51 protein-coding genes and 1 tRNA gene are annotated in these 57,198 nt (G+C 64.2%); 25 read left to right on the forward strand and 27 right to left on the reverse strand.

Going from position 1 to position 57,198, the window contains the following annotated elements:
- The coding region (locus tag RIB52_RS10090; RefSeq protein ID WP_502879512.1) for a GIY-YIG nuclease family protein at positions 1-182 on the forward strand (182 nt) is incomplete at its 5' end.
- Between the two features lie 124 nt (positions 183-306).
- Here the strand turns inward: RIB52_RS10090 and mfd are convergent.
- Both mfd and RIB52_RS10100 read right to left on the reverse strand, forming a co-directional pair.
- On the reverse strand, positions 307-3,807 hold the full coding sequence (gene mfd, locus RIB52_RS10095; RefSeq protein WP_350175312.1) for a transcription-repair coupling factor: 3,501 nt from the start codon (positions 3,805-3,807) through the stop codon (positions 307-309).
- Positions 3,808-3,887: 80 nt separating this feature from the next.
- Positions 3,888-4,166, reverse strand: coding sequence for an FAD assembly factor SdhE (locus RIB52_RS10100; RefSeq protein WP_350175313.1), 279 nt, complete (start codon positions 4,164-4,166; stop codon positions 3,888-3,890).
- Between the two features lie 55 nt (positions 4,167-4,221).
- Here RIB52_RS10100 and recG point away from each other — a divergent pair, with 55 nt between their 5' ends.
- Positions 4,222-6,282: an ATP-dependent DNA helicase RecG gene (gene recG, locus RIB52_RS10105; RefSeq protein WP_350175314.1), complete on the forward strand. Its 2,061-nt coding sequence runs from the start codon at positions 4,222-4,224 to the stop codon at positions 6,280-6,282.
- Between the two features lies 1 nt (position 6,283).
- Here recG and RIB52_RS10110 read toward each other — a convergent pair whose 3' ends face one another.
- A complete protein-coding gene (locus tag RIB52_RS10110; protein ID WP_350175315.1) occupies positions 6,284-6,787 on the reverse strand; it encodes a hypothetical protein in 504 nt (167 codons plus the stop codon).
- Positions 6,784-7,299, reverse strand: a complete 516-nt coding sequence (locus tag RIB52_RS10115) for a low molecular weight protein-tyrosine-phosphatase (protein WP_350175316.1) — start codon at positions 7,297-7,299, stop codon at positions 6,784-6,786. Before RIB52_RS10115 ends, RIB52_RS10110 begins: the two co-directional genes overlap by 4 nt.
- 68 nt (positions 7,300-7,367) lie before the next feature.
- On the opposite strand from RIB52_RS10115, the gene RIB52_RS10120 reads away from it, so the two are divergent.
- Positions 7,368-9,137, forward strand: coding sequence for a DUF885 domain-containing protein (locus RIB52_RS10120; protein ID WP_350175317.1), 1,770 nt, complete (start codon positions 7,368-7,370; stop codon positions 9,135-9,137).
- On the opposite strand, the gene RIB52_RS10125 is transcribed toward RIB52_RS10120, so the two are convergent.
- Positions 9,138-10,511: an ABC1 kinase family protein gene (locus RIB52_RS10125; RefSeq protein WP_350175691.1), complete on the reverse strand. Its 1,374-nt coding sequence runs from the start codon at positions 10,509-10,511 to the stop codon at positions 9,138-9,140.
- Positions 10,512-10,623: 112 nt separating this feature from the next.
- Positions 10,624-11,397 carry an SDR family NAD(P)-dependent oxidoreductase gene (locus tag RIB52_RS10130; protein WP_350175318.1) on the reverse strand — a complete coding sequence of 258 codons (774 nt, stop codon included), beginning with the start codon at positions 11,395-11,397 and terminating at the stop codon, positions 10,624-10,626.
- A gap of 76 nt (positions 11,398-11,473) precedes the next feature.
- Here RIB52_RS10130 and RIB52_RS10135 point away from each other — a divergent pair, with 76 nt between their 5' ends.
- Positions 11,474-11,956, forward strand: coding sequence for a DUF3429 domain-containing protein (locus tag RIB52_RS10135; protein ID WP_350175319.1), 483 nt, complete (start codon positions 11,474-11,476; stop codon positions 11,954-11,956).
- A 49-nt stretch (positions 11,957-12,005) separates the two neighbouring features.
- Complete coding sequence (locus RIB52_RS10140; RefSeq protein ID WP_350175320.1) at positions 12,006-14,348, forward strand: thiamine pyrophosphate-binding protein; 2,343 nt, start codon at positions 12,006-12,008, stop codon at positions 14,346-14,348.
- Here the strand turns inward: RIB52_RS10140 and RIB52_RS10145 are convergent.
- The 3 genes from RIB52_RS10145 to RIB52_RS10155 form a co-directional block, all read right to left on the reverse strand.
- Complete coding sequence (locus tag RIB52_RS10145; protein WP_350175321.1) at positions 14,345-15,562, reverse strand: MFS transporter; 1,218 nt, start codon at positions 15,560-15,562, stop codon at positions 14,345-14,347. The genes RIB52_RS10140 and RIB52_RS10145 overlap by 4 nt on opposite strands.
- Complete coding sequence (locus RIB52_RS10150; RefSeq protein WP_350175322.1) at positions 15,559-16,473, reverse strand: haloalkane dehalogenase; 915 nt, start codon at positions 16,471-16,473, stop codon at positions 15,559-15,561. Before RIB52_RS10150 ends, RIB52_RS10145 begins: the two co-directional genes overlap by 4 nt.
- A gap of 76 nt (positions 16,474-16,549) precedes the next feature.
- A complete protein-coding gene (locus RIB52_RS10155) occupies positions 16,550-17,419 on the reverse strand; it encodes a mechanosensitive ion channel family protein (protein ID WP_350175323.1) in 870 nt (289 codons plus the stop codon).
- Between the two features lie 182 nt (positions 17,420-17,601).
- Between RIB52_RS10155 and RIB52_RS10160 the strand changes: the two genes are divergently transcribed.
- The 8 genes from RIB52_RS10160 (at position 17,602) to RIB52_RS10195 (ending at position 24,909) form a co-directional block, all read left to right on the forward strand.
- Positions 17,602-17,898 (forward strand): FtsB family cell division protein, encoded by a 297-nt coding sequence (locus RIB52_RS10160; protein ID WP_350175324.1) that lies wholly within the window; start codon positions 17,602-17,604, stop codon positions 17,896-17,898.
- Positions 17,899-18,161: 263 nt separating this feature from the next.
- Positions 18,162-19,172, forward strand: a complete 1,011-nt coding sequence (gene pdhA, locus RIB52_RS10165; protein ID WP_350175693.1) for a pyruvate dehydrogenase (acetyl-transferring) E1 component subunit alpha — start codon at positions 18,162-18,164, stop codon at positions 19,170-19,172.
- A 3-nt stretch (positions 19,173-19,175) separates the two neighbouring features.
- Entirely contained in the window at positions 19,176-20,561 is a 1,386-nt protein-coding gene (locus tag RIB52_RS10170; protein ID WP_350175325.1) for a pyruvate dehydrogenase complex E1 component subunit beta, read from the forward strand.
- Positions 20,562-20,657: 96 nt separating this feature from the next.
- Complete coding sequence (locus RIB52_RS10175; RefSeq protein ID WP_350175326.1) at positions 20,658-22,424, forward strand: pilus assembly protein TadG-related protein; 1,767 nt, start codon at positions 20,658-20,660, stop codon at positions 22,422-22,424.
- Complete coding sequence (locus RIB52_RS10180; protein ID WP_350175327.1) at positions 22,421-23,011, forward strand: TadE/TadG family type IV pilus assembly protein; 591 nt, start codon at positions 22,421-22,423, stop codon at positions 23,009-23,011. The genes RIB52_RS10175 and RIB52_RS10180 overlap by 4 nt, the downstream gene beginning before the upstream one ends.
- Entirely contained in the window at positions 23,005-23,694 is a 690-nt protein-coding gene (locus RIB52_RS10185) for a TadE/TadG family type IV pilus assembly protein (protein WP_350175328.1), read from the forward strand. The genes RIB52_RS10180 and RIB52_RS10185 overlap by 7 nt, the downstream gene beginning before the upstream one ends.
- A 90-nt stretch (positions 23,695-23,784) precedes the next feature.
- Positions 23,785-24,432: a squalene/phytoene synthase family protein gene (locus tag RIB52_RS10190; protein WP_350175695.1), complete on the forward strand. Its 648-nt coding sequence runs from the start codon at positions 23,785-23,787 to the stop codon at positions 24,430-24,432.
- A 39-nt stretch (positions 24,433-24,471) separates the two neighbouring features.
- Positions 24,472-24,909, forward strand: a complete 438-nt coding sequence (locus RIB52_RS10195; protein ID WP_350175329.1) for an EF-hand domain-containing protein — start codon at positions 24,472-24,474, stop codon at positions 24,907-24,909.
- Between the two features lie 30 nt (positions 24,910-24,939).
- On the opposite strand, the gene trmFO is transcribed toward RIB52_RS10195, so the two are convergent.
- Positions 24,940-26,316, reverse strand: coding sequence for a methylenetetrahydrofolate--tRNA-(uracil(54)-C(5))-methyltransferase (FADH(2)-oxidizing) TrmFO (trmFO, locus tag RIB52_RS10200; protein ID WP_350175330.1), 1,377 nt, complete (start codon positions 26,314-26,316; stop codon positions 24,940-24,942).
- Positions 26,317-26,387: 71 nt separating this feature from the next.
- On the opposite strand from trmFO, the gene RIB52_RS10205 reads away from it, so the two are divergent.
- Positions 26,388-27,038 carry a lysoplasmalogenase family protein gene (locus RIB52_RS10205; RefSeq protein WP_350175331.1) on the forward strand — a complete coding sequence of 217 codons (651 nt, stop codon included), beginning with the start codon at positions 26,388-26,390 and terminating at the stop codon, positions 27,036-27,038.
- Positions 27,039-27,041: 3 nt separating this feature from the next.
- Here the strand turns inward: RIB52_RS10205 and gyrA are convergent, their stop codons facing one another.
- Positions 27,042-29,894 carry a DNA gyrase subunit A gene (gene gyrA, locus RIB52_RS10210; protein ID WP_350175332.1) on the reverse strand — a complete coding sequence of 951 codons (2,853 nt, stop codon included), beginning with the start codon at positions 29,892-29,894 and terminating at the stop codon, positions 27,042-27,044.
- A gap of 349 nt (positions 29,895-30,243) precedes the next feature.
- Between gyrA and RIB52_RS10215 the strand changes: the two genes are divergently transcribed.
- Positions 30,244-31,587: a tetratricopeptide repeat protein gene (locus RIB52_RS10215; protein WP_350175333.1), complete on the forward strand. Its 1,344-nt coding sequence runs from the start codon at positions 30,244-30,246 to the stop codon at positions 31,585-31,587.
- A gap of 91 nt (positions 31,588-31,678) precedes the next feature.
- Here the strand turns inward: RIB52_RS10215 and RIB52_RS10220 are convergent, their stop codons facing one another.
- The gene (locus RIB52_RS10220; RefSeq protein WP_502879514.1) at positions 31,679-32,461 is read right to left on the reverse strand and encodes an NYN domain-containing protein; all 783 of its coding nucleotides are present in this window, start codon (positions 32,459-32,461) and stop codon (positions 31,679-31,681) included.
- Between the two features lie 48 nt (positions 32,462-32,509).
- The gene (locus tag RIB52_RS10225) at positions 32,510-33,151 is read right to left on the reverse strand and encodes a carbonic anhydrase (RefSeq protein ID WP_350175335.1); all 642 of its coding nucleotides are present in this window, start codon (positions 33,149-33,151) and stop codon (positions 32,510-32,512) included.
- Positions 33,152-33,312: 161 nt separating this feature from the next.
- On the opposite strand from RIB52_RS10225, the gene lipA reads away from it, so the two are divergent.
- Both lipA and RIB52_RS10235 read left to right on the forward strand, forming a co-directional pair.
- Complete coding sequence (lipA, locus tag RIB52_RS10230) at positions 33,313-34,263, forward strand: lipoyl synthase (protein WP_350175336.1); 951 nt, start codon at positions 33,313-33,315, stop codon at positions 34,261-34,263.
- A gap of 6 nt (positions 34,264-34,269) precedes the next feature.
- Positions 34,270-34,731: a type II toxin-antitoxin system RatA family toxin gene (locus RIB52_RS10235; protein ID WP_350175337.1), complete on the forward strand. Its 462-nt coding sequence runs from the start codon at positions 34,270-34,272 to the stop codon at positions 34,729-34,731.
- On the opposite strand, the gene RIB52_RS10240 is transcribed toward RIB52_RS10235, so the two are convergent.
- From RIB52_RS10240 to RIB52_RS10250, 3 genes are read right to left on the reverse strand one after another with little or no spacing between them, the layout of a single operon-like run.
- Positions 34,692-35,204 carry a CinA family protein gene (locus tag RIB52_RS10240; protein ID WP_350175338.1) on the reverse strand — a complete coding sequence of 171 codons (513 nt, stop codon included), beginning with the start codon at positions 35,202-35,204 and terminating at the stop codon, positions 34,692-34,694. The genes RIB52_RS10235 and RIB52_RS10240 overlap by 40 nt on opposite strands.
- Positions 35,201-35,818 carry a hypothetical protein gene (locus tag RIB52_RS10245; RefSeq protein WP_350175339.1) on the reverse strand — a complete coding sequence of 206 codons (618 nt, stop codon included), beginning with the start codon at positions 35,816-35,818 and terminating at the stop codon, positions 35,201-35,203. Before RIB52_RS10245 ends, RIB52_RS10240 begins: the two co-directional genes overlap by 4 nt.
- A 30-nt stretch (positions 35,819-35,848) precedes the next feature.
- On the reverse strand, positions 35,849-37,009 hold the full coding sequence (locus RIB52_RS10250) for a bifunctional 2-C-methyl-D-erythritol 4-phosphate cytidylyltransferase/2-C-methyl-D-erythritol 2,4-cyclodiphosphate synthase (protein WP_350175340.1): 1,161 nt from the start codon (positions 37,007-37,009) through the stop codon (positions 35,849-35,851).
- A gap of 76 nt (positions 37,010-37,085) precedes the next feature.
- Here RIB52_RS10250 and dusB point away from each other — a divergent pair, with 76 nt between their 5' ends.
- The 7 genes from dusB to hflX all read left to right on the forward strand — a co-directional run bounded on the left by dusB (position 37,086) and on the right by hflX (position 46,646).
- A complete protein-coding gene (dusB, locus tag RIB52_RS10255; RefSeq protein ID WP_350175341.1) occupies positions 37,086-38,102 on the forward strand; it encodes a tRNA dihydrouridine synthase DusB in 1,017 nt (338 codons plus the stop codon).
- 2 nt (positions 38,103-38,104) lie between these two features.
- Positions 38,105-39,250, forward strand: coding sequence for a two-component system sensor histidine kinase NtrB (locus RIB52_RS10260; protein ID WP_350175342.1), 1,146 nt, complete (start codon positions 38,105-38,107; stop codon positions 39,248-39,250).
- A 4-nt stretch (positions 39,251-39,254) separates the two neighbouring features.
- The gene (locus tag RIB52_RS10265) at positions 39,255-40,712 is read left to right on the forward strand and encodes a sigma 54-interacting transcriptional regulator (RefSeq protein WP_350175343.1); all 1,458 of its coding nucleotides are present in this window, start codon (positions 39,255-39,257) and stop codon (positions 40,710-40,712) included.
- 87 nt (positions 40,713-40,799) lie between these two features.
- A complete protein-coding gene (locus RIB52_RS10270) occupies positions 40,800-43,118 on the forward strand; it encodes a sensor histidine kinase (RefSeq protein ID WP_350175344.1) in 2,319 nt (772 codons plus the stop codon).
- A gap of 42 nt (positions 43,119-43,160) precedes the next feature.
- Positions 43,161-44,549 (forward strand): nitrogen assimilation response regulator NtrX, encoded by a 1,389-nt coding sequence (gene ntrX / locus RIB52_RS10275; protein ID WP_350175345.1) that lies wholly within the window; start codon positions 43,161-43,163, stop codon positions 44,547-44,549.
- Positions 44,550-44,726: 177 nt separating this feature from the next.
- Positions 44,727-45,317 carry an RNA chaperone Hfq gene (gene hfq, locus RIB52_RS10280; protein ID WP_350175346.1) on the forward strand — a complete coding sequence of 197 codons (591 nt, stop codon included), beginning with the start codon at positions 44,727-44,729 and terminating at the stop codon, positions 45,315-45,317.
- 24 nt (positions 45,318-45,341) lie between these two features.
- Positions 45,342-46,646 (forward strand): GTPase HflX, encoded by a 1,305-nt coding sequence (hflX, locus tag RIB52_RS10285; protein WP_350175347.1) that lies wholly within the window; start codon positions 45,342-45,344, stop codon positions 46,644-46,646.
- Between the two features lie 15 nt (positions 46,647-46,661).
- Here the strand turns inward: hflX and mazG are convergent, their stop codons facing one another.
- From mazG to RIB52_RS10330, 9 genes are all read right to left on the reverse strand, one after another.
- Positions 46,662-47,459 (reverse strand): nucleoside triphosphate pyrophosphohydrolase, encoded by a 798-nt coding sequence (gene mazG, locus RIB52_RS10290; RefSeq protein ID WP_350175348.1) that lies wholly within the window; start codon positions 47,457-47,459, stop codon positions 46,662-46,664.
- Between the two features lie 55 nt (positions 47,460-47,514).
- Positions 47,515-47,688 carry a hypothetical protein gene (locus RIB52_RS10295; RefSeq protein ID WP_350175349.1) on the reverse strand — a complete coding sequence of 58 codons (174 nt, stop codon included), beginning with the start codon at positions 47,686-47,688 and terminating at the stop codon, positions 47,515-47,517.
- Entirely contained in the window at positions 47,685-48,467 is a 783-nt protein-coding gene (locus RIB52_RS10300; protein WP_350175350.1) for an MBL fold metallo-hydrolase, read from the reverse strand. The genes RIB52_RS10295 and RIB52_RS10300 overlap by 4 nt, the downstream gene beginning before the upstream one ends.
- Positions 48,464-49,240, reverse strand: coding sequence for a TatD family hydrolase (locus RIB52_RS10305; protein ID WP_350175351.1), 777 nt, complete (start codon positions 49,238-49,240; stop codon positions 48,464-48,466). The genes RIB52_RS10300 and RIB52_RS10305 overlap by 4 nt, the downstream gene beginning before the upstream one ends.
- Entirely contained in the window at positions 49,240-50,823 is a 1,584-nt protein-coding gene (gene metG, locus RIB52_RS10310) for a methionine--tRNA ligase (RefSeq protein WP_350175352.1), read from the reverse strand. Before metG ends, RIB52_RS10305 begins: the two co-directional genes overlap by 1 nt.
- Positions 50,816-51,778, reverse strand: coding sequence for a DNA polymerase III delta subunit-related protein (locus RIB52_RS10315; protein WP_350175353.1), 963 nt, complete (start codon positions 51,776-51,778; stop codon positions 50,816-50,818). The genes metG and RIB52_RS10315 overlap by 8 nt, the downstream gene beginning before the upstream one ends.
- Positions 51,778-52,437, reverse strand: a complete 660-nt coding sequence (tmk, locus tag RIB52_RS10320) for a dTMP kinase (protein WP_350175354.1) — start codon at positions 52,435-52,437, stop codon at positions 51,778-51,780. The genes RIB52_RS10315 and tmk overlap by 1 nt, the downstream gene beginning before the upstream one ends.
- Positions 52,437-53,573 (reverse strand): D-alanyl-D-alanine carboxypeptidase family protein, encoded by a 1,137-nt coding sequence (locus tag RIB52_RS10325; protein ID WP_350175355.1) that lies wholly within the window; start codon positions 53,571-53,573, stop codon positions 52,437-52,439. Before RIB52_RS10325 ends, tmk begins: the two co-directional genes overlap by 1 nt.
- 95 nt (positions 53,574-53,668) lie before the next feature.
- Positions 53,669-54,721: a lytic murein transglycosylase gene (locus RIB52_RS10330; RefSeq protein WP_350175356.1), complete on the reverse strand. Its 1,053-nt coding sequence runs from the start codon at positions 54,719-54,721 to the stop codon at positions 53,669-53,671.
- Positions 54,722-54,812: 91 nt separating this feature from the next.
- Here RIB52_RS10330 and RIB52_RS10335 point away from each other — a divergent pair.
- Positions 54,813-54,902 (forward strand) — tRNA-Ser (locus tag RIB52_RS10335).
- Positions 54,903-54,914: 12 nt separating this feature from the next.
- Here RIB52_RS10335 and RIB52_RS10340 read toward each other — a convergent pair.
- Together RIB52_RS10340 and lpdA are read right to left on the reverse strand one after the other, a co-directional pair.
- Positions 54,915-55,775, reverse strand: coding sequence for a class I SAM-dependent methyltransferase (locus tag RIB52_RS10340; RefSeq protein WP_350175357.1), 861 nt, complete (start codon positions 55,773-55,775; stop codon positions 54,915-54,917).
- Positions 55,775-57,184, reverse strand: coding sequence for a dihydrolipoyl dehydrogenase (lpdA, locus tag RIB52_RS10345; RefSeq protein WP_350175358.1), 1,410 nt, complete (start codon positions 57,182-57,184; stop codon positions 55,775-55,777). The genes RIB52_RS10340 and lpdA overlap by 1 nt, the downstream gene beginning before the upstream one ends.
- Positions 57,185-57,198 lie beyond the last annotated feature (14 nt).

Consider the following 57,198-nt stretch of genomic DNA (forward strand, 5'->3'; position numbering starts at 1 on the left):
ACTTTGGCAAGCGGCGGCTCGTCTATGTCGAGCGCCATGAGAATATCGAACAGGCGATCGCGCGTGAAAAGCTCGTCAAGAAGTGGCGGCGGGAATGGAAATTCGCGCTGATCGAAGCCGAAAATCCCGATTGGGACGACCCGTGGGAAAGCTGGTTCGCCTCGAAGGCGTTGGAAGATTAGCCGAGCCCCGTGTCAAGCACGGGGCGACGCGTGAAATAGATGGCGGCGATGGGGTCGCAAGCGGAAAGTCCGCTTTCAGGCTCGCAAGCGCCTTGGTAGCCGGGCCTGTCCGCGACCGCCAAGATCACGCCGGCTCGTTCGCCTTGCCTTTCGCCTTCGCCGCCTTCCTCACGATGCCGGAGAGCCCCTTGGTCAGCTGGAACAGGCCGTTGAGGCGGCTCTGCGGATCGCCCCAGGCGCGGTTTATGACGAGTTTCATGTCGGGACGCAGCTTGGCCGTGCCCTGCAGGCGGTCGACATAGGCGACGAGGCCGGCGGGGTCGGGAAAATCGTCCTTGTGGAAGGTGACGAGCGTACCGCGCGCGCCGACATCGATCTTGGCGATGTTGGCCGCGATCGCCTGATGCTTGATCTCGATCAGGCGCACGAGATTCTGCGTCGGGGCGGGCAGGTCGCCGAAGCGGTCGATCATTTCCGCGGCAAGGCTCTCGATTTCCGCCTTGCCCTCGGCCTGGTTGAGCCTGCGATACAGCGCCATGCGCACGGCGAGGTCGGGGACGTAATCCTCCGGGATCATGATCGGTGCATCGACCGTGATCTGCGGACTTACCGCATCGCGCGGCTTTTCCAGTCCCATTTCGCCCGCCTTCGCGGCGAGGATCGCGTCCTCGAGCATCGACTGGTAGAGTTCGAAGCCGACCTCGCGGATATGGCCCGACTGTTCATCGCCCAGAAGGTTGCCCGCGCCGCGAATGTCGAGATCGTGGCTCGCCAGCTGGAAACCCGCGCCGAGGCTGTCGAGATCGCCCAGCACTTTCAGGCGCTTTTCCGCGACTTCGGAGAGCTGCACGTCCTTTTCATAGGTGAGATAGGCATAGGCGCGCAGCTTCGCCCGGCCCACGCGTCCGCGAAGCTGGTAGAGCTGGGCAAGGCCGAAACGGTCGGCGCGGTGGATCAGAATCGTGTTCGCGCTCGGCAGGTCGAGGCCGCTCTCGACGATCGTGGTCGAAAGCAGCACTTCGTACTTGCCTTCGTAAAAGGCGCTCATGCGCTCTTCGATTTCGCCCGCGCCCATCTGGCCGTGAGCGGAGACGACCTTCACTTCGGGCACGTTTTCGTGGAGCCATTCCTCGAGCGGCGCCATGTCGGAGATGCGCGGCACGACGATGAAACTCTGGCCGCCGCGGTGGTGTTCGCGCAGCAGGGCCTCGCGCATCACCATGTCGTCCCATTCCATCACGTAGGTGCGCACGGCGAGCCGGTCGACCGGGGGGGTCTGGATGGTCGAAAGCTCGCGCAGGCCCGTCATCGCCATCTGCAGGGTGCGCGGGATCGGCGTCGCGGTAAGCGTGAGCATATGCACATCGGCGCGCAGCTGCTTGAGCTTTTCCTTGTGGGTCACGCCGAAGCGCTGTTCCTCGTCGACGATGACGAGGCCGAGATTGTGGAATTCGGTCGATTTCGAGAGGATCGCATGGGTGCCGACAACGATGTCGATATCGCCCTTGGCCAACCCTTCGCGCGTTTCGGCCATTTCTTTCGAGGAGACGAGGCGCGACAGGCGTCCGACCTTGAGCGGGAAGCCTTCGAAACGGCCCGCGAAGTTCTGGTAATGCTGCCGGGCGAGCAGGGTTGTGGGGGCCACGACGGCGACCTGCTGCCCGCTCATCGCCGCGACGAAAGCGGCACGCAGCGCGACCTCGGTCTTGCCGAAGCCGACATCGCCGCAAACGAGGCGATCCATCGGCTTTCCGCTTTCAAGGTCGCGCAGCACATCCTCGATCGCGCGTTCCTGATCGTCGGTTTCCTCCCAGGGGAAACGGTCGACGAACTGGTTGTAGCTTGCTTCCTCGGGCTCGAAGACGGGCGCTTTCTTGAGCGCGCGCTCGGCAGCGATCTTCATCAGTTCGCCGGCGATTTCGGTGATGCGCTCCTTGAGACGGGAGCGGCGTTTCTGCCACGCCTCGCCGCCGAGCCGGTCGAGCGGGACGGCCTCTTCGGACGATCCGTAACGCGACAGCACATCAATGTTCTCTACGGGGATGAACAGCTTGTCGCCGCCATGATACTCGAGAGCGACGCAATCGTGCTGGCTCTTGCCCACGGTGATGGGGTCGAGGCCGAGATATTTGCCGATGCCGTGTTCGCTGTGGACGACCAGATCGCCTCTCGAAAGCGCCTGAAGTTCGGCAAGGAAAGCATCGGAATCACGCCGCTTCTTCTTGCGTCGCACCAGCCTGTCGCCAAGAATGTCCTGCTCGGTGAGGATCTCGAAATCCTCGCTCGCAAAACCCGATTCGAGCGGCAGCACAAGCAATGTCGCATCGCCCTTCGCCGACAGCCCGAGCGCTTCCTGCCAGCTTTCGGCCATGCGCGTGGGCGTCCCCGCTTCGGAGAGGATCGAGCCGATACGCTTCGCGCTTCCGGTGGAATAGGCGGCGATCAGCGCGCGCCGGCCGCTCTTGGCGATATCCTTCAGATGGCTCGCCGCGGCGTCGTAGACATTTTCGCCGCGTGCCCGTTCGCCCGCGAAATCGCGCGCGGAGGTGAATCCGAAATCGACCACCGTATCGCTTTGGGGTGACGCGAAGATCGTGGTGTGATGGGCCGGTGCCGTCTCGAGCGCGCGGGCGAATTCATCCTGTGAAAGGTAGAGCGCGTCGGTGGGAAGCGGTCGGTAGCTGCCCGACTTGTCGGAGCCGGTGCGCGTGCGCTGTTCGTGGTAATCGGCGATGTCGGCGATCCGCTCTTCGCTCGCGCCGATCGATTGCTGGTCGATAACGAAGATGTCGCTTTCGTCCGTGTGGTCGAACAGCGTGGCAAGCCGTTCCTCGAACAGCGGAAGCCAGTGTTCCATCCCGGCCAGTCGTCGCCCGTCGCTCACCGCTTCGTAAAGCGGATCCTGTGTCGCGCTCGCTCCGAACATTTCGCGGTAGCGGCCGCGGAAACGCTTGATGCTGGCTTCATCCAGCAACGCTTCGGAGGCGGGCAGCAGGAGGTGCGAATCCAGCGTGCCGGTTGAACGCTGGGTGCTCGGATCGAACAGGCGCAGGGATTCGAGCTCGTCGCCGAAGAAATCGAGCCTGAGCCCTTCATCCAGCGAGGAGGGGAAGATATCGACGATCGACCCGCGCACCGCGAATTCGCCGTGATCGACAACGGTGTCGGTGCGCGAATAGCCCGCGCGGGTCAGCAGCGCTGCCAGGCTTTCGTGACCGATGGTCGTTCCCGGCGCGAATTCGCGCACGCTTTCCCGAATGCGGAACGGGGTGAGCACGCGCTGCAACGCGGCATTCACGGTAGTGACGAGCAGCTGCGATCCGCCCTGCGGGTTCTGCAGCCGGTGAAGCGCGGAAAGCCGACCTGCGCTGATCGTAAGCGCCGGGCTCGCGCGGTCGTAGGGTAGGCAGTCCCACGCCGGGAATTCAATGACTTCGACTTCGGGCGCGAAGAAGCGCGCCGCATCCGCGATGGCGCGCATCGCTGCATCGTCGGGCGCGATGAAAACGGCGCGCTGCTTCGCTGCGCGGGCGAGATCGCCCATGACGAGCGGCACGCTTCCGCGCGGCAGAGACGTCAGCGTGAGCGGCGTTTCGCTCGCGAGGATGCGGGAAAGGTCGGGCATGGGCTTACAGGGTCAAACGCGGAGCCGCGCAGGCGTTCCCGTTTCACGGGGCCCGCGCAAAGCGAGGGAGGAGCGCGGCCCTAGCGCGGGATATCGACGTAGTCGAGCTTGCGCATCGCCTCGATCAGCTCGCCCCGGAACCGCTCGGGCACGTCCTGGGTGCCGAGGCCCCAGGCCATGATATCGACATCGTCTTCGGCCAGCAGGTCCTCGAACCAGTCCATCTCGCTCTCGCCCCAATCCGCATGGTAGCGATCGAAGAAGCCGCCGATCATGTAGTCCGCCTCGCGTGTGCCGCGATGCCAGGCGCGAAACTTGGCCCGGGCGAGGCGCTGCTGGAATGTGGGCATATCCTTCATGGGCGGTGAGGTAAGACACTCGCCCGCGGCGTGCAAGCGGCTATAAGCGTAAGCGATGCGTCCCGAAATCCTCAACCCGCTTTTCGCCGAGATCCAGTCGCTCGAGGGGGTCGGCCCGAAGCTCGCAAAACCGCTCGGCAGGCTGGCGCTCGCACGGGTCAAGGATGTCGCCTACCATCTGCCCGAACGCTTCGTCACGCGGCGCGCCATCGCCGATCTCGACGAGGGCGGTGAAGGCGAACAGGTGATCGTCGCGCTCACCCCGACCGAGCATCGCGCTTCGCGATCCCCGCGCGGGCCTTACCGGGTGCTGGCGCAGGATGCAGCGGGGAATATCTGCGCGCTGACCTATTTCGGCCGGGCCTCCTACACCGCGAAAAAGCTGCTGCCCGTCGGCGAGAAACGCTGGGTGGCAGGCCGTCTCGACAGGTATGGCGAAATGCTCCAGATCGTCCATCCCGACCATGTCGAACGCGAAAGCGCAGGCCATCTCGCGCGGTTGAACGAGCCGGTTTACCGCCTCGCCGAAGGGCTCACCCAGCCGCGTCTCGGGGCGCTCGTCGAGCAGGCGCTCAAGCAGCTCCCCGCGCTGCCCGAGTGGATCGAGCCGAGCCAATTGGAGCGCGCGGGCTGGCCGGACTGGCGCGATGCTCTGACCATGGCGCATCGCAACGTGAACGCCCCCGCGCGTGATCGGCTCGCCTATGATGAATTGCTGGCGAACAGCCTCGCTTTGCTGCTGGTCAAGGCCGACAGCCGGCGACGCAAGGGACAGTCGCTGGTTGGCGACGGGCGGCTTCGCGTGCAGCTTTCCCTGCCATTCGAGATGACCGGCGCGCAGAAGCGCTCGATCTCGGAGATCGAGGGCGACATGGCGCAGGAAGCGCCCATGTTGCGCCTGCTGCAGGGCGATGTCGGGGCTGGAAAGACGGTTGTCGCACTCGCCGCCATGTTGATCGCGGTCGAGGCGGGCAAGCAGGCCGCGCTGCTCGCGCCGACCGAGATCCTTGCCCGCCAGCATTACGAAACCTTGCGCCGCATGGCCGCGCCCACGGGGGCCGAGGTCGCACTGCTCACCGGCAGGGCCAAGGGGCGCGAGCGCGAAGGGCTGCTGATGGGCCTGCTCGACGGGTCGATCGACATCATCGTGGGCACCCATTCGCTGTTTCAGGACAGTGTCGCCTACAAGGATCTCGGCCTCGTCGTGATCGACGAACAGCACCGTTTCGGGGTTGCTCAGCGCCTCGCCCTCGCAGCAAAGGGTAAGCGAGCGCCGCACACGCTCGCCATGACGGCGACGCCCATCCCGCGCAGCCTGACGCTGGCGCAATATGGCGAAATGGATGTGAGCCGTCTCGATGAACTGCCGCCCGGCAGGCAGGCGATCGACACGCGGGTCGTCGCGCAGGAGCGGATGCAGGACGTGGTCGCCGGGGTCGCGCGGCATCTTGCAAGCGGCCAACAAGCCTATTGGGTCTGTCCCATGGTGCGCGACAACGAAACCGACGACATCGCAGCAGCGGAGGCTCGGTATGCGGCGCTGGCCGAGCGGTTCGGCGACGAAGTCGTCATGGTGCACGGACAGCTTGCGCCGGAGGTCAAGGATGCGAACATGGAACGCTTTGCCAGCGGTGCGGCCAAGCTGCTGGTCGCGACCACGGTGATCGAAGTCGGGGTCGATGTTCCTGCCGCCACGCTGATGGTGATCGAACAGGCGGAGCGGTTCGGCCTAGCCCAGCTTCACCAGCTGCGCGGACGGGTCGGGCGCGGATCGGAAAAATCGGTCTGCATGCTGCTGCGCGGCAATGACTTGTCCGAAACGGGGCGCAAGCGGCTCGCCCTGATGCGACAGACGCAGGACGGATTCCGGATCGCGGAGGAAGATCTCGAGCTGCGCGGCGGGGGCGAATTGCTCGGCACGCGGCAATCGGGCGAGGCGGCGTTCCACATTGCCGATCTCGACCAGGTGCAGCGATTGCTGCCCGCCGCCCATGCCGATGCGCGCCTGCTGATCGATCGGGACGGCGGCCTAACCAGTGCGCGCGGCGAAGCGGCCCGGATCCTGCTATACCTGTTCGAGCGTGACTGGGGCGTCCAGTTGCTGCGCGGTGGCTAGATCAGTAGAGCACCCGCCGCAGGTCGACCTGCCTGAACAGCGGCAGGTCGAGTGTCGCGCGCGCGGCGAAGCCGACGTGCACCACGTGTTCGCTGTAATGGCGCTGGCAGTCGCCGTCGAAGACGTTGTTGAGCCGGATCGTCACGCGTTTGCCGAATGGCAAGCGCGCCATCGTGCCCCTGCGTCCGGGGCCCGCCACCTTTCCAAATTGCAGCATTTCGCCGAGCGCGATTTCGAGGTGGTCGCCGTCGATACGGGTCGTGACGGGCCTGTCGATCCCGGTGCAGTCGGGGTCGGACAGGTTTGTCCACTGCACCTCGGCAGCGTAACCGGCGCTTGCGCGGTGCTCGACCCGGTGCAGCCAATCCGCCGAAGCGTCACCGGGAGGCGCGAAGGGATAGGCGTCGGGAAGCGCCTTGCGGCGGCGGCCATGTTCGGGACCGCGTTCGTCCTTCGACCAGCGCGTATCGATCAGCTGGATTGCGAGAACCCTTGGTCCGCTCACTGGGGTGGCGGGCCGAAGTGCGCATCGCTGCCTTCGGCAAGGAACCGGTCGACCAGCGCCCCTGCGGCGCGGTTGACCTCTTCCCATACGCGCCGAAAGTCGTCCTCGTCGCCGTGATAGGGATCTTCTATCGAACGCCCGGCGAGCCCGTCGACGGCATCGTTGAGCAGCGCCACGTGCGCCGTTCCGCCGCGCGGTTCATGCGCCCTGATACCCTGAAGGTTCGCCTTGTCGAGCGCGAAGATGTGGCTCGAAACATAGAAATCGTCGCGCTGGATCTGCCGGCCGAAAAGTCCCGCAATATCCACACCGTTCTCGCGCGCGATACGGATCGCTCGCGGGTCGGGGCTCTCGCCGATATGGTAGGAAGCCGTGCCGACCGAATCCACTTTCGCTTCAAGGCCGGCCTTGCGGGCGGCAGAGCGGAAAGCACCCTCCGCCATGGGCGAACGGCAGATATTGCCTAGACAGACGAAAAGGACCGCCGGACGTGAATCTGACTCTTGCGTCATATAGAAGTTCATTAGGTTGCAAATGCAGACTGCGCAATAATTTTATAAGTAAAACCGGACTTTACTCGATGCGAAACCTTTTTTTCGCGATTGCGTTCGCCGTCGCGCCCGTCGCGAGCGCTTCGGCCGGTCCTGTCGAGGATTACGAAGAACTGCGCGAGGAAATCTGGGACGCGGCGCTCGATGCCGCACCGCTGCTTGCGACCAGCGTGGGCGACGCGCGCGGCGCGGGCAGGCTGGCCGATCTAAGCCTTGCCGAATATGAAAGGCGCCTGGCCCAGAGGCGCGCCTTCCTGGCCCGCCTGCGGGCCATCGATGCCGCGGCGCTCCCTGACGAACTCCGGATCGATTACGAAATCCTCGAGACGAGCCTTGCCGACCGCATCGAGGCATCGGCGCATGATCACGACCGCTATGTCCTGTTCACCACGTTCGGCGGATGGGCGTCCGGCTTCGCCTCGCTTCCCGACCGCTCGCCCTTTTTCGATCGCTCCGATTACGCCAGCTATGTCGACCGCCTGCGCGCATTCGCCGCGCAGAACGAGGCCGGCATCGCGCGCAGCCGCGAGGCGGTTGCGCGCGGTCTGACGCAGCCGTGCGGGCCGCTTGGGGGTTTTGGCGAACGCATAGCCATGCAGGTCGCCGAGGATTACCGCGAAACGCCCTTCTGGAAGCCCTTTGCGGGGGAACGTCCGGCTTTTCTCGAGCGCGAGGCATGGACCGCGCTCAAGGCCGAAGCGCGCGCGGCGATCGAGCAGGCCGTCATCCCGGCCTATGCCGACTTCCTGCGCTTCTACACCAAGGAATATGCTCCTGCCTGCCGAACAGGCACGCCGGGCGTGCTCGCCACTCCGGGCGGCAAGGAGTATTACGCCTACCGGGTCAGAAGCTTCACCACCACCACCGACATGACCCCCGACGAAGTCCACCGATTGGGCCTCGCCGAAGTCGCCCGGATCCGGGCCGAGATGGAACGGGTCGCCGAGGGCGCCGGTTTCGCCAGCCGCGCAGCCTTTATCGAGCACCTGCGCACCGATCCGCAATATTTCATGACTGATGCCGAGGACTATGTGGAACATGTCGCTGCGCTCGCCAAGCACATCGACGGTTTCCTGCCGAAGCTGTTCGGGCGCCTTCCGCGCCAGCCCTACACGGTAAAGCCGATCCCGATCGCGCAAGCGCCGGGCAACACGACCGCCTATTACGAGTCGGGCTCCCTCGAGACGGGGCAAGCAGGAATATACCGGATCAATACGACCGAGCTCGACCAGCGCCCCCTTTGGGAACTGCCCGCACTCGGCGTGCACGAGGCCGTTCCGGGGCATCACCTGCAGATCGCGCTCCAGCAGGAACTCGACATTCATCCGCTGCGTGCGAACGGCACCTTCTTCACCGCTTTCGTCGAAGGCTGGGGGCTCTATTCCGAGAGGCTCGGCATCGAGATGGGCCTCTACGACACTCCCGCAAAGCAGATGGGACGGCTAAGCTACGAGATGTGGCGCGCTACCCGGCTCGTTGTCGATACCGGGCTCCATTCGAAGGGCTGGTCAAAGCAGCAGGCGGTCCGCTTCATGCTCGACAACACCGCGCTGACGGCGGCGAACGTCGATGCCGAGGTCAACCGCTATATGACCTGGCCGGGGCAGGCGCTCGCCTACAAGGTGGGCGAACTCAAGATCCGCGAGCTGCGCAGCCGGGCGGAAAAGGCGCTGGGTGCCGGTTTCTCCTTGCGCGCTTTCCACGATACCGTGCTCGAGAACGGGTCAATTCCGCTCTCGGTCCTCGAGGCGCATGTCGACCGCTGGATCGCGGCCGAACTCGCGGGAGGCGCGGACTGATCAGGCGGCGCGCGCGGGGAGGGGCTCGGTCGAGCCGAGCACTTCCTCGGTGATGCGGCGGATATTGACCTGCGCCTTCAGCTTCGCGCCGAGCAGGGCCGTGCCCGACACCTTGCGCTGGACGAACAGCGTTTCGATCGGGGGGAAGGCCCATGTGTCCTTGTCCTGCGCGATGGCATAGCCTTCGTCGCGCAGCAGCGGGACGAAGGCCCGGTCCCCGAAATCGAACGGCTTGTCCTCGCGCATCTCGTTGATGACGATATCGATCATCCGGTTTACCCGCTCCGGGTGCTTCTCCGCGACGACCGGCATCATGAAACCGCTGTCGATGGTGGCCTTGAGGACCTGTTCGCGGTTCCCTTCCAGCCCCGCCTCGAGCATGGCGCGATAGCCGTTCGAGACATCGGGATCGACCTCGCGGCAGGCACCGAAATCCAGCAGGACGATTTCGCCGGTCTCGCGCCGATAGCGGTAATTGGCGAAGTTGGGATCGGTCTGCATCACGCCGAATTCGAACAATTCGCGCGCGACGAGCCGCATGAGGCGTGCCACCACCGCATTGCGCTGTTCGGGTGTTTCTTCTTCGAGCGCCTCTATCCCCGCGCCCTGTTCAAAGCTCATGGCGAGGATGTGTTCGCGCGTCAGCCCTTCGTGGAGGCGCGGGACGACGAAACCCGGCTCGCCTTCGAGGCGCTTGCGATAGAGCTCCATCTGCTCACCTTCGCGGTGATAGTCGGCCTCTTCGTGAAGCTGTTTCTTTGCAGCGGCCAGCAATTTGTCGATTTCCAGTTCCGGCGGTGCGAAACCGGCGACGCGCAGCAGGGTCATGACATTGTCTACATCGCTGTCGATGCTCTGTGCCACGCCGGGATACTGCACCTTGATCGCGAGCTCCTCGCCATCGCGCGTCATCGCCTTGTGCACTTGCCCGATGCTGGCAGCAGCGATGGGGCGGGGGTTGAACCACTTGAACTGGCGGCGCCAGTCATTGCCCCATTGCTCCTTCAGCACCTTGTCGAGTTGGCGCGTCGGCATGAAGCTCGCCTGGTCGCGCAGGGTCGCGAGGATCTGCGAGAGTTCGGCAGGCAGGAAATCGCCCGCGTCCATGCTGATCATCTGCCCCATCTTCATCGCCGCGCCACGCAGGTGGGAGAGGCGGTCGGCCAGCCGCCTTGCATTGCCGGGGGTCAGGATGAGGTCGCGCGCCGAGAGGCTTTCTCCGCTCGATATGCGGCGTGCGCCTTCGGCCATCATCCCGCCGGCGACCCCTCCGACAAGCTGGCTGAAGCTCGCGACGCGGGAAAACCGGCCCGATGGCACGGCACGGTGGCGGCCGCGTTCTTCCTTGCCCCAATTGGCTTCGGATTCGGCGATATTGCGATCGTCTTCGTCGGAGGAATCTGGCACGTGGCGGACCCTGTCGGTTCTGTCTGCTGGTCCTGAACAGATGGGCCCCCAAGCGGTTCCGCGCAAGGCGCGCGCCGGGTCAGCTGATGCACAGCCCTCCATCGACCGGCAGGGACTGCCCGGTAATATAGTCGGAATGGGGCGAGGCGAAGAAAACTGCGAGCCCTTCGAGCCCCGCGTGGTCGCCCGGGCGGCGCAGCGGTATGCGCTTTGCCATCCATTCGGCGAATTTCGGATTGGCGGCCGCCGTTATGTCGGTCTCGTAAAAACCGAAAAGCAGCGCGTTGGCCGTGATCTGGTAGCGCGCCAGTTCGAACGCCGCGCCTCGGGTGAGGCCGTTTAGGGCGGCTTTGGAAGCGGCATAGTCCGAGGACTTGTTGACCCCCATAATCGACTGGCCGGAAGACGTGGCGATCAACTTGCCGCCCGGATCGCCTTCCTTCGCGCGCTCGATCATGTGGCGTGTGACATGTTTGTAGGTGAGGGCGGGGCCGCGCGCATTGACCGCCATGACCCGGTCCCAGCCTTCCGCCTCCATCTCGGGAATTGCGGTGCCCGACCCAGCGATACCGGCATTGGCGAAGCACGCATCGACTCGCCCGAATGTCTCGAGCGTGCGGCCCATCGCTTCCTCGACCTGCGCTTCATCGACGACATCGCAGGCCAGTGCGATGACCTGCGATGTGCCGAGCGTCCGCAATTCGAGCAGCGCCTCGGTGTTCTTTTCCGCGTTGCGCGCCCAGATCGCGACATTAGCGCCGGCCTTGACCAGCCCTCTCGCCATGCCCAGACCGAGACCGCCATTGCCGCCCGTGACGACCGCGACGCGGCCGGTAAGATCGAACAGTTCCATGCCGCTGGACTGCCGCATTCCCGCGCTTGGGGCAAGCGGGTGGAACCACTGCCCACGTTATGCAATTAGCGAGGTCATGGATGCTCACAAGACGCTCACCCCCGCCGCCCGCTGGCTCGGCTATGCGGGGCTCCTTCCGCAAATCGTCTGTCTGGCCTTCGCCCTTGCCGAGCCGTCGATCGGATCGGGGTCGGGATGGGGCTATGTCGCAATCGGGGCGGGCTTTGCCTATGGGGCGGCGATCTTCAGTTTTCTCGGCGGCGTGTGGTGGGGTCAGGCGGTAGCGCAGGGCTTCGATCGGCCCGTGGGCGCCGGGGCCTACCTCGTCGCGGTGACACCGAGCCTCATTGCTGTCGCGCTGTTCCTGCCCTGGCTGTTCGGGTGGGAGTGGCCGGGTCCCGCCTTGCTCTATCTCGGCGCGTTGATCGCCCTGTCACCGCTGGTCGATCGGTGGCTGGGCTTTGCCGCGCGAGATTTCCTCAGGTTGCGCGTGCAGCTTTCGCTGGGGCTCGGCCTGCTCACCTTCGCCCTCGGCATCGAGGCGCTGAGGCTGGTGTAAAGAGAAGAGATTGTCGCCGCCGGCCCACGGCGCTACCGCATGCGCCGACATGGCGACATCGACAGACGATCCCGCAAACCTAACCGACCGCACGGCCCTGCTTGAGGCGCTCGACGAACGGCTGCGCTGGCTTTCGGCCTGGACGATTCACAACGCCAACAACCTGCGCGATAAGCGCGACGGACTGAAAGTCGGCGGTCACCAGGCCTCCTGCGCCTCGATGACGGCGATCATGGCCGCGCTCTATTTCCACGCGCTGCGCCCGCAGGACAAGGTCGCTGTAAAGCCGCACGCCTCGCCCGTGCTGCACGCGATCCATTACCTGCTGGACGAACAGACACGCGAAAAGCTGGAGGCGTTCCGGGGGCTGGGCGGGGCGCAATCCTATCCCTCGCGGACCAAGGACAGCATACCGGTCGATTTCTCGACCGGCTCGGTCGGGCTGGGCGTTGCGATCACCGCCTTTTCCAGCCTCGTGCAGGATTATCTCATCGCCCACGGCCAGATGCGCGAGGAGGACGCGGGCCGCATGATCGCGCTGATGGGCGATGCCGAACTCGACGAGGGCAATATCTACGAATGCCTGATCGAGGGGTACAAGCATGATCTCAGGAACTGCTGGTGGATCGTCGATTACAACCGCCAGAGCCTCGATGCGACCACTGCGGATCGGATGTTCCGCCGCTTCGACGACATTTTCGAGACCTGCGGCTGGCGGGTCATAACTCTCAAGCACGGGCGGCTCCAGTGCGAGGCCTTTGCCAAGCCCGGCGGGAAGGCGCTGGAGGAGTGGATCGAGAACTGCCCCAATGCCGATTTCGCCGCGCTCACCTATCTCGGCGGGGAGGCGTGGCGCGAGCGGCTGATGCGCGACATCGGCAAAAAGCGCGGCGTTCCTGGCCTGCTCGCCGAATATGACGATCGCGCGCTGGCCCGGCTGATGACCAATCTCGGCGGGCATTGCATCGAAACGCTGATCGATGCCTTCGCGCGGATGGACGATGACCGCCCGACCCTGCTGATCGCCTATACGGTAAAGGGCTACGGCCTGCCGCTCGCCGGGCACAAGGACAACCATTCCGGCATGATGAGCACTGCGCAGATCGAGGGCTTGCGCGCCGCTTTGGGCATTGCAGAGGGTGAGGAATGGGAGAAGTGGGCCGGGCTGGGCGAAAACCTCGCGGGCGCGCTCGAGGCTTTCATCGCAGACAGCCCGATCACACGCAAACGGTCCGAGTATCGCGCGCCAGCCGTCCCCGTTCCACACAGCTTCCCGGTTCCGAAGGGGGAGAGCCTGTCAACGCAGGCTGCCTTTGGGAAGATCCTCCACGACCTCGCCAAATCCGACAGCGAGCTTGCCGACCGCATCGTCACTACTGCGCCAGACGTGACGCAGACCACCAATCTCGGAGCCTTCGTCAACCAGCGCGGACTGTTCCGGCGGCAGGAACTGGCCGATGTCTTCCAGCGCTCCGAAATCCCGTCGGCGCAGAAATGGTCCGCCCACGGCGCGGGCCAGCATATCGAGCTGGGTATCGCGGAGAACAATTTCTTCCTCCTGCTCGCCTCGCTCGGCCTTTCGGCGGATCATTTCGGGACGCGACTGCTGCCGGTGGGGACGGTCTACGACCCCTTCATCGCGCGCGGGCTCGATGCGCTCAATTACGGCTGCTACCAGGACGCGCGCTTCCTGCTGGTCGGCACGCCTTCGGGCATCACGCTGGCGGGCGAGGGCGGGGCGCACCAGTCGATCAACACCCCGCTGATCGGGATGGGCCAGCCCAACCTCGACAGCTACGAACCCGCCTTCGCCGACGAGGTCGCGCTCATGATGCGCCATGCCTTCGAGCGGATGCAGGCGGAGGAGGGCAGCTCGGTCTACCTGCGCCTGACGACCCGTGCGATCGCGCAGGAAACGCGCACCGATGCCAGCTGGGAAGAGGGTGCGCTCAAGGGCGGCTACTGGCTGCGCGAGCCCGCGCCGGGCGCTGCGGCCGCAATCGCCTTCAGCGGGGCGGTCGCGCCCGAGGCGCTGGCGGCGTGGGAAGCCTTGCAGGACGACCTTCCGGGCCTCGGCCTGCTCGCGGTGACTTCGCCCGACCTGCTTCACCGCGACTGGAGCGCCGCGCGCGCCGCGCGCTGGAGCGGCGGGACGCGTAAGGAGAGCCACGTCGAGAGGCTGCTCGGCGGGCTCGCCCGCGACGCGGGGCTCGTCACCGTGCTCGACGGGGCGCCCGCCGCGCTGTCGTGGCTCGGCGCGGTGCGCGGCCAGCGGGTGAGCCCCTTGGGCGTGGATCGCTTCGGCCAGACCGGCGATCTGCCCGACCTCCACCGTACCTATCGCCTCGACGCCGAGGCGATCATCGATGCGATGGCGGAACTCTTCCTCTAGCCGCGCCGCCCGGCGAGGAAGGCGCAGGCCGAAAGCGACACGACGCCGAGCGAGAGCGCGACCAGCAGCGCTGAAGTGCCCGCCCAGCCGCCCCAGTCATAGATCGCCGGGCCCAGCAGGCTTCCGAGCGCGCCGCCCAGGAACATGATGACGATATAGACAGTCGTCAGCCGGGTGCGGATAGCGGGCTCGAGCGAAAGGAAGGTCATGCGCCCGGTCACGTCGATGGTCGGGCCGACCATGTTGACCACCACCAGCGGCACGACGATGCCCCAGACGCTCCAGCCGAGCGGGTAGAGCAGGGCAAGGCCCGCGGCCGACACGCAGGCCGCCATGACCCGCGCCTTGCGCGCCCCGATCCGGTCGGCAAGGCGGCCGAGGCGCGGCGTGGTGACGATGCTCACCGCCGCGAGCCCGGCGAGATAGCCGACCGTATCAACCCCGTAGCCGAGCTCTGGACTGGTGAGATGCAGCGCGAGCGCCAGCCAGGTCGCGGTGAAGGTGGCAAAATTGAGCCCCTGGATGATCGCGGAGATCATCATGTCGCGATTGCCCTTTGCCAGCGCGAAGACCGATGCGAGCAGCGTGCCGTAGCTTCCCGCCGAGTTCTTCGCCGCGCGTCCCTCGCTCTTCATCGCGACGGGCAGCGCCAGCGTCACCGCCGCCATCAGCGCGAAGGCGCACCAGTAGACCGCGCGCCAGCCGAACCGCTCGGCGACGACGCCCGCCCCGACCCGCGCGACGAGGATTCCGAAGATCACGCCCACCGTCAGCAGCGCGGTGACCTGCCCGAGCCGGTCGGGCGCGACGCGTTTGGAGGCGAAGGCGGGGATCAGGTAAGGCGCGATGGTGACGAAGCCGAGAAAGGTCGAGGCCGCAGTGAACAGCGCGAAATCCTCCGCCAGCGCCATTCCGAGCATGAACAGGCTCTGCAGGGTGACGAAGATGATGCACAGCGAACGGTTCGAATAGCGATCGCCCAGCGGCAGCAGCAGGAAGATGCCGAGCGCGAGCGCGAGCTGGTTGAGCGCCGGCACGATGCCGATCCGCGCCTCGCTCACTCCGAAGCTCGCCGCCACTTCGCCGATGATCGGGTGGATGTAATAGGCATTGGCCGTGACGATCGCGACGGTCACAGCGAGCGCATATTCCTGCCCCCGGGTGAGCTGGTCGCGCGCGCGGGGCGTGGAATCAACGGCGGCGGCGGGGTTCAACCGAGGACACCCGCCTTTCGCGCGGTGTCGATCACCCCTTGCGCGAGCTGCGCCGGGCGGTCCTCCTGGCAGAAATGGCCACATTTGGTGAGAATGTCGTGCGGCATCCCTGCGGCCCCCTTGATCCGCTTCGCGAGCGTCTCGCCGAGCCCGCCGGTGACCGGATCGTCCGCGCCGAAGAGGGTGAGGAAGGGCCTGTCGAAATTCGCAAGCCCGACCCAGGCGCGCTGGTTCTGCTCGATCCCGTCCATCCCGTCCTCTACCGGGACCAGCGCCGGGAAGGCGCGCGCGCCGGCCTTGCTCGGCTCGTCGGGGAAGGGGGCGTCATAGGCGGCGATCTCGGCCTCACTGCGCTCGGTCGCAGTGGCCCGGTCGATCAGCGCGCCGATGCTAAACTCGGCCGAGGACTTCGCAAATTCGCGCCACGCCATGAATGCGGGCGAGGGCGTGCCGCCGGTCGGAAGGAAGGTGTTGGAGGCGACAACGCAGGTGAAGCGGTCGGGCTCCTCGCCCACCATTCGCAGGCCGAGCAGCCCGCCCCAGTCCTGGCAGAACAGTGCGGCGGGCTCCGGGCACACCGCCTCGCGCCATTGCTTCAGCCACCAGATGTGCCGGTCATAGGTGTAGAAGGCGATGTCGTCCGGCTTGTCGCTCTTGCCGAAACCGATGAGGTCGGGCGCCAGGACGCGCAGGCCCGCTTCGAGCAGCGGCGGGATCATCTTGCGATAGAGGAAGCTCCAGCTCGGCTCGCCGTGGAAGAGCAGGACAGGCGGCGCATCTTTCGGTCCCTCGTCGAGATAATGCATCCGGGCGCGATGCCCTTCGCCGAGGTCGATTTCGAGCCAGTTCTCGGCGAACGGAAAGTCGGGCAGGTCGACGAATCTCTCCGGATTGGCGTGCAGGATGTCCATGATTCTCTTCTCCCGTTTCGGGAGATGGGTAGCACGAAACAACCCTTCGACCAGCGCCCGCTTGTGTTTATCGCTATCAGGCCGACTCGCCCGGCTTCGTGCCGAGCGGGACGCGCTCCTTGAAGGTGTGGGTGATGTAGGGGAAGGGGATTTCGATCCCTGCCGCATCGAGTTCGCGCTTTATCGCCCGGATAACCTGGTCGCGGTTCTCGATCGTTGCTGCTCCGGTCGAGGGTGCCCACCAGCGCACGTGGAAATCGACCGAGGATGAATTGAACTCGCTTGCGAGGATTTGGATTGGCTTGTCCGCGATGACGTGATCGACGCTTTCCACGGCCTTTCGGATTGCGGCATCGGCGGCATCCAGATCGGTGTCGTAGGCAACGCCCACCGTCACGTCGTAGCGGCGCGCATCGGTATCGGTCCAGATCTCGACCGGGTTCATGAACAGCATCGAATTGGGCATGATCGTGAGCTCGCCCGAGAAATGCCGGACATATGTCTCGCGCAGCGCGATATGCTCGACCGTGCCAAGCACGCCCTCGCATTCGATCGTGTCGCCCTCTCGCATCTTCTTGCGCAGCATGATCAGCACGCCGGCAAGGAAATTCTCGAAAATGTCCTTGAAGGCGAACCCGATTGCCACCGACCCGATCCCAAGCCCTGCAAAGAGACTGGCCGGGGACAGGTCGGGGATCATCACGATGGCCGCAGTCAGGATCCCGGCCAGCCATACGCCGAGCCGAACCAGCCGGTCGATCAGGCTTCGAAGGCCCGGTCGCAACTCGGCCTTGCCCACGATCGCCCTGGCGATCCTCCCCGCACCGCGCGCGACGAGCCAGGTGACCGCGAGCACGAGGAGACCGATGGCGATAGCCGGGAGGCTGGCGATGAGCCCCGCGGCCATCTCATTGATCTGGTTGCTGAGAATTTCGATGATCGGCATGGGACCCCCTAATCTACCTGCCTCGACCAACCGCGCCGGGCCAGCATATGTTCCCTGCCGCCGACATGCTTCGTCGCGCCTTGAATTGAGCGGCCAGCGCGACTTTGACCTTGCGGGGCGTGGCCAAGTGTGATTCTGTCGAATTCCGGATGAATTCTGCAAGCTCCGGTTCGAGAGACGGTATGCGAGCGACGATCAGGGAACAGGCAAAACAGGGCGCGGCGCTTGCGCTTCTGCTTGTGCTCGGCGGCTTTGCAGTGGCCGGGCCCACGGGGCTGCTCGCCTGGTCGGAGAATCGTGCCGCGCTCGAGGCACGGGAGGCCCGGATCGCGGAACTGACCGCGCGCCGGGACGCGCTCGCCAACCGGGTCGAACTGCTCGATCCCGAAGCTGCAGATCCGGACCTCGCGGGCGAACTCGTGCGCCGCAATCTGGGCGTGATGCATGCCGACGAGGTGGTGATCACGCTCGAGGAATGACAGCGCGCGCCGCCTGCTCCTGAACGCATTGCGCGCTGCCCCCGGACAAGCCTATAGGGCTGCGCGAGAGAGCAGCGCAGCGCCTTTCCCCCGAAGCCCGCTCGCGCGCATCACGCAAGAGAGGAAGTCTCACCTTGGCCAAGACCCCGTCCAAAGGCACGCCCGCAAAGAGAACCTCCAGCGGCCGCGCGCCATCAAGAACCAAGTCCCAAGCCCGCTCCCGCAAGGCGGCAGCCGCCCCTGCGGAAGATCCCGATTTCGAATTGCGCTCGCTCCAGCGCGAATTCGAAAACGCGAAGCTTTACGACGCGAGCGAGGAGGAGATGCTCGAATTCTACCGCCGGATGCTGCTGATCCGGCGGTTCGAGGAAAAGGCGGGACAGCTTTACGGGCTCGGCCTGATCGGCGGATTCTGCCACCTCTATATAGGTCAGGAAGCGGTCGCGATCGGGCTGCAATCCGCGCTCGACAATGATCGCGACAGCGTGATCACGGGATACCGCGATCACGGTCACATGCTCGCCTACGGGCTCGATCCGAAGGTTATCATGGCCGAGCTGACCGGGCGCCAGGCCGGCATTTCCAAGGGCAAGGGCGGGTCGATGCACATGTTCTCGACCGAACACAAATTTTATGGCGGTCACGGAATCGTCGGCGCGCAGGTGCCATTGGGCGGCGGGCTAGCCTTCGCGCACAAATATAACGAGGACGGCGGGATCTGCCTTGCCTATTTCGGTGACGGGGCGGCGAACCAGGGCCAGGTATACGAGACCTTCAACATGGCCGCGCTGTGGAACCTGCCGATCGTTTTCGTGGTGGAGGACAACCAGTACGCTATGGGCACCTCGACCAAGCGTTCCTCGGCCGAAACCCGCTTCCATCGCCGCGGCACGTCCTTCCGCATCCCAGGCATGGATGTCGACGGCATGAACGTGCTGGAAGTGCGCGCAGCGGCCGAGGTCGCCTTCAAACATGTGCGCGAGGGCAAGGGCCCTGTGCTGATGGAACTCAACACCTATCGCTACCGCGGGCATTCGATGTCCGACCCGGCCAAGTATCGCACCCGCGAGGAAGTGCAGGAGCAGCGCGATCATCACGATCCCATCGAACGGCTGAAAAAGCACATGATCGAACAGGGCAAGGACGAGGCCGAATTGAAGGCCATCGACAAGGAAATCCGCGGTATCGTTGCCGATGCTGCGGACTTTGCCGAAAATTCGCCAGAGCCCGACCCGGGCGAGCTCTACACCGATGTGCTGGTGGAGGAGTATTGAGCGATGGCGATCGAGCTCAAGATGCCCGCGCTCTCCCCGACGATGGAGGAAGGCACGCTCTCCAGGTGGCTCAAGGCCGAAGGCGATACGATCGAACCGGGCGACATCATCGCCGAAATCGAGACCGACAAGGCCACGATGGAATTCGAGGCCATCGATGAAGGCACGCTGGCGAAAATTCTCGTTGACGAGGGAACCGAGAAAGTCGCTGTAGGCACGGTGATCGCGATGCTCGCTGGCGACGACGAGGATGCGAGCGAGGTCGAGACGCCCGCCGGGCCCGAGCCGGATACCAAGGATGGCGAGGATGAGGGCGAGGGCGCGCAGGTGTCCGAGGGCGCGACGGTTCCCGACACCAAGCCGCCGCGCGGACCTGCCTCCGATCCACACGTTCCCGAAGGCACGGGCTTCACCTCCACCGCGGTGCGCGAGGCGTTGCGTGATGCGATGGCCGAGGAAATGCGCCGCGATCCGCGCGTCTTCGTCATGGGCGAGGAAGTCGCCGAATACGAAGGGGCCTACAAGGTGACGCAGGGCCTGCTCGACGAATTCGGCCCCAAGCGCGTTATCGACACGCCGATCACCGAATACGGATTTGCCGGGATCGGCACGGGGGCGGCGATGGGCGGCCTTCGCCCCGTGGTCGAATTCATGACCTTCAATTTCGCCATGCAGGCGATCGATCACATCGTGAACTCGGCGGCCAAGACCAATTACATGAGCGGCGGCCAGATGCGCTGCCCGGTCGTCTTTCGCGGGCCCAACGGTGCGGCGAGCCGCGTCGGCGCGCAGCACAGCCAGAATTACGGCCCGTGGTATGCGAGTGTCCCCGGCCTCGTTGTCATCGCGCCCTATGACAGCGCCGATGCAAAGGGCCTGCTGAAAGCCGCGATCCGGACCGAGGACCCCGTCGTCTTTCTCGAAAACGAACTCGTCTATGGCCGCAGCTTCGACGTGCCCGATCTCGACGATTACGTTTTGCCCATCGGCAAGGCACGCGTGGTGCGGGAGGGCAGCGATGCGACGATCGTTTCCTACTCGATAGGCGTCGGCTTCGCTCTCGAAGCGGCCGAAATGCTCGCCGCAGAGGGGATCGACGCGGAAGTGATCGACCTTCGCACCCTGCGCCCGCTCGATCGCGGCGCGGTGCTCAAGAGCCTTGCCAAGACCAACCGGCTTGTCGTCGCGGAAGAAGGCTTTCCGGCCTGCTCGATCGCGAGCGAGGTTATCGCGCTGTGCATGGAAGAAGGCTTCGACGATCTCGACGCTCCGGTCCTGCGCGTGTGCAACGAGGATGTGCCTCTGCCCTATGCGGCCAATCTGGAAAAGCTCGCGCTGATCGACGCGGCGCGAATTGTCGAAGCGGTGAAGCGGGTGTGCTATCGCTGACGCGATGGCGTGGGAGAAAGCTTTCGTTAAGGTTTGAATTTTACGAATTCTTAGCCGTCGCTCCATAGTGCAGTTCCCTAAATCAGGGGAATTCTCATGCGAGCAGACACCGGCTTGGCATCTTCGAAATCGGGCATTCGTAAAGGGCGCGGGCTTTTTCGGGCGCTTTTGCGCCATACGGGCGCGAGTGTCCTGCCGATGATGGCCGCCTCGCTGATTCCGACCATGGCGATGATCGGCGCGGGGGTGGATTTCGGCCGCGCCTATCTCGCCAATTCCAAGCTCCAGGGTGCTGCCGATGCGAGCGCGCTGGCGACTGTGCGCGCCCAGCAGCTTTCGTCCAACTCGCAGCACAATCCGCAGCAGATCGGCGAGGATTACATCTACGCGAATTTCCCGGAAGGTTATCTCGCGGCCTCGCTGGCAGATCCCGACATCACCGTGGTCGATCGCAACGACATCATCAAATCGACCGTGAACGTTTCAGGCACGATCGACACGACGCTGCTGCGGCTGATCGGGATCGATACGCTGCCGATTTCGGCGCGGGCCGTGGCCGAGGCCTCGGAGAACCTGCCGACCGCGATCGAGGCCTTGCTCGTGCTCGACAACACCGGCTCGATGCGCGGCCAGCGGATGCGCGATCTCAAGTCCGCAGCCAAGAATTTCGTCGACACGATCTACGGCAACAAGCAGACGCGCGAGAAATTCGCGGTCGGGATCCTGCCTTACAACACGATGGTCAATGTCGGGCATCTCGTCGCGGCGTCGGATTCGTCGATGGTCCGCAGTCTTCCCGGCTTCACCAATATCAGCAAGAGCGACCCGCTGGGCTGGAAGGGATGCCTCTTCGCCGACAAGACCGTCCGCAACATCTCGGATGATCGGTTCTATGTCGATCCGGGCGCGTATGACATCACGGACAACATGCCCGGGGAAGCCGGCATGCCCAAGCTCGAGCCGTTCGTCTATCCGCCGATCTATGTCAATTCGTTCCAGGACATCAACAATCGCTACGAGATCCCGAGCAGTCGGCAGGACGATTTCTTTCAAATTCCCACGATCCGCGAGGCGCTTGTGCGCCTGCACGGCAACGATATCTGCAAGCACGCGGGCAACGGCAATCCCCGCAGGTGCGACCAGAACAATTCGGTGATCGATTTCGACCGCTTGCCGGACAAGGACGATTACGAGAAAGCGCGATATTACAGCCATAAATCGGGCGACGGGAAGAACGCCTCGCCCAATAATATGTGGGGGCCTTCACCGAATTATCAGTGCCCGGCCGAAGCGCTGCCGGTGTCCTACGATGCGACCAAGAGCGGGCTGCGCAGCTATATCGACAACGAAAACTATGCCCTCATGCCCGGCACCGGCACGTTCCACAATGCCGCGATGACCTGGGCCTATCGGCTGATCGAGCGGGATGACATCTTCGTGCGCGACCGGCCGGCCGATGTTCCGACCAAGAAGATCGTCATCTTCATGACCGACGGTAACTTCGACAGCCGCGATGACGGACGCAACACGTCTTCGGGCAGGGTGCGCGATACGGCCTATACCGCCTACAAGACCTACGAGGATCGTATCATCATATCCTCGGACAGCCGCAACGACACGATCGAGCACCTCTCGCGGCGCTTCGCCAAGACTTGCGAGGCGATGAAGGCCGACGGCATCGAGATCTACACCATCGCCTTCGCGCTCAACAACAATAGCCGCGGTAACGAAACGCGCGAGATGTTCCGCGTCTGCGCGACCGATCGCAACACCCACTTCTTCTCCGCCGCCAACGGCGTGGAACTGAACAACGCCTTCGTCACGATCGCTTCGGAACTCATCGACCTCAGGCTTTCGCAATGATGCGCCGCCTTCTCGGCCGGATTGCCCGCAATCGCGAGGGCGTGACGATCGTCGAATTCGCATTCGTCGCGCCGGTCATGTTCATGCTGATCCTGGGCCTGCTCGAACTGGGCTATGTCGCTTTTGCGCGTTCGGCGCTCGAGAGCTCGATCCTGGTCGCCTCGCGCCAATCCAAGGTCGCCGAGTGCCCGGCCCAGACCGCCAAGCTGATCGAAGCGGAACTGATCGATCGGCTGTCGGTCATCAACACTTTCAACCAGCAGGCCCCCAAGCTCGAAGTCCAGTCCTACGGCACGAACTTTCGCAATGTCGGCAATCCCGAACCCTTCAACGACATCGATGGGAGCGGGACATGGGACCCGGGCGAATCCTACACCGATTTCAACGGCAACGGGCAGTGGGACGAGGACATGGGCAAAACCGACAATTACGGCGAGTTCGGCGAGGTCGTGAAATTTTCGGCCAGCCTTGAAGTCGTCTCGCTGGTCCCATTCGTCGCGTCCGCGATCAACGGGAATGAGGGGTTCTACAGGCTCTCCGCAGAAACCGTGGTGCGCAACGAGCCATTCGAGGATGCGGAATGTTGAGGCGCGAGACGATCTGCGATGCCGTCCGTCAAACGGGTGCGAAGGGGCTCGCCTTCGCCCGGCGCCTGGCGCGCGATACGGGCGGCCTGGCCTTCATCGAATTCGCCTATACGTTGCCGATCTTCGTCGGCTTCGGGCTTGTCGGGCTCGAATTCACCAATGTCGTGCTTGCGAGGCAAAAGACCGAGCGGATCGCGGCCACCATGGCCGATCTTGTGGCGAGCAACCAGGTCCCCCCCAATGAACGTCAGTTGGGCGACCTTTTCTCCGCCGTTCCGCAAATTGCGGAGCCGTTCCCGTTCGAGAATGGCGGCAACGTGATCGTCACGGCCGTCATCGGCATTTACGATATCGATTCCGACGAGGTCGAGAACAAGATTGCCTGGCAGCGCTGCATGTTCTCCGATAGTCATACGAGCATGATCGGCGAGCAATGGACCGACACCAACGACATCGCCGACGGTCCCTCGGTGGAACTCGCGAACGACATCGACCTGCTCCAGAACCAGATGGTCATCGTTGCCGAGATCTTTTATCCTTACGAGCCGATCATCACCCAGGCCATCGTCAAGAACCTGGTGCCCGATAACAATATTCTGCGGGAAACCGCCACGTTTCGGACGCGGGGCCAGGCGATCATGAACGTGACCCCGGTCCAGGGTGTCGATACGCACGAGTGCTGAGCCACAAGGCCCTGCTGCCGGACCAATTGGAGGCAGCGTCGGCCAGCGCTTGAACCTTCCCGTCCGACACCGTTACAGCCTTTTCCCGTGATGCTGACGGATGAAGACCTGCCCTCCGAGGCCCGGATGGCGCTCGCCCACACGCCCCCTGCGCTGCGCAGGGAACTGGCGACGGCGTTTGCCTTCGATGCGCGACTTGCACGGATCGCAGGGCAGACGAGCGAGGTCATGCTGGGCCAGATGCGGCTGGCCTGGTGGCGCGACATGCTCAAGGCTTTGCCGGAGGACCGGCCAAACGGCGATGCCGTGCTCGATGCGGTCGGCCGGGACTGGAGGGGGCGGGAGGCCGCGCTGGGCGAAGTGGTCGATGGCTGGGAAGTGCTGGTCGCTTCCGAAGCCATGGGGCGGGCCGACATACTCGCCTTCGCACGCGGCAGGGCCGCGCCGTTCACGGCATTGCCGGCTAGCGCGGATGCCATGCCCCATGTCCGGGCAGCCGCGATGCGCTGGGCGCTCGCCGAAGCCGCGCCGCGTCTGTCCGATGCCGCCGAGCGCGCCGTCTTCGTCGAAATCGCCCTCGAAAATGCCGACGACCGGCCTCGCCTGCCGCGCGCGCTGAAAGGCCTGGCGGTGCTTGATGCGCTTGCCCTGCGAGCCCTGAAACGCGGTGGGCGGCCGCTCATGGAGGGGCGCGGCGCGGCAATCGCGGCCATGCGGGCGGCTATCGTCGGGCGTTGAATTCCTGTATTATCACGCGGATAACAGGGGAGCGAAATCATGCGGCAGGCGATCCTCGGTGCCGTCGCGGGCCTCGTGCTCGCAGGGATCGGTGTTTTCTGGTGGCAGGGCAGGGCCACGATCGAACAGAACGCCCCTCCGCCACCCGAACCCGAAGAGCCAGCGCCCGATCCGCTCGACTTGCCCGTCACCGATCCCGGTGACATGGAAGGGCCCGAACCGCCCGAGCAGAGCGAGCTCACCCGCGAGCAGCGGCGCTTCTTCCGCTACGATCGGAACCGTGACTGGCGCATTACCCGCACCGAGATGATGGCCTCGCGCTCCGATAGTTTCCGCAAGCTCGACGTCGACGGCAACAACCTCTTGACCTTCGAGGAATGGGCCGTGACCACGGCCGAACGCTTCGACGAGATGGATGCTGACGGAAACGACGAACTCACCCCAGCCGAATTCGCGACCAGCGCCCCCAAACGCTAGCCGAAGCAGATCGACTCTTGTGGCGGAGCTTTAGGCCGGGACGGGCTCGGCCGACCTGATCCACTCGGCAAGATCCGCCTTTGCGCGGTCGGTGTAAGCCTGCTTGCGCGCTTTTTTCTTCACTTCGTGGAGCGGCGGGAAGAGGCCGAAATTGACATTCATGGGCTGGAAGGTCGCGGCATCGGCATCACCCGTGATATGGGACAGCAGCGCGCCCATGGCTGTTGTCGGCGGGAGCGGTTTCCAGTCGCGCCCGCCCAGCTCCGCCGCCGTCATCATCCCGGCGACCAAACCTATCGCAGCGCTTTCGACATAGCCTTCGCAGCCCGTCACCTGCCCGGCAAAACGAATATGCGGGGCCGCGCGCAGGCGCAGCTGCCGGTCAAGCACTTGCGGCGAATTGAGGAAGGTGTTGCGATGCAGGCCGCCGAGGCGCGCGAATTCGGCGTTCTCCAAACCTGGAATCGTGCGGAACAGCTCGACCTGCGCGCCGTATTTGAGCTTGGTCTGAAAACCGACCATGTTCCACAGCGTGCCGAGCTTGTTGTCCTGCCGCAGCTGGACGACCGCATAGGGCCAGCGCCCCTGCGGGAATTCGGGCGTGGTGTCATGCGGGTTGTCGAGCCCGACACCCTTCATCGGGCCATAGCGCAGCGTATCCACCCCGCGCTCGGCCATGACCTCGATAGGCATGCAGCCGTCGAAATAGGGCGTGTCCTTCTCCCATTCCTTGAACTCGCTCTTTTCGCCTTCGATGAGCCCTTTATGGAAGGCGAGGTACTGTTCCTTCGTCATCGGGCAATTGATGTAATCGCCGTCTTCGTTCGATGCCTCGGTGCGCTTGTTCCAGCGCGACTGAATCCATGCTTTCGACATGTCGATGCTGTCGCGATAGACGATCGGCGCGATCGCATCGAAGAAGGCGAGCCGTTCCTCGCCCGTCGCCGCGACAATGCTCGATGCGAGAGCCTGCGCGGTGAGCGGGCCGGTTGCGACGATGGTTGGGCCGCTTTCGGGCAACCGGTCGATCCGTTCGCGCACGATGGTGACATTGGGATGATCGCCCAGCGCCTTGCTCACCTCGGCGCTGAATACGTCGCGGTCGACCGCCATCGCGCTGCCTGCGGGAACGCGCGCCTTTTCCCCTGCATGCATGACGAGCGAATCGAGCGTACGCATTTCATGGTGCAGCAGGCCCACCGCATTGCTTTCGTCATTGTCGGAACGAAAGCTGTTCGAGCAGACCAGTTCGGCGAGGCCATCGGTCTGGTGCGCCGGGGTCATTTCCCCGCTCCCGCGCATTTCGGACAGGCGCACGCGCATTCCACGCCGTGCGAGTTGCCACGCCGCCTCGCTCCCGGCGAGGCCGCCGCCGATGATGTGTACATCGTAAGTCTTGCTGGTCATGGAGCGCGAGGTAATTGCGTGCTAGCGCGCCTGCAAGCCTTGGCAGGCGTGGCGAAGGAGGGGAGGGCACGATGGCGAAACGCGCGCTGGCCGATCACCGGCCCTGGCTGCTCGCCAGCGTGGTCGCGGCATGCGCCTACTATTTCCTCTGGAACAACCCCATTGCGGAAGGGGTCTGGGGCATTCTCCTGAAAGGGTCGGGAGTGGGCCTGCTCGCGGTTTATGCCATGCGGCGCACGAGGGGCACGGGCGGGGCGATCCTCGTCACCGCGCTCGCCCTCTCGGCGGCGGGTGACATGGCGATCGAGATTTCTTTCGAAGCGGGAGGGGCGCTGTTCATTGCCTCGCACCTTGCGGCGATCCTGCTCTATGCCCGCAATCTGCGTAACAGGCCCGTCACGAGCCAGCGCCTGCTCGCACTGGCGCTGATGATCGCCGGGCCGCTGCTGTCATGGCTGCTGAGCGGTCGACTCGATATTGCCGCCTATGGCGCGGTGCTCGGGGCAATGGCGGGCTGCGCGTGGATCAGCCGGTTTCCGCGCTACCGCGTGGGGCTGGGCGCCGTGCTGTTCATTGTCAGCGACTGGTTGCTATTCAGCCGGTTCGGGCCGATCGATCTGGCCCCATTGCCCGACCTCGCGGTCTGGCCGCTTTACTATGCCGGTCAGGTCATGATCGCCACCGGCGTGGTGCAGACCCTGCGTGCCGATCACGAAAGCTGAGCGTCAGCCTCCAGGCTCGTCTTCGATATTGCGGTCCGAATGCGCGGTCGTATCAGGTGATGTTTCGTCGTCTCCACCGCGGCGCTCTACCATTTCCTCGACCACCGCTTCCTCGGCTTCGTTTTCCGGTTCCTCGGTCTCGTCGATCAGGGCCGCACCGACGATGTGTTCGCCCTTGGCCACGTCGAAGATCCGCACGCCTGCGGAAACGCGCCCGATGACCGACCAGCCCTTGTGCTCTTCGAAACCGTTCTCGAGCAGGTGGCGGAAATGGATCGGCATGCGGATGAGCTTCGCCTGGTCGGTGACCAGCATGAGCTGCGAGCCGTGCCGCACCGGGAAACTCGCCACGACCGGTCCGTTGCGATCCGGATTGCTTTCCGGCGCGCCGATATTGGTAAGTCCCTGCCCGCCGCGCCCGATGGTGCGGTATTCATAAGCCGAAGAAATCTTGCCGTATCCGTTCGCGGTGATGGTGAGGATGAATTCCTCCCTCTCGGCCATCGCCTGCATCGTCTCGAGCGGCAGGGTTGGCTCGGCGTCGTTGTTCTTCCACGCCGCCGCGCGCAGATAGGCCTCGCGCGTTTCCATGTCGGCCTCGAGCGGGTCGAGCACGGCAAGGGAGACGACCTTGGCATCGTCCTTGAGCGCCATGCCGCGCACGCCGATGCCGGTGCGGCTCTTGGTCTCGCGCGCGTCGGTCGCGGCGAAGCGGATCGCCTTGCCCGCATCGCTCGCTAGGAAAACCTCCTGCGCCTCTCCCACCAGCCTTACGCCGATCAACCGGTCCCCGCTGCCTTCGACAAAGCCCATTGCGTATTTGCCGTTGGTCGGCACATTGGTGAAGGCATCCATCGAATTGCGACGCACCATGCCCTGTTCCGTCGCGAAGACGATGCCAAGCGAGGCCCATTCCTCCTCGTCCTCGGGCAGGGGCAGAACATTGGTCACGTGTTCATCCTCCGCCAGTGGCAGGAGGTTCACCATCGGTCGCCCACGGGTCGAGGGGCTGCCTTCGGGTAGTTTCCAGACCTTCAGGCGATAGACCCGGCCCGCATTGGTGAAGAACAGGACCGGATTATGGGTGCTGGTGACGAACAGCTCGACCACTGCATCCTCGTCCTTGGTCGCCATGCCTGCGCGGCCCTTGCCGCCGCGCGCCTGCGCGCGGAAAGTCGAAAGCGCGGTGCGCTTGATGTAGCCCCCCAGGGTCACGGTCACGACCATGTCGTCGCGTTCGATCAGGTCCTCGTCGTCGAGCCCATCCCAGGCGGGAGCGATTTCGGACATACGCGGCGTCGTGTAGGTCGCTCGGACTTCTTCCAGTTCCTCGCGCATGACCGCGTAGAGTTTGACCCGATCGCCAAGGATCGCGAGCAATTCCTCGATCGTGTCGGCCAGTTCCTTGAGCTCGTCGCCGATCTCGTCGCGACCGAGAGCGGTCAGGCGATGCAGGCGCAGTTCGAGAATCGCCTTTACCTGCCGTTCGGACAGGCGATAAGTCCCGCCTTCCTCGTCGGCGGTCGGCTCGATTGCTTCGATGAGGCGGATATATTGCGCTATCTCGCCAATCGGCCATTCCTTGGCGAGCAGTTTGGCGCGCGCCTCGGCCGGATTGGCGGCGCTGCGGATCATCGCCACGACTTCGTCGAGATTCGAGACGGCGACGACGAGGCCCAGCAAGACATGCGCCCTTTCGCGCGCCTTGTTCAGCTCGAACTTGGTGCGCCGGGTGATAACCTCTTCGCGAAAGGCGATGAAGCTCTGCACGATGTCGCGCAGAGTCAGCGTCTCGGGCCGCCCGCCGCGAATCGCGAGCATGTTCGCCGGGAAGGAGGACTGGGCCGGTGTCCGCCGCCAGATCTGGTTGAGAACGACTTCCGGCGTGGCGTCGCGCTTGAGATCGATGACGACCCGCACGCCTTCGCGCGAGCTTTCGTCGCGAATGTCGGAAATGCCCTCGATGCGCCTGTCCTTGTCCGGGTCCTTGGCGGCTTCGGCGATTTTTTCGACGAGATTCGACTTGCCGACCTGATACGGCATCGAAGTGAGTACGATGGCGCGCTTTTCGCCTTGCTTTTCCTCGATCTCGTGGCGGCAGCGCATCAGGATCGATCCGCGTCCCGTCGTGTAGGCCGCCTTGGCCCCACTCGTGCCGAGGATCAGCGGTGCAGTGGGGAAATCGGGTCCGGGGATATATTCGATCAGTTCCTCGGCCGTGATGGCCGGATTGTCGATGAAGGCGAGACAGCCGTCGATGACCTCGCCGAGATTGTGCGGCGGCACGTTCGTCGCCATTCCGACCGCGATCCCGCCCGCACCATTGACCAAAAGGTTGGGAAACCGCGCCGGAAGGACCTGCGGTTCCTTGGTCGAACCGTCGTAATTGTCGACGAAATCGACCGTATCCTTGTCGAGATCGTCGAGCAGAGTGTTCGAGACACGTGCGAGCCGTGCCTCGGTGTAACGCATCGAGGCCGGCGGATCGGGGTCCATCGAGCCGAAATTGCCCTGACCATCGATCAACGGCACACGCATCGACCAGTCCTGCGTCATCCGCGCGAGCGCGTCGTAAATCGCCGCATCGCCGTGCGGGTGGTAATTACCCATGACGTCGCCGACGATCTTCGCGCTCTTGCGATAGGGCCGCCCGGCGACGAAGCCGCCTTCCTGGCTGGCATATAGGATCCGGCGATGGACCGGCTTCAACCCGTCGCGCACGTCGGGCAGCGCGCGCGAAACGATCACGCTCATCGCGTAATCGAGATAGCTCGTCTTCATCTCATCGACGATGTCGATGCGGTCGTAATCGCCGCCGGGTGCGGGGGAATCGAGAATTTCGGTGTCGTCGCTCAAGGCTTTGGGCCGTTTCGGTTGTGTTCTGATGCGTTTGCGCAACGTGCAATGTAAGCATTCGCTGGCCGATGCGCCACTCGCGCGCGCGAACGTGATGGGAACAAGGGCCCTTTTTCCACATTTGGCGGAGCTCCCGCATCGGTATCAGCCGCCATTCATGCGCGCTGGCCAAAGGGGTGCCTCCGATATTGGGGCGGGGGTGGAAAAGCCCCGCCGGATCCGTATTCAAAGCCTGTTCAGCCCAACAGGGCTACTTCCAATTGAAAATTGCGTGCGTCTTCGCCAAAGGCGCATCGCAGGAACACCAGGCGCCGCGCAGAGCGCACGAAACCCCCAGGAGGACATCTTCATGACTACCCTTCAGCCCCGCAAGCCGCTTTCCGGCCTTGCTCTCGCCATCGCGCTCGCCGCCGGCACAGCGGTGGTGGCGACCGGCGTGATGCCGAGCGAAGCCCACGCGCAGCGCAAGAAGAAGGACAAGAAGGAAAAGGAACAGCCGCCCGAGCTTTCCAAGGAATTCCGCGAAGCCTTCCTCCCGGTGCAGGAAGCCATGAATGCCGAAGGCACCGACATGGCCGCGCTGCGTCCGCAGATCGACCAGTTGATCCAGCTGGCCCAGTCGAAGGACGAGAAGTTCTTTACCGGCAATGTCGCCTACAATGTCGGCCTCGGTGTCGACGACAAGGCGCTGCAACTGACGGGTATGGAGATGATGTTCGAAGGCGGGAAGGTTCCCGCCGAGCAGCTCGGCCGCTTCAATTTCATCGCCTATCAGTTGGCCAACAATCTCGAGCAGTTCGACAAGGCGCGGACCTACCTCCAGGCGGCGATCGACAACAATTTCTCGACCGCGACGATCGGGCGCGCCGACCTCCAGATCGCAATGGCGGAAAGCTATTTCGGCGCGGGCAACGTGCAGCAGGGCCTCGATTACCTGGCAGGCGCAATCGCGGACAGGAAGGCGGCCGGCGAGGAAGTGCCCGAGAATTGGTATCGCCGCGGCATTACCGTCGCCTACGAGAACGAGGTCACGCCCGATCTCTACGAGATGGCGACCCTCTGGATCGCCGATTATCCGAGCAACACGAACTGGCGCGACGCGATCAACCTGACGCGCAATCTCAACACATTCGAAGGCGGCGAGATTCTCGACCTGCTCCGGCTCAGCCGCCGGGTTGAGGCCCTGGGGGATGTCTCGGACTACGAATACTACGTGGAAGCCGCCGACCCGCGTCGCCTGCCCAAGGAAGTGCGCGACGTGATCGAGGAAGGCTATGCGGCAGGCACGGTCGGCCGCGACAATCTCTACCTGTCCGAGGCCCTCGAACTCGCCGAGGGCCGGATCGAGGCCGACCGGTCCGACCTTCCCGCGCTGGAAACCGACGCACTGGCTGCGGATGCGGGGCTCAAGCTCGTCTCGGGCGCTGCCGACGCCTTTCTCAGCTATGACGAATACGCCAAGGCGGAAACCTTTTACGAAAAGGCTCTCGCCATGCCGGGCGTCGAAGAGGACGAGGCGCAGCTGCGCCTTGCCATCGCCAAGATCGAACTCGGCAAGTATGACGAGGCGCGCGACCTGCTGGGCGAGATCGATGGCAAGCGTGCCCCGATCGCAAAGCTCTGGGCGGCTTATGCCAATGCGCAGGAAGGCGGCATGGCGGGCGCTTCGGCAAGCGGGATGACCGGCGGCTGACGCGGTCTCGGCTCGCAAGCGAAAAGGGCGCCCTGAGCAATGCTCGAGGCGCCCTTTTCCGTTTCAGGTTCCCCCGCTGCAGGAGCGCTGTTCAACGCAGACGCTTGACCCAGACCTCGCCGCCGTCGCGCCGTTCCAGCGCGAAATTGGGAATCGCATCGAGCATGTCGTAGAGCCGAGTGAATCCGTAATTGCGTGTGTCGAAGCTCGAACGATTGCCCGCGCGCTGGCCGACTTCGGAAAGCTTGGCATAGCCGTTCTCGTCGCGTTTCGAGGCGTTGTAGGCATCGACCAGCAGGTTGAGCAGGTCCTCGCCGATCTCGCCCGCCGCAGCGGCGGCCGCATCCTTTGCCCCGTTCTCGCCCGTCCTCGATGGTTTCGATGTGCCAGAGCCGCGCTTCGACGGGGTCTTGTCCGTCTTGTCCGCGCGCAGCAGGGCATTGACGTCGATGAAGCGGGTGCACGCCTCCCGGAAGGCCTCCGGCGTCTTGGCACCGCCGAAACCGTACACCGGAAGCCCGTCCTGGCGGATCCGCATGGCAAGAGGCATGAAGTCGCTGTCCGAACTCATGATCCCGAAGCCGTGGACGCGCCCACCGTAAAGCAGGTCGAGCGCGTCGATCGTCATCTTCATGTCGGTGGCGTTCTTGCCTTTGGTCAGGTCGAACTGCTGCTGCGGCTCGATCCCGTACCGGTGCATCTTGTCGATCCAGCCCTTGAGGCTGGTCTTGCGCCAGTTGCCATAGGCACGGCGGATATTGACCTGTCCAAGCTCGGCGAGGACGGTCAGGACAGGATCGATCGCGGCATGGCTGGCATTGTCGGCGTCGATCAGCAGGGCGATATTGTTGGAAAAGGGCTGGGCCATGGCCATGCATTTGGTCAAACGGTCCGCGCGGGGCAAGCCTATTCGGTCACCGGCCTATTCGATCACCTCGAATCCGCCTGTCGCCTCGTCCAGCGAATAGAGTAGCCCCTCGGCAATGGAGAAATGCGCGCCGCGCAGCTTGAGGCATCCGTCCTCCTCGCGCTCAGCGAGCCAGGGAAAGGTGCGCAGGTTCGCAAGGCTCTGGCGAATCGAGGCGAATTCCATCGCCAGTTCGGCCTCGCGGCTTTCGATGCCGTATCGTTCCGCGACCTCGGCGCGCGGCCCGTCGAGCAGGGTGATCCATCCGGCCAGGAAGCCTCCTGCGCCGCGCTCTTCCTCGCTATGCTCATTGCGCAGTGCTGCGCGGCAACCGCCGCACCGCCCGTGTCCCATGACCACGATCTGCGCGACTTCGAGCACCTGGACCGCAAATTCGACGGCCGCCGAAACGCCATGCTGTCCGGGCGTGGTCTCGAAGGGCGGCACGAGCGCGGCCACGTTTCTCAGCACGAAGATATCGCCCGGGTCGACATCGAAGATCTGCGCCGGATCCACCCTGCTGTCGCAGCATGCGATGATCATGAGCTTGGGATGCTGGCCTTTCTCCAGCGTTTCGGCGAAACGCTCCCGCTGGCGCGGCCAGGTTCGTTCGCGGAAGCGGCGATAGCCTTTCAGCAATTCTGCGAATTCGGGCATGTATTTGTCCCCTCTCCGGCGAAAGCCGCTAGGCGCGCGGGCGGGACAGGGCAAGCGTTGCGCCGCGCGCAGCCTGTTTTGCGCAGAATACCGCGGCCACTTGCCCAATCGAGTGGTGGAGCGCGGTTGCGGGCAGGGTGAACGGGCCTTAAGTAACGCGCATGAACGATCTCGCGAACACGCCGCAGCCCGAAGGCCGCCCCGCCCGCCAGCGCAAGCCCGACTGGATTCGCGTCCGCGCTCCCGCCGGAGAGGGCTATCACGAAACGCGCCGCCTGATGCGCGAGCTCAACCTCAACACTGTCTGCGAAGAGGCGGCCTGCCCCAATATCGGCGAGTGCTGGACCAAGAAGCACGCGACCGTCATGATCCTCGGCGATGTCTGCACCCGCGCCTGCGCCTTCTGCAACGTCAAGACCGGGATGCCGCGCACAGTCGACCCGATGGAACCGGAAAACACGGCCATCGCTGCGGCGAAGATGGGGCTCGAGCACATCGTCATCACCAGCGTCGACCGCGACGACCTGCCCGACGGCGGGGCGATGCAGTTCGTCAAGGTGATCGAGGCGCTGCGTCGGAACACGCCGGATACGACAATCGAGATCCTCACCCCCGATTTCCGCGGCAAGATGCGCCGCGCGGTCGAGATGATTTGTGAAGCGGGGCCCGACGTTTACAATCACAACCTCGAAACGGTCCCACGCCTTTACCCGACCATTCGCCCCGGGGCGCGCTATTATGCCTCGCTCCGCCTGCTCGAGGAAGTCAAGGCGCATAATCCGCTCATCTTCACGAAGTCGGGCATCATGCTTGGCCTCGGCGAGGAGCGGCTTGAGGTCCACCAGGTGATGGACGACATGCGCAGCGCCGAGGTCGATTTCATCACCATGGGCCAGTATCTCCAGCCGACGCCCAAACACACCGAAGTGGCGGAATTCGTTACGCCAAAGGCGTTCGACGCTTATGGAGCCATCGCCCGCGCGAAGGGCTTCCTGCAGGTCGCTTCCAGCCCGCTCACCCGCTCGAGCTACCACGCAGGCGATGACTTCGCCGAGATGCGCGCGGCGCGTGAGCAGCGCCTCGCAAAGCAGGCTGCCCGAGAAAAGGCCTGAGCGATAATGCCCGGTATCCGCGAGACGCGCAGACTTCCCTATAGCTGCGAACAGATGTTCGACCTTGTTGCCGACGTGAAGCGTTACGGCGAATTCCTGCCATGGGTCATCGCGACCCGCGTGCGCTCCGACAACGAGACCGAAATGATCGCGGACATGGTGGTCGGCTTCAAGGCGATCCGCGAAAGCTTCACCTCGCGCGTGCTGAAACGCCGCCCGCAGGAAATCGAGGTGATCTATCTCGACGGCCCGCTATCCGACCTCGACAATGTCTGGACTTTCCGCGAGATCGACGAATGCAGTTGCGAAATCGATTTTTCGGTCGATTTCACGTTCAAGAACAAGCTATTCGAACGGATCGCAGGCCAATATTTCGATCGCGCATTTCGCAAGATGGTCGCTGCCTTCGAAGCGCGCGCAAACGAGCTTTACGGCAACAGCAATTCCAGCGCGCACAGCGTCGCCTGACGCCGGATCGAGGCCCGCGCGCCGGGGCCTTCGCCGCCGTCGAAATGCTTGAGCTCGCCTTCGGGTTCGCCTTCCATGTCGCGCGTCGCCCGGGCGAATACGACCGTCCCGACCGGCTTGATCGTCGTGCCGCCGCCGGGCCCCGCAACTCCGCTGATCGCGACCGCGACATCCGCGCCGGAGCGTTCGAGCGCCCCCTGCGCCATCGCCCATACGCACGCGATCGAAACCGCGCCAAAGGTCTCTATGATGTCGCGCGCGACACCGAGCGATTCCATTTTCGCCTCGTTCGAATAGGTAACGAAACCGCGGTCGAGCACCGCGGAGGAACCCGCCACCTCCGTTAGAGCGCCCGCGACCAGTCCGCCGGTGCAGCTCTCCGCGAGCGCAACCTTGCGCCCGGCCTCGGCGTTTTCGGCGATAACCCGCTCGGCCAGTCGCGTGATTTCGTCGGGGAGGAGGTAATCGCTCATTCGGCGCTCTTTTCTCTCGCGTCGATGACACCGTCATCGAGCCGCCGGTTCTCGCCTGTGGAGCGCGCCTGCGCCCGCTCGCGGGCATCGTCTTCCTGCACCAGCTCGTAGATGAAACCGATCAGCCCGGCCATGTTCTCGGGCGGGAGCGGAGCAAGCAATTCCAGTCCTCGTTCGACATTCGCGCAATCCTTGGGCTTTAGCTCTTCCTCGACGAGGAGGAGGATCATCCCGCTCACGAAAGGGCGCAGGCTCTCATCGGGTAGCGAGGCCAACAGGTCGCCCGGGATCTCGCCTCCCACTTCGGCTTCTTCGCTCGCCAGCTGGAATAATGCGTCGCGCGCTTCGGGCCAGGCCTCGGCCGATCCTTCGCTTGCCCGGGTGTGAAGCGCATCGCCTTCACGAGCCAGGAATCCGTCGGGATCGAGGCTCGCTTCGCAGGCATTCATCGCACCCTCGATCGCGATCGGCAGGGCATAGCGCGCTGCCGCCTCGACCTGGCGCGGCGTGAGCGTTTCAAGTGCCGACCTGGCTTCTTGCGCCGCTGCGGGTGCAGATGCGGGAAGCGTCCCTGCCAGCCCTGCGAGAAGGGCAACAATGCGGCGATGGGTCATGCTGCGAAACTCCTGAATTCGCCCGGCTGACTACCGGATGGCGGCAAGGCCGACAATGGCCTGCGCCGCAATTCCCTCACCACGCCCCGTGAAGCCAAGCCTTTCGGTGGTGGTCGCCTTTATGCTTATCGCGCTTTCGGCAATGCCGGTGAGCCGGGCGACCTCCGCTCGCATGGTCGGGCGGTGGGGCCCGATCCTGGGGGCTTCGCAGATGATGGTGAGATCGATATTCGAGAGGGCATAACCCGCATCACGCGCCAGGCTCACGGCGTGTTCGAGAAATCGCCCCGACCGTGCGCCCGCCCATTGCGGGTCGCTTGGCGGGAAATGCGTGCCAATGTCCCCTTGCGCGACCGCTCCGAGCACCGCATCGGTGATCGCGTGGAGTGCGACATCGGCATCCGAATGTCCCGCAAGGCCTTTTTCGTGCTCGATCCTCACCCCGCACAGCCACAATTCCTCGCCCTGCACGAGGCGGTGCACGTCGAAACCCTGTCCGATACGAAAGGCCGGGCCATTTGCGCTGTCCATGAGATCCTCCGCGAAGGTGATCTTCTTCAATCGCTCGTCGCCGCGCACCAGCGCGATCTCGCCGCCATGTGCTGCGAGTACCTGGGCATCGTCGCCGGCATCGGTGTCGCCGACCCATGCGCGGTGCGCGGCGAGAATCGCGTCATAGCGGAAAGCCTGCGGGGTCTGGACCCGGCGCAGGCTTTCGCGCTCGGCCTTGTCCGCCATGGTTGCTCGCGGGCCTGCGACAACAACCGAATCCACCACCGGGAGAACCGGGATCGCTCCCGGATGCTGGGACAGAGCATCCAGCAGGCGTTCGATCACACCGCGCGGCAGGTCGGGGCGGGCGGCATCGTGGACAAGAACTCGCGCGGGTGCATCGCCTGCCAGCGCCTCGAGCCCGGCCGCGACCGAATCCTGCCGGTTCGCCCCTCCGGTTACGAAGCGCACGTCGGCGACATCGCCAACAGCCTCGCGCGCGTGATCTTCGGCCCCTTGCGCGATCACGACAATCAGCGGCGATGCACCCGCCTCGCGCAATTTCTCGACCGAGTGTGAAAGCAGCGGTCGGCCGCGCCAGGTGCGATATTGTTTCGGCAGCACGCCGCCCACCCGCAGGCCCTTCCCGGCCGCTACGACGATCGCGGAGAAAGGCGGGAGGGGAGGCTCGACTGCCATGGCAGGCGGCGCTTAGGGGCTGGACTGACTTTCCGCAATGGACTATCAGCTGCTCAAATTTTAGGCATTTCCCAGCATGACCAATCTTCCGCACCCCCCGGCGCTCAAGCCGCTCCGGATCGGCCCCGTGACGATCCCCGATCCCGTCCTGCTCGCCCCGATGACGGGCGTGACGGACATGCCGTTCCGCACGCTCGTGCGGCGTTTCGGTTCCGGGCTCAATGTGACAGAGATGGTCGCGAGCGAAGCGGCCATCCGCGAAACGCGCCAGTCGCTCCAGAAAACCGCATGGGACCGGAGCGAAGAGCCGGTCTCGATGCAGCTCGTCGGTTGCGATCCGGACAGTATGGCCGAGGCGGCCAAGCTGCAGGAGGGCAATGGCGCGGCGATCATCGACATCAATTTCGGCTGCCCGGTCAAGAAGGTCGTGGGGCAATATGCCGGCAGCGCCTTGATGCGCGAAGTACCGCTGGCGACGAAGCTGATGGAAGCGACGGTTAACGCGGTCGACGTGCCGGTAACGGTGAAGATGCGCATGGGCTGGGACCATGCCAGCCTCAACGCCCCCGAACTTGCCCGCATCGCCGAGGACCTGGGCGTGAAGATGATCACCGTTCACGGCCGGACTCGCAACCAGATGTACAAGGGCAATGCCGACTGGGCATTCATCCGCAGCGTAAAGGAAGCGGTCTCGATCCCCGTCATCGTCAACGGCGACATCTGCGGGATCGAGGACGCGGCGAACGCGCTCGAACAGTCCGGCGCGGACGGCGTGATGATCGGGCGCGGCGCCTATGGCAAGCCATGGCTGCTCGGCCAGGTGATGCATTGGTGGCGGACGGGCGAGAAGCTCGCGTCTCCCAGCTTCGATGAACAATATGCAGTGCTGGTGGAGCATTACGAGCGGATGCTCGATCATTACGGACAAGAGGTCGGAGTGAAGATCGCGCGCAAGCACCTTGGCTGGTATACCAAGGGCCTTCATGGATCGGCCGATTTCCGCAACAAGGCCAACCAGATCGACAACCCGCGCGAAGTGCTGGGCGAGATCGAACGTTTCTACGAACCTTTCCTGAGGCGCCGGGCGGCCTGATCATGGCCTCGCGGCGGGCGATCGAGAACGCAGGCGGCGACATTCCCGGCGCAAAGGGACGGCCCGATGCGCGCGCCCAGATCGCGGGGATGATCTTCGCGGTGCTGCTGGTCGACTGCGAGGGGCGCATTGCGGAGGTCAACCAGGCGGCCGAGACGTTGCTGGGAACCAGCGCGCGGCGTCTGCTGGGGCGCTCGCTGACGGACATGCTCGGCACGCTCGACCCGCGCGTCGCGGCGCGCCTAGCCCGCGCTGATGAGGCATTGGTGGCGCGCGAACTTGCGCTCACGGTCAACGAGGCCGAATTGCAGGTCAATCTCACCGTCTCTCCGCTCGGCGATGCGCCGGGTTGGCGGGTGGTGACACTTTCGGAGATCGCCCACGAGGACACGGCGAGCGTCGAGACCGTCGGCGAAAGCGCCCCGCCGGGCCCCTCGATCCTTGCACATGAAATCAAGAACCCGCTTTCGGCCATTCGCGGGGCCGCGCAGCTCGTCGCGCGCAAGCTGCCGCACAGGGACAAGCCGCTCGCGAGGATGATAACCGACGAAGTCGATCGCATCGCCCGCCTGATCGACCGCATGCAGCAACTCGGCAGCACTCGCAGCGATCCGCTCGAGCCGTGCAATCCGCATGAGGCGATCCGGGGGGCACTCGCCACGGTACGGGTCGCCAGCGCCGGAACCGCTGCGGGCGAGGGGGCTTTCAATGTCGCCTTCCGCGAGGAATTCGATCCTTCGATACCGCCTGTGCTCGCCAATCGCGATGCGCTCGAGCAGGTGCTCATCAACCTCATTTCCAATGCCCGCGATGCGGCGGTCGAGCGTTCGCAGGCGCCGCAGGTGACGCTGCGCACGCGCTATGTCCATGGCCTCGTTTTCAGCGCTATGCGCCTTGGGCGGGCGGTCAAGTTGCCGATCGAGATCACCGTCACCGACAACGGCAATGGGATCGACCCGTCCCTGCGCGGAGCAGTCTTCGAACCCTTCGTCTCGACGAAACAGCAGGGGCAGGGCCTAGGCCTCGCGCTGGTGCGCAAGCTGGTGCTCGACATGGGCGGCAGCATCACTCACGAACGCGATCCGCGCCTCGGCCTGACACATTTCCGTGTCCATCTCGCCCAGGCATCGGTCGAATCCGGGAAATAGGGCGATGGCACGAGACGATGCACCCTCTGTCCTGCTGGTCGAAGACGACCGCGCAATCGCCACCGTCATCAGCGCCGCGCTGGAGGATGAGGGGTTCGCGATCCGCCACTGCCTTTCCATAACCGAGCGCGATGGCGCGCTGGCCGGAGGCAGTTTCGCGGTGATGGTGACCGACGTCCTGCTCGAAGACGGCGACGGACTGGAGAGCCTTGAGGATGTTCGCGCCGCAGCGCCCGCAATGCCGGTCATCGTGCTTTCGGCGCAGAACACGCTCGACACCGCAGTAAGGGCAAGCGACAGCGATGCCTTTGAATATTTTCCCAAGCCCTTCGATCTCGACCAACTCGTCCAGGCAGTTCGGAAGGCGGCCGGAACGGTGGGGCGAAACGCTTCCGAGGCGGCGGCGCACCGGGGCGAAGTGCCCGACGCGGACGGTGAAGGCCTGCCGCTGGTCGGGCGAAGCCAGGCGATGCAGGGCGTCTATCGCATGATCGCGCGGGTCCTGCGCAACGATCTTACCGTCCTTGTCACCGGCGAAAGCGGCACCGGCAAGGAACTCGTGGCCGAAGCGATCCACCAGCTGGGCAGCCGTTCGACCGGGCCCTTCGTCGCGGTCAATACGGCGGCGATACCATCCGATCTGATCGAAAGCGAGCTGTTCGGCCATGAAAAGGGTGCCTTCACCGGTGCCATCGCGCAGGCGATCGGCAAATTCGAGCAGGCCAATGGCGGTACGCTTTTCCTCGACGAGATCGGCGATATGCCGGCCGAAGCCCAGACAAGGCTGCTGCGCGCACTGCAGTCGGGGCGTATCAGGCGGGTCGGCGGGCGCCAGGAAATTGCCGTCAGCGTCCGCATCGTCGCCGCCACAAATCGCGACCTCGTTCCCCTGATAGAGCAGGGGGCCTTCCGCGAAGACCTCTATTATCGGCTCAACGTCGTCCCGATCCAGCTTCCGCCGCTGCGCGAGCGGCGCGAGGACATCGAGGTGCTCAGCCAGCATTTCCTCGCCCAGGCCATCGAGGACGGCCTGCCGCGCCGCAGCCTCTCGACCGATGCGCTTGCCCTGCTCGAGGCGCGCCAGTGGCGCGGCAATGTGCGCGAGCTGCGCAATGTGGTTTATCGCCTCGCGCTGATGGCACAGGGCGAGGTGATCGACGCGCCTGCGATCGCGGAGATCGTAGGGGAGGAAAGCGCACCGATAAGCGCCGCCCCGGCGATCGTGGAGCCCGGCCTTGCCGGGGCCCTCGACCAATGGCTCGCAAGCGAGAAACCGCCCGACGGGTTACTGCACGCGCGCGCAATCGCTGCCTTCGAAAAGCCGCTGATCGAGCACGCATTGAAACGTACGCGCGGTAACCAGCTGCGCGCGGCCAAGATGCTCGGGATCAATCGCAATACCCTGCGCAAGCGGATCGTCGAACTTGCGATCGAACCCGAACGGTTCGCACGGTTGCCCTGACGCAGAATCGCGCCCAGAGGAATGTTTACACTTGCATGAAAGCCACACCAAAGTTGTAATGGTGCAACTATGGAGGCACTCAAAGCCATGAACGCTCCCGACCCTGCTTCGGGGACGAGCGCCGATGGCGCTGGCATCGACGCTCCCTCGAGAGAGGGCAACGCATCCGGCCAGGGCACGAGCGAGCCTGCAGCGCTGCGCCTGAGCCGGCGTTCGCCGCGTTGGTTGCGTCGCTTCGTCGTCGCGTCGCGCCGGGCAAATGTTTTCCTGTGGCTCGAACTGCTTTCGGTCGCCGGGCTCATTCTGGCCGTCATCGCCACCTGGGTCGCCTTTTCGCGCGATCCACAGACCGGAGATTTGCTTCCGACATTGCAGGTCTCGCTCCTCCTCATGGCGACACTTGTGCCGGCCATGGCGATCCTCGTGCTCGCCGGTCGCCGCCTTGCGCTGCGAAGAGCGGCAGGGAGCACTGCGCGCCTCCATGTCCGGCTCGTCTTCTTCTTCTCGATGGTCGCGGCTCTCCCGACCTTGCTTGTCGCAGGCTTCGCCGCCTTCCTGTTCCAGACCGGGGTCGATTTCTGGTTTTCGGACGATTCGCGCGGTCTGATGGAGAATGCGAACGAGCTCGCGCAGAACTATTACGATGCCAACCAACGCGACGTGCGCGACGAAACGCTCGCCATGGCGGGCGACATGCGTTTCTATTTCAGTCGCGGCGGGACGCTCGCAAACGAGCAATTCCCCGATTTCTATCTACTGCAGGCGCAGGGCCGGAAGATAAACGAGAGCGTAATAATCCAGCGGCTCGATGATGGGTCGCTGCGCACCGCAGCGATCATGGATCTCGTCGAGGACAACAGCCCGCTCGCCTTCAGCGAGGCCGCCCTGCCGCGACTGCGAAGCGGTGAACTGGTCGTGGTCGAGGGAAGTCCCGAGCGGATCGCGGCGATCGCCCCCATTGATCGGGACAGCGGCATCTATCTGTACAACGCCCGCACCACCGAGGCGACGATGTTCAATTCCTGGTCGCGCGCCCAGGCGATCGCGCGCGCCTACGAGACGCTGACGAAGGATGCCCGCACGCTCCAATTACGCTTCAACATCGCGCTGGTGTTGGTCAGTCTGCTTCTCGTCGGGCTCGCGATCTGGTTCGCGCTGCGTTTCGCGGACAGGCAGGTCGAGCCGCTGACCGATCTCGTCGGCGCGGCGCGCAAGGTCGGACAGGGCAATTTCTCGCTGAGAGTCGAGGGCCGCACCGGGGCGGACGAAATCGGCCTGCTCAACCGTGCTTTCAACCGTATGACCGCCCAGCTCGAAAAACAGACGCAGGCGCTGGTTTCCGCCAACCGCCAGATCGACGATCGGCGCGCTTTCATGGAAGCGGTGCTCGAGTCGGTGACGGCCGGCGTGATCTCGGTCGACGAGGAGCGGCGGGTGCTGTTGCTCAACGGATCGGCCGCTGCCCTCCTCGGACGCGAGGGGGCGACAGGTCCGGCGAGTATGGTGGGCATGCGGCTTGAAAATCTCTCCCCCGAAATCGACCGCATGGCACGTGAGGGTCAGGAAAGCGCGATCGTCACCCATGCCAAGGGAAGCGACCTTTTGACTCTCGCGGTGAAGGTAGCGCCGGGCAAGAGCGGCTCGGTCATCACGTTCGAGGACATCACGCGGCAATTGCTAGACCAGCGCCAGGCCGCCTGGTCCGATGTCGCCCGCCGTATCGCGCACGAGATCAAGAACCCGCTCACTCCGATCCAGCTCGCCACCGAAAGGCTCAAGCGCCGCTACCGCAAGCAGGTCGAAACCGAGGACGGCGAGCTCTTCGACGAGCTTACCAGCACGATCGTCAGGCAGGTTGGCGATCTCAGGAAAATGGTCGACGAATTCTCCTCCTTCGCACGCCTGCCCAAACCGGTGTTCCGCTCCGAAGACCCGGTCGATCTCGTCCGGCAGGCGGTGTTCCTCCAGGAAGTGGCCCATCCCGGGATCCATTTCGGTATGCGGACCGAGGATCTGGGCAGCCGCGAAATGTTGTGCGATCGCCACCAACTCGGCCAGGCGATGACCAACGTGCTCAAGAACGCTGTCGAGGCTGTCGAGGCGCGCGCCGCCGAGGCCGAAGATGACTATGCCGGCGAAGTCAGGGTGACTATGGAGGGCGACGACGCCGAGATCGCGATCACGGTAGAGGATAATGGCGTCGGCCTTCCCACCGACCGCGACCGGATCACCGAGCCTTACATGACGACGCGCGAGAAGGGCACGGGCCTCGGCCTCGCCATCGTCAACAAGATCGTCGACGAACATGGCGGCGACATGAGCTTCGCTGCGGGCAAGGGCGGGGGAACGCGTGTGACCCTGCGCTTCGCCCGCAATCCGCAAATCCTCGCAGGCGAGGTGAAATGATTCGCCGCGTCGCCACCACTCGAAGCCCGGAGGGGGATTCCCATGGCGCTTGAAATACTCGTCGTCGACGATGAACGCGACATCCGCGAACTTGTCTCCGGCGTACTCGGCGACGAAGGCTATGACTGCCGTACGGCCGCCGACAGCACCGCAGCGCTAGCGGCCATCGACGAACGTCGGCCGAGCCTCGTTTTGCTCGATGTCTGGCTGCATGGCAGCGAGATGGACGGGCTTGAGCTTCTCGATGCCATAAAGGCGCGCGAGCCGAACCTGCCGGTCATCATCTTTTCCGGTCACGGCAATATCGACACAGCGGTTTCGGCTGTCAGCCGCGGGGCGATGGATTTCATCGAGAAGCCCTTCGAGGCGGAGCGCCTGTTGCTGCTTGTCGAACGCGCGACTGAAACCGAACAATTGCGGCGCGAAAACTCCCGCCTGCGCGAAGGGGTATGGGGAACGAGCGAATTCACCGGCAATTCGGCCGCGATCAATTCCGTGCGCGCAACATTGAAACGGGTCGCCAATACCGGCAGCCGTGTGCTGATTGCAGGTCCGGCGGGCGCGGGCAAGGAGGTCGCCGCACGCCTCCTTCATTCGTGGAGCAATCGCGCGGGAAATGCCTTCGTCCTCGTCAATTCGGCGCGCATCACGCCCGAGCGTTTCGAACAGGAACTGTTCGGCGAGGAGGTGGACGGAAAACAGGTCCGTCCAGGCCTTCTTGAGATGGCCGACGGAGGCACGCTCTATCTTGACGAGGTCGCCGACATGCCGCTGTCGACCCAGGCGCGGATCTTACGCGTCCTCACCGACCAGAGCTTCGTGCGAGTGGGCGGCACGCGGCAGATCGGAGTCGATGTGCGGGTGGTTTCTTCGACCACTCGCGACCTTGCGGTCGAGATGGAAGAAAAACGCTTCCGCGAGGACCTCTTTTATCGCCTCAACGTCGTTCCGGTAACGATCCCCTCGCTGGCCGAACGGCGCGACGACATACCCACACTGGCCGAGCATTTCTTCACCCGCTATTCGACCGACCAAGGGATTCCCCCGCCCGAAATCAGCGAAGAGGCGATGGCGGCGCTGCAGGCCTATGACTGGCCGGGAAATGTTCGCCAGTTGCGCAATCTCGTCGAGCGCACGATCATCATGACCCCGCGTGAAAAGCTCGGCACGATCGAGCCCGACATGCTCCCCTCCGAAATCACCGGCGGCCGGCTCGCTTCGTCGGGGGACGGGCTGACGGCGATGATGGGCGTGCCGCTGCGCGAGGCGCGGGAAAGTTTCGAGCGAGAATACCTCACCATCCAGATCCGCCGCTTTTCCGGGAATATATCGAAGACTGCGAGCTTCATCGGAATGGAACGGTCGGCGCTTCACCGCAAGCTCAAGCTGCTCGGTATGGCGGAGCGCCGCGAGCCGGATCGCAAGGCGTGACACTTGACACACCTGTCAGGACAGAGAGACTTTCGGAACTTGACAGCGATTGGAGCATTGCCCGCGTGATACACAATCGCCATTATGGCGTGGGGCCGCACCGTGGGATTATGCTTGCGGACCACGCCCCTGCTCGCGGACCGTAAGGACGGCCGCCAAGAACAGGAGCGTAGCGATATGTCCAACGGGCGAACTCTCTCTCCGCGCCCCCGCCCGCAGGGGCAGGATGCTGCCGCAGCGCAGCCCCGACAGTCGGGCAGCCTGCAGGATGCCTTTCTCAATCTCCTGCGTCGCAACAAGACCCCGGTTACGATGTTTCTCGTCAAGGGCGTCAAGCTGCAGGGCATCATCACCTGGTTCGACAATTTCTCGATATTGCTCCGCCGCGACGGCCAATCGCAACTGGTCTACAAGCATGCGATTTCGACCATCATGCCGGGGCAGGCCGTCGATGCGAGCCAGTTCGCGAGCCGCGCCGGAAATCCGAAACAGCGCCTGTTGCAGGATGTCTTCCTCCGCCGGGTGAGCGAGGCGAATGTCCAGGTGACCATGTTCCTGGTGAACGGAGTCATGCTTCAGGGCCGAATCGCGGCTTTCGACCTGTTCTGCATGCTGCTCGAACGTGACGGGGCCGTGCAACTGGCCTACAAGCATGCCGTCTCGACCATCCAGCCCGCCAGCCCGGTTGACCTGACCGAGGATGAGGAGGACAATGACGAGTTGGACGAGGAGCCCCGAGACGGGTTCGAGGATGATGAAGAGGCATAAGGGCTGAGTTTTGACGACGACCTGATGGACGAAGTGACCCGCGGCGCGCGGGCCCTTGTCCTGTGCCCGGATATCCGCAGCTTCACCTACGATCTGGACGCGCGCGAACGGCTCGAGGAGGCCGAGGGTCTGGCGCTCGCGATCGGGGTCGTCATCGCCCATAGCGAGATCCTCCCGGTTCGCCAGATGCAGCCGAACACGCTGTTCGGTTCGGGCCAGGTCGAAAGAATCGCGGACTTGTGCGAAATGCACGAAGCCGAACTCGTCATCGTCGACGGCGCGCTGACTGCTATCCAGCAGCGCAATCTCGAAGAGCGTCTGAAGCGCAAGGTGATCGACCGTACGGGCCTGATCCTCGAAATCTTCGGAGAACGCGCGGCGACGGCGGAAGGGCGGCTGCAGGTCGAGCTTGCCCATCTCGATTATCAACAATCGCGCCTGGTGCGAAGTTGGACGCACCTCGAACGCCAGCGCGGCGGTTTCGGCTTTCTTGGCGGCCCGGGCGAGACCCAGATCGAGGCCGACCGGCGCATGATCAACCAGCGCATGGCGCGCCTGCGCCGCGAACTGGAACAGGTGCGCAAGACCCGGGCCTTGCACCGCGAACGGCGGGGAAGGGCACCCTGGCCTGTGATCGCGCTGGTCGGCTACACCAATGCAGGCAAATCGAGCCTCTTCAATCGCCTCACCGGCTCGGACGTCATGGCCGAGGACCTGCTCTTCGCAACGCTCGACCCGACCATGCGCGCGATCTCCCTGCCTGCGGTCGAGAAGGCGATCCTGTCAGACACGGTCGGGTTCATATCGGACCTTCCGACTCAATTGGTGGCCGCTTTCCGCGCAACGCTGGAGGAGGTCACCGGGGCCGATCTGATCTGCCATGTGCGTGACATCGCCAACCCGGCCCATCCGGCGCAGAAGAAACAGGTGATGGAGGTGCTCGGCGATCTCGGCGTGGTCGATTCGGAGACAGGGGTCGGCGAGATCCCCATCCTCGAAGTCTGGAACAAGGCCGACCTGCTGCCGCCGGAAAGCCGCGCCGAATTCGTCGAGGCTGCGGCGGCGAATGAAGCGGTGATGGTCTCGGCTGCGAGCGGAGAGGGCATGGAAGCGCTCAAGGAGCGCATCGGTGCGATGCTGACGGCACGCGCAAGGGAAGTGACGTTCACGCTCTCTGCAAGTGACGGTCGGCGGCTGGCGTGGCTTCATGCCCATGGCGACGTGCTTGGCGAAGAGGATGCGGGGGAGGGGCAGGAAGGCCCGCTGAAAAGGGTGACGGTCCGCCTCAACCCCAAGGAACTCGGTCAGTACGAAACTTTAGGAAGCTGACTTGTCACGTTGAATTCAGGCGCTTTTCTCCTGGCGTTTGACCATCAGCCAGAGCTCTTCCTGCTCTTCGAGCGATAGCTGCGCGAAGCTTTCGCCGCCAATGTGTTCCATGGCCTTGAAGCGGCGCTCGAATTTTGCATTGGCGGAGCGCAGCGCGTCTTCGGCGCTCACCCCGTGAGCCCGCACGAAATTGACCGCCGCGAACAGCAAGTCGCCTGCCTCCTCGACCTTCTCCTGTTCTGAAGCGGCCGAGTTAAGCTCCGAGATCTCCTCGTATATCTTTGCCTCCGAACCCTTCGGATCGGGCCAATCGAAACCGGTCCGGGCCGCGCGTTTCTGCAGTTTCTGTGCCCGCATAAGGGCTGGTAATGCCAGTGCCACACCGTCGAGAGCGCTTTCCAGGCCCTTGTCGGCGCGCTCGGCAGCCTTGATGTTTTCCCATCGGGTGTCGCCCATCGAGCCACCTGAGTCGCCAAAAATGTGCGGGTGACGCGCTTCCATCTTATCGCAGATTGCCTCGGCCACATCCTCGAAGGCAAACAAACTCGCTTCTTCCGCCATGCGTGCGTGGAATACGACCTGTAGGAGCAGATCGCCGAGTTCGTCCTTGAGGTCGGCCATGTCACGGCGCTCGATCGCATCCGCGACTTCGTAGGCTTCCTCAATCGTGTAAGGAGCGATCGAAGAAAAATCCTGGGCGAGATCCCATTCGCAGCCGCTCGCGGGGTCACGTAGCCGCGCCATGATCGATAGGAGGCGCGATGTCTGTGAAAGGGCGGTGGTGCCCGCTGGCGATGGCTTGTCGCTTTCCATACCAATCCTTCCGCAAGGAAACGGATAATATATATTATGTAAAGTTTATGTCCGCTCAGGCCTCAAGAAAGAGCCCGACGAGCAAGGTCAGTCCCACGAAGATCGCAAGCCATGTGAGAGCCATCTTCGCCATCTGGCCCCACCCGAGCCGATGGGAAGCAAGCGCGCTGCCGGCTATGAAAAGCCAACCGAGCACGCTTACGATGCCGATGATCTCGAACTGGTTCACGCGGCAACCTCGAGGCCATCATACCCGACGATCACGAAATCCGGCACTTCCGCGCAAAGCGTCCGGTAATCCATGCTCTTGTCGAGGTGGCTGAGGACCAGACGCTTCGCCCGACACCGCTCGGCCAAATCGATCGCCATCGCAAGATGTGCATGGGTCGGATGCGGCTCGCGGCGCAGGCAGTCGCTCACGAGAACGTCTGCGCCCTCGAAAGTTTGCACCATTTCATCAGAAATCTCGGAGAAATCGGTCGCATAGACGATGCTCTTGCCATTCGCGTCGAAGCGATAGCCGGTTGTTTCGCCCGGCCCGTGCGCCATTTGCACCCACTCCACGGCAAAGCCCGCGACAATCCGTAGCCGATCGAGCGTGTCGAGGTTGACGATCGTGGCGTAGCCGTCTTGCCCGGCAAAGACATAGCCGAAACGTTGGCGCAGCCGCCGCACGGTCTCGCTCGAGGCATAGCCGGGGATCGGCCCGCCTCGTCCGTAGCGCATGACGCGAAGGTCATCGATGCCGTGACAATGATCGGCGTGATCGTGGGTCCAGAACACTCCGTCGATCCGGTCCACCCGGTTCGCGAGCAGCTGCGCGCGGCAATCACTCGACGTATCGACAAGAAGGCGCGCGCCCTCATCGCTCTCGATCAACACCGAAACGCGCGTGCGGCGATTACGCGGCTCGTTCGGGTCGCAGTCGCCCCAATCGCCCGCGCCGTCGGGACCGCCGACGCGCGGTACGCCGGTCGAAGTGCCTGAGCCGAGCAGGACCACTTTCACAGCATCGCCCGCGTGAACAGTCTGGCAAAGTTCGCCGTGGTACGATCGGCCAGCGCCTCCGGCTCGACGTCGCGCAGCCCGGCCACGAAACGTGCCGTATCGGCAACATAGGACGGCTCACAAGGTTTTCCGCGATGCGGGACGGGGGCGAGGAACGGGCTGTCCGTCTCGATGAGCAGGCGCTCTTCTGGGATTTTCGCCGCGACGTTTTGCAAGTCCTTTGCGTTCTTGAAGGTGACGATCCCCGACAGCGAAATCGTGAGGCCCAGTTCGAGAACCTTGCGTCCGAAATCTTCCGACGCGGTAAAGCAGTGGATCAGCGCCGGGAAAGCCCCCTTCGCCATCTCGTCCTCGAGGATGGCGAAGGTGTCTTCCTCCGCATCGCGCGTGTGGATGATGACCGGCAGGCCCGTCTCGCGCGCCACATCGATATGCATGCGGAACAAGCGCGCCTGCGTTTCCCGATCAGAATGTTCGTAATAGTAATCGAGCCCGGTTTCCCCGATCCCGATCACGCGCGGATTGTCGGTGGCCGCTAGCAAGGCTCCGCGGCCGAGATCGGCGTGACCGTCGGCCTCGTGCGGGTGGATTCCGACGCTGGCGAACACATCGATCTCACGGATCGCAGTCCCGATGACCTGCTCCCATTCCGACTCCTTCGTCGAAATGTTGAGGAAGGCTCCGACACCGGCTTTTCGTGCGCGCGCAAGGACGCCCTGCTGGTCCTCGACCAGCCCTTTGTATTCCAGGTGACAATGGCTGTCGACAAGCATCACGCCGCTCCTTCCGCCTCCGCCGCCTCCGGCAGTTCGAGCCGCGGGAAGATCGGTGTTGGCTTGCCAACAGTGAAACCCGCAAGAACCAGGCGCTGATACCAGTCTGGATCCGCAAGATGAGCAAAGGACCGCTGGTCAGCCGGCACGCCGAGCTGGTCGAGCAGGCTCGCGGCCCTGGTCGGGACGACGGGCTGGATCGCGACGGCAAGGTCGCGCAGCGCCATGAAAAGTGTCTGGAGGACGACCTTCATTCGCTCGGGATCTGTTTTCTTCAGCGCCCAGGGTGCCTGTTCGTCGACATATTGGTTGCAAGCATAGATCGCACGCAGCCACGCCTCGATCCCGGCGGAGAAGGACAACGCCTCGAACGCCTCTGGAAGCTCGCGCGAACAGGCATCGCCAACTTGGGAAAGCAGCTGGCGATCGGTTTCGGCGGGGTCGAAGGCTTCGAGATGCCCGTCCATGTTCTTGGCGATCATCGAAAGCGTGCGCTGGGCAAGGTTTCCGAAGGAATTGGCCAATTCCGCATTGGCGCGCGTCACGATCGCTTCGGGCGAATAGGACCCATCCTGCCCGAAAGCCACCTCGCGCAGCAGGAAATAGCGCAGGGGATCGACCCCGAAAGCGTCGGCAAGGTCCAGAGGATCCGTGACATTGCCGAGCGATTTCGATTCCTTTTGCCCGCGATTGAGCAGAAAGCCGTGGCCGAAGACCTTTTTCGGCGCGGGCAGGTCGGCACTCATGAGAAAGGCGGGCCAGTAGATCGTGTGGAAGCGCACGATATCCTTGCCGATCAGGTGGAGATCCGCAGGCCAGTACTTGCGCATGTCCTCGCTGTCATCGGGAAAGCCGAGGCCGGTAAGGTAATTGGTCAGAGCATCGACCCAGACATACATGACGTGATCGTTCGAACCCGGCACCTTGACCCCCCAGTCGAAGCTGGTGCGGCTGACCGAAAGATCGCGCAGGCCCTGTTCGACGAAGGCGATCATCTCGTTTCGACGGCTCGCCGGTTCGAGAAAACCCGGCGTCCTGAGCAGGTCGAGCAGCGGCTGTTCGTATCTCGACAGGCGAAAGAACCAACTTTCCTCGACCGTCCATTCGACCGGAGTGCCCTGCGGGGAGAGCTTTTCGCCCCCTTCCCCTTCGACGAGTTCGCTTTCGTCGTAATAGGCCTCGTCGCGGACCGAGTACCATCCCTCGTAGCGGTCGAGATAGAGATCGCCGGCCGCCTCCATGCGCTGCCAGATCGCCTGGCTGGCGCGATGGTGATCGTCCTCGACCGTGCGGATGAAGCGATCGTAGCTCACATCAAGAGCGTCGCACATCTCGCGGAAATAGAACGACATTTCATCAGCCAGATCGCGCGCGGTTCGGCCCTGTTCGGCGGCCTTGCGGGCCATCTTCAACCCGTGCTCGTCGGTCCCGGTCTGGAAGCGCACTTCGCGCCCGCGCAGCCGCTGGAAGCGCGCTATGACATCGGCCGCGATCGCCTCGTAGGCATGGCCTATATGGGGCCTGCCATTGGGATAGCTGATCGCGGTGGTGATGTAGAAAGGGGCGCTGTCGGTCTCAACCATTGGCAGGCTCGCTAGCCGCGCATGCGCCGACAAGCAAGGTTCCGATCTCCAGCGCGAGAAGCCCGGTGTCGTAATTGTGGACCGGCGCCTCATCCGCCAGGCGGGCGAGCCGTGCATGGGTCTCGACCAGCGCACCGCGTTCAGCATGTAGATCGGTGGCTCTCGCGCGCGCGGCCACGAGCGCCTGGGCAAGGTCGAACGCTGCCTGCAGCCGCTCACGATCGGCACGTGGGCCTATCAGCCGTGCAAGCTCGCTGCGCCCCATCATCGCTGGATCACCCTCGTCGAGCAGCGTTTCCATGGTTTTTGCCAAGGCGCCCAGATCCTGGTCAGCGAACCGCTGGGCCGCCCCGAACGAGCCCTCCGCCGCTTTCAGCGCGGCGGAGCGCGTGGCCGGATCGCCGCTTGCCCCCGTCGCATCGAGCATGGCGGAAAGCTGCGCATCGGTCAGCGGCGGGAAACGCAGCACCCGGCAGCGGGAACGGATCGTCGGCAGCAGCTTCGCCGGGCTGTGAGTCACCAGCAGGAAGAAAGTCCCGGCAGGCGGCTCCTCGAGACTCTTGAGCAGCTTATTGGCGGCATGGGTGTTCATGTCGTCGGCGGGATCGATGATGACGGCCCGGCGCGAACCAAGAGTCGGGCGGGTCTGGAGACGGCGCTGCATCCGGCCGATATCGCGTTCGCGGATCATGCGCGATAGCTCGAAGGGCTTGCCGTCGGCCTGCTTGCGCTCCTCCTTGTCGTCCTTGGCGCTGTAGGTCACGTGAATGATGTCGGGATGCTCGCGCGGCGCGTCTTCCCTGTCTTCGGTAATCAGTTCGCGCGCCGCAGCGCAGGCGAAATCGTGCTTGCCCAGTCCCCGCTTCCCCGCAAGGATCCAGCCGTGATGCATCCGCGTGCCCCGCATCGCCGAGCGCCATTCGCGCCAGGGACGTTCGTGGTTGGGCCAGTCCATCACCGCGACTCCTGCGCCAAGAACGGCTCGAGCGCGGCGATAACCCGTTCGTGAACGTCCTGCGGCTCGCCCTCGCCAGCGACTACCGCAAAGCCCTCCGGGTCAGCATCGGCGAGGCTACGGAAGGTCGCCGCGACTGCGCGGTGATAGTCTTCACCCCTGCCGCCGATCGCATCGCTCGCCTCACCGTCTCGGGCGGCTAGACGGCGGACAACCTGCGCCTCGCCGACGTCAAGCAGCACGGTAAGATCCGGGCGCAGCCCGGCGCTGCCGAAAGCGTGCAGCGCGCGGATCGCCTCGTCGCCCAGCCTTCCTGCTCCGCCCTGATAGGCTCGGCTCGAATCGACGAAGCGATCGCACACGACCCAGCGTCCGGCATCTAGCGAGGGGCGGATGAGCCGCGCGACATGGTCGGCTCTGGCTGCGGCGAAAAGCAGGGCCTCGGCTTCGACCGCCCAGCCTTCCCCGGGCGGGGCGAGAAGGAGATCGCGGATCGCTTCGGCGCCAGGCGTGCCTCCCGGCTCGCGGGTCGTCTCGACCTCGATCCCGCGCGCAGTCAGGGCATCGGCCAGGAGGCGGGTTTGGGTGGACTTGCCGGTACCTTCCCCGCCCTCCAAGGCGATGAAACGCCCGCGAGGGCCCTGGAGCCGCGCCGCCATCAGTCGAGCCACCGGGCAAAGGCGTTGACGATCCTGTCCAGCGGCCCGGCCTGGGCAACATTTTCCCCTGCGATCAGCGGAATGCGCGCCGGCTCCATGCCCGCTGCCTCTATCCTGAGCGTTGCGATCCGGTCCCCGACAGCCACAGGCGCGCGCAGCGGACCATCATATTGCACGCTCAGCGACAGCTGGCTCTCGCGGCCGCGAGGAATACTGATCTCCACCGGCTGCGCCGAGACGAGCCTGATGCGACGCGAGGAGCCGCCCTGCACGCGTGCGCTCGCAACAGGCTCGCCCGCCGCGAACAGGCGCCGCCGCTCGAACGCCGAAAAGCCCCATTCGGCATAGCGCCGTGCCCAACGGTCGCGCGTTCGCGCCCGGTCGACCCCGGCAATCACGAGAACAAGCCGCTGACCCGATCGCTTGACAGTGCCGAGATAGCCGAAACCCGATTCGTTGGTGAAACCGGTCTTGATCCCGTCCGCGCCTTCAACGCGGCCGATCAATGGGTCGTGATTGTCCTGCGTGATCACGCCGTAGGTATAGTGCTGATTGCCGACAAAGCGTTTGAATTTCTCCGGATGCCGCCGGATCATCGCTTCGGCGAGCAGCGCGAGATCCCGCGCGCTCGTAAACGTGCGGCCCTCGTCCATCCAGCCGTTCGGATTTGCGAAATGGCTGTCCGTCATGCCGAGCTCGCGTGCCTTGGCGTTCATCAGCTCCGCCCAGCCTTCGACCGAGCCCGCCGCGCCTTCTGCAAGCACGATTGCGGCATCGTTCGCCGAGACTGTCATAAGTCCCATTAGCAGGTCCTCGACCCGCACTCTCGCATCGGCGGGCAGGTACATGGTCGAGCCCTTCGCATGCCATTCGCGCCAGCTCGCGGGCCGGATCGTCATCACCTGTCGGGGATCGAGCCTGCCCTCCTCGATGAGCTCGAAAGCGACAAAGGCGCTCATCGTCTTGGCCATCGATGCGGGGACGAATCGCCGGCGCGCGTTCCGCTCGTGCAGCACCTGGCCCGAGGACATGTCGACCAAAAGCGCGATCGGAACATCTGTTGTGGGCGGGATCGCGGGGGCGGCGTCCTTGCGCTGCTGTGCGAGCCCAGCGGGCGCGATGGCCAGTGCCAGCACTGCCAGCGCGAACGCTATCACTCCGTGTCGTCCAAAGCCTGTCACCCGCGCGCGTATAAAGGGACCCGTCTCGCTTGGCGAGGCGGGCTAGCCCATCAGTTCACGATTTCATCCGCAAGCAGGCCGACGCTCATGGCGTAATAATTCGAGCAATTGTATTCGAGGATCACTCGGTAATTTCCGGTCAGCAACCAGGCGGGCGTGCCCGGCCCGTCGGGCTGGAACAGCGAGACGAGCGTGTCGCCAGGCAGCGGGCGCTGCGGGACGACGCCGAGTTCGCGCCATTCGTCTATTCTCAGCCAGCGGCTGTGACGTTCATGGACGCGAGGACAGACGGGAGCTTCCAGTTCGGAGCGATAGGCACTGACATCAAAGCCGTCCGGCACGTTCGCCCGCACGCCCCAGGGTTGGCCGATGCGCCACCCTGCATCGCGGAAATAATTCGCGATCGAGGCGAACGTATCGGCACGGTTGCCGAATATGTTCGCGCGTCCGTCCCCGTCGCCATCGACCGCGAGGCGCTGGTAGACCGAGGGCAGGAATTGCGGGTATCCCATCGCCCCCGCCCAGCTGCCGGTCATTTCTTCGCGCGCGAACCCGCGGTCGGCGACTTTGAGCAGGGCGATGAATTCATCGGCAAAGAGCTCCCGCCGCCGGCCTTCCCACGCGAGCGTGGCGAGGCTGCGGGCGAGATCGAATCCGCCGGTGATCCGGCCGTAGGAGGTCTCGTGGCCGAAAATCGCGACAATGATTTCGGCGGGCACGCCGTAATCGTTCTCGACCCGTCGCAGCGTCGCCCTGTTTTCCCGAAAGACCCTGCGCCCACCATTGACGCGAACCGAATTGACATGCTTCGCGATATAGGGCGCGAGCGCGGGATAGCCCCGGCGCGTCGGGCTACCGGGCTGTCCGCGATCGAGCCGGATGACGCGCGGATCGGGCGAGAGTCCCGTGGTCATGCGGCGCACGGTCGCTGCGCTCACCCCTTCCGCGCGGGCGCGGGCGGCCAGCTGGGCGACATAGGTGTCGAAATCGATTCCATCGCCCGCTTCGACCTGCGCATGACCGGGTGGAGCGGGTGCGACGAGGGCGAAAGCGGCGATGAGGGCGATGCCGAGAGCCGCGGGTTGGAAAGTGCGCGTGATCATGCCTTGATCTCTCTCACATCCCGGATGAATTCCCAACAACCAAACCGGAGGTGACTTGGCCGGAACGCGCCGTTATTGAGCCGAAGCACGCGGACAGGTGGCAGAGCGGTTGAATGCACCGGTCTTGAAAACCGGCAAGGGTGCAAGCCCTTCGTGGGTTCGAATCCCACCCTGTCCGCCACGCTTCTTCCGGTCAGCAATTCGCACTCACCAGCCAGGCCTTGGCAGCCATCAGCACGCCTTCGCCCGGCACATGGCGATTCTCGAACAAAGCGAGCAGGTCCGCCCGAATCGCCGCCTGCTTGGCCGTGTCCTGTTCATCGACCACGCGGCCGATTCCCATGGATGAAAGAACCATGTCGAGCGCTTCCTGCGGCGAGGCATCCGGCCCGCCAATTGCCTGCCTGCCTTCATAGGCATCGATCGCGATCCCGCCGAAGCCGGCCTTGGTTAGCACTTCGCGCAGATAATCGAGATCCTCGAAAGCGAAGGGGCCCGGTGCGCGCGGTTCGGCGCGGGAGACTTCGACGTGTTCGCGCACCTTGCCCATCATCTCCATCATCCAGAGATTTTCGCGTGGGGGACCCCAGACCGCCAGGTCGATGCGACCGTCGTCCGTCAGGAGCGAGCGGAGATTCGCGAAGGCGGAGACGGGATCGCTGAAAAACATCGAGCCGAAGCGCGAGAACAGCCGTCCATAACGGGGCCCATCGAGCGTGACGTCGGCTGCATCGGCGCTTAGAAAACGCACATTGGGTATAGCTTCTTGCTCAGCCCGCCGAGTTGCTTCGACGACGAGACTGGGCGAGATGTCGATGCCGAGCGCCTCGCCCTGCGGCCCCACTGCCCGGGCGATGGCGCGGGTCGTCGCTCCCCCGCCCGGGCCGATGTCGATGACCCGTTCCCCAGGCTCATGGGCCGCTCGGGCAAGCATGGCATCGCCGATCGGCGCTATCATCGCCTCGAACCGATCGAGATTGGCAAGCCATCGCTCGCCCATCTCGCCGGCCCAGTCCTCGGCCTTGAGCGGTTCGGTAGCGCCTTGCGATGCCATCAGAAATGGACCGCCCGGCCATAGGCATCGAGGACACTTTCGTGCATCATTTCAGACAGGGTCGGGTGCGGGAAAACGGTCTGCATCAATTCCTCTTCGGTCGTCTCCAATGTCTTGCCGACCGTGTAACCCTGGATGAGTTCAGTGACTTCGGCACCGACCATGTGCGCGCCGAGCAATTCTCCCGTGCCCGCATCGAAGACGGTCTTGATGAACCCTTCCGCTTCGCCGAGCGCGATCGCCTTGCCGTTGCCGATGAACGGGAAGTTGCCGACCCTGACTTCGTGCCCGGCTGCCGTTGCCTCTGCTTCGGTCAGGCCCACGCTTGCCACCTGCGGGTGGCAATACGTGCACGCGGGGATCGCGTTGCGATCCAATGGGTGGGGATCGGTGTCCTTGCCCAGTTCCTGCGCGATCGCCTCGGCCGCAGCGACCCCTTCGTGGCTCGCTTTGTGGGCGAGCCACGGGCCGGGGGTGCAGTCACCGATCGCCCAGAGCCCCTTTGTTTTCGTGCGGCCATACGCGTCGATGGCGATGAAGCCGCGCTCCATCTCGACCATGTCGTCGATACCGATATTCTCGGTGTTGGGCTGGATGCCAATGGCGGCGATGACGTGGCTGAAATGGGCTTCGGAGGTCTTGCCCGACTTGTCCTTGATCGTCGCGGTCACGCCTTCTGCGCCGACTTCCAGGTCCTCGACCCCGGCGCCGGTCAAGATCTTGACGCCCTGCTTGGTCAGAGCCTTTTCGAGAAAGGCGGAGACGTCCGCGTCCTCCACGGGAACGATCCTCTCGAGCATTTCCACGACCGTCACATCGACACCGATGTCGTTGTAGAAACTCGCAAATTCGATCCCGATCGCGCCCGATCCGATCACCAGCAGTTTCGTGGGCTTTTCCGGCGGGGTCATGGCGTGACGATAGGTCCAGATGCGCTTGCCGTCGGCGGGGGCGAAGGGCAGGTCGCGGGCGCGCGCGCCGGTCGCGAGGATGATGTGTTTCGCCGTCAGAGTCTCCTCGCCCCCATCGCCCTTTACCACCAGCGAAGTCGGCCCGGTCATCCGCCCCTCGCCCATGTGGACGGCGATCTTGTTCTTCTTCATCAAATGCCCAACGCCCTGGTTGAGCTGCTTGGCCACGCCCCGGCTGCGTTTGACGATGGCCTGCAGATCGGCCTCGATTTGCTTGGCCGCGAGCCCGTAATCCTTGGCGTTTTGCATGTAATGAAATATCTCGGCCGAGCGCAGCATCGCCTTGGTCGGGATACAACCCCAGTTGAGACAGATGCCGCCGAGGTTCTCCCGCTCGATGATACCGACCTTCAGGCCGAGCTGCGCGGCACGGATTGCGGCGACATAGCCTCCGGGTCCGGAACCGAGCACGATCACGTCATATTGAGGTTCGGCCATGGAAAGGTCCTGTC

Source organism: Erythrobacter sp. (assembly GCF_040217515.1).
Lineage (GTDB): Bacteria > Pseudomonadota > Alphaproteobacteria > Sphingomonadales > Sphingomonadaceae > Erythrobacter.

Coding starts and splice junctions, on each gene's coding strand:
- ntrX (WP_350175345.1), top strand. CDS start 43,161: ATGGCGCTTGAAATACTCGTCGTCGACGATGAACGCGACATCCGCGAA.
- RIB52_RS10130 (WP_350175318.1), bottom strand. CDS start 11,397: ATGGAACTGTTCGATCTTACCGGCCGCGTCGCGGTCGTCACGGGCGGC.
- RIB52_RS10175 (WP_350175326.1), top strand. CDS start 20,658: ATGCGAGCAGACACCGGCTTGGCATCTTCGAAATCGGGCATTCGTAAA.
- RIB52_RS10245 (WP_350175339.1), bottom strand. CDS start 35,818: ATGACCCATCGCCGCATTGTTGCCCTTCTCGCAGGGCTGGCAGGGACG.
- recG (WP_350175314.1), top strand. CDS start 4,222: ATGCGTCCCGAAATCCTCAACCCGCTTTTCGCCGAGATCCAGTCGCTC.
- mazG (WP_350175348.1), bottom strand. CDS start 47,459: ATGGAAAGCGACAAGCCATCGCCAGCGGGCACCACCGCCCTTTCACAG.
- RIB52_RS10235 (WP_350175337.1), top strand. CDS start 34,270: ATGCCCGGTATCCGCGAGACGCGCAGACTTCCCTATAGCTGCGAACAG.
- RIB52_RS10195 (WP_350175329.1), top strand. CDS start 24,472: ATGCGGCAGGCGATCCTCGGTGCCGTCGCGGGCCTCGTGCTCGCAGGG.
- hflX (WP_350175347.1), top strand. CDS start 45,342: ATGGACGAAGTGACCCGCGGCGCGCGGGCCCTTGTCCTGTGCCCGGAT.
- RIB52_RS10270 (WP_350175344.1), top strand. CDS start 40,800: ATGAACGCTCCCGACCCTGCTTCGGGGACGAGCGCCGATGGCGCTGGC.
- RIB52_RS10265 (WP_350175343.1), top strand. CDS start 39,255: ATGGCACGAGACGATGCACCCTCTGTCCTGCTGGTCGAAGACGACCGC.
- RIB52_RS10225 (WP_350175335.1), bottom strand. CDS start 33,151: ATGCCCGAATTCGCAGAATTGCTGAAAGGCTATCGCCGCTTCCGCGAA.
- RIB52_RS10330 (WP_350175356.1), bottom strand. CDS start 54,721: ATGATCACGCGCACTTTCCAACCCGCGGCTCTCGGCATCGCCCTCATC.
- RIB52_RS10140 (WP_350175320.1), top strand. CDS start 12,006: ATGGCGACATCGACAGACGATCCCGCAAACCTAACCGACCGCACGGCC.
- RIB52_RS10115 (WP_350175316.1), bottom strand. CDS start 7,299: ATGACGCAAGAGTCAGATTCACGTCCGGCGGTCCTTTTCGTCTGTCTA.
- RIB52_RS10215 (WP_350175333.1), top strand. CDS start 30,244: ATGACTACCCTTCAGCCCCGCAAGCCGCTTTCCGGCCTTGCTCTCGCC.
- RIB52_RS10340 (WP_350175357.1), bottom strand. CDS start 55,775: ATGGCATCGCAAGGCGCTACCGAACCGCTCAAGGCCGAGGACTGGGCC.
- RIB52_RS10170 (WP_350175325.1), top strand. CDS start 19,176: ATGGCGATCGAGCTCAAGATGCCCGCGCTCTCCCCGACGATGGAGGAA.
- dusB (WP_350175341.1), top strand. CDS start 37,086: ATGACCAATCTTCCGCACCCCCCGGCGCTCAAGCCGCTCCGGATCGGC.
- RIB52_RS10185 (WP_350175328.1), top strand. CDS start 23,005: ATGTTGAGGCGCGAGACGATCTGCGATGCCGTCCGTCAAACGGGTGCG.
- metG (WP_350175352.1), bottom strand. CDS start 50,823: ATGGTTGAGACCGACAGCGCCCCTTTCTACATCACCACCGCGATCAGC.
- RIB52_RS10150 (WP_350175322.1), bottom strand. CDS start 16,473: ATGGACATCCTGCACGCCAATCCGGAGAGATTCGTCGACCTGCCCGAC.
- RIB52_RS10250 (WP_350175340.1), bottom strand. CDS start 37,009: ATGGCAGTCGAGCCTCCCCTCCCGCCTTTCTCCGCGATCGTCGTAGCG.
- lipA (WP_350175336.1), top strand. CDS start 33,313: ATGAACGATCTCGCGAACACGCCGCAGCCCGAAGGCCGCCCCGCCCGC.
- tmk (WP_350175354.1), bottom strand. CDS start 52,437: ATGGCGGCGCGGCTCCAGGGCCCTCGCGGGCGTTTCATCGCCTTGGAG.
- RIB52_RS10155 (WP_350175323.1), bottom strand. CDS start 17,419: ATGCCGATCATCGAAATTCTCAGCAACCAGATCAATGAGATGGCCGCG.
- RIB52_RS10120 (WP_350175317.1), top strand. CDS start 7,368: ATGCGAAACCTTTTTTTCGCGATTGCGTTCGCCGTCGCGCCCGTCGCG.
- mfd (WP_350175312.1), bottom strand. CDS start 3,807: ATGCCCGACCTTTCCCGCATCCTCGCGAGCGAAACGCCGCTCACGCTG.
- RIB52_RS10315 (WP_350175353.1), bottom strand. CDS start 51,778: ATGGACTGGCCCAACCACGAACGTCCCTGGCGCGAATGGCGCTCGGCG.
- RIB52_RS10240 (WP_350175338.1), bottom strand. CDS start 35,204: ATGAGCGATTACCTCCTCCCCGACGAAATCACGCGACTGGCCGAGCGG.
- hfq (WP_350175346.1), top strand. CDS start 44,727: ATGTCCAACGGGCGAACTCTCTCTCCGCGCCCCCGCCCGCAGGGGCAG.
- RIB52_RS10305 (WP_350175351.1), bottom strand. CDS start 49,240: ATGCTTGTCGACAGCCATTGTCACCTGGAATACAAAGGGCTGGTCGAG.
- lpdA (WP_350175358.1), bottom strand. CDS start 57,184: ATGGCCGAACCTCAATATGACGTGATCGTGCTCGGTTCCGGACCCGGA.
- RIB52_RS10190 (WP_350175695.1), top strand. CDS start 23,785: ATGCTGACGGATGAAGACCTGCCCTCCGAGGCCCGGATGGCGCTCGCC.
- RIB52_RS10220 (WP_502879514.1), bottom strand. CDS start 32,461: ATGGCCATGGCCCAGCCCTTTTCCAACAATATCGCCCTGCTGATCGAC.
- RIB52_RS10135 (WP_350175319.1), top strand. CDS start 11,474: ATGGATGCTCACAAGACGCTCACCCCCGCCGCCCGCTGGCTCGGCTAT.
- RIB52_RS10100 (WP_350175313.1), bottom strand. CDS start 4,166: ATGAAGGATATGCCCACATTCCAGCAGCGCCTCGCCCGGGCCAAGTTT.
- RIB52_RS10160 (WP_350175324.1), top strand. CDS start 17,602: ATGCGAGCGACGATCAGGGAACAGGCAAAACAGGGCGCGGCGCTTGCG.
- RIB52_RS10180 (WP_350175327.1), top strand. CDS start 22,421: ATGATGCGCCGCCTTCTCGGCCGGATTGCCCGCAATCGCGAGGGCGTG.
- RIB52_RS10205 (WP_350175331.1), top strand. CDS start 26,388: ATGGCGAAACGCGCGCTGGCCGATCACCGGCCCTGGCTGCTCGCCAGC.
- trmFO (WP_350175330.1), bottom strand. CDS start 26,316: ATGACCAGCAAGACTTACGATGTACACATCATCGGCGGCGGCCTCGCC.
- RIB52_RS10260 (WP_350175342.1), top strand. CDS start 38,105: ATGGCCTCGCGGCGGGCGATCGAGAACGCAGGCGGCGACATTCCCGGC.